The organism is Variovorax sp. PCZ-1 (assembly GCF_018413605.1).
GTDB lineage: Bacteria > Pseudomonadota > Gammaproteobacteria > Burkholderiales > Burkholderiaceae_C > JANMDU01.
On record NZ_JAHCDN010000003.1, the window covers coordinates 1 to 56,584 of the forward strand.

Genomic DNA, 56,584 nt, shown 5'->3' on the forward strand with positions numbered 1-56,584 from the left:
TTGAGTTGCCAAAAGACAAAGAGATGGTCATGCCTGGCGACAACGTGTCCATCAGCGTCAAGCTGATTGCGCCTATCGCTATGGAAGAAGGTCTGCGTTTCGCTATCCGTGAGGGTGGCCGTACCGTGGGCTCTGGCGTTGTGGCTAAGATTGTTAAGTAATTGCTAGGACACACATATCATGGCAGCTAAACAAAAAATCCGCATTCGCCTCAAGGCGTTTGACTACAAACTGATCGACCAATCCGCTGCGGAAATCGTCGATACCGCCAAGCGCACCGGCGCGATTGTCAAAGGCCCCGTGCCTTTGCCAACCCGCATGAAGCGTTTTGACATTCTGCGTTCACCTCACGTCAACAAGACGAGCCGTGACCAGTTTGAAATCCGCACGCACCAGCGTTTGATGGACATCGTTGACCCTACAGACAAGACTGTGGACGCATTGATGAAACTCGACCTGCCAGCTGGCGTGGACGTGGAAATCAAGTTGCAGTAATGCATACTCTTCCCGCTTCGGCGGGAATAAAAAAACCGAGCCTCTGTGCTCGGTTTTTTTATGTGTGAATGCTGCAAGGCAGTTATATCTGCCAATGAATTTATAAGCCTTTTAGGTCTTTTTCCGGCATAGATACTGCGCGAACAGCTATTATATTAATAGCAATTTACTCAACAGCCTTGACCATGTGCTCAACGACTTTCTTCGCATCGCCAAACACCATCATGGTTTTGTCCATATAGAAGAGTTCGTTATCTAGGCCAGCGTAGCCTGCAGCCATCGAGCGTTTGTTGACGATCACGGTACGCGCTTTGTAGGCTTCCAAAATCGGCATGCCGTAAATCGCGCTGCCTTTTTGCAAGGCTGCAGGGTTTACTACGTCATTCGCACCCAAGATGATGGCCACGTCCGCTTGCTGGAATTCACCGTTGATGTCTTCCATCTCATGCACTTGGTCATACGGCACTTCAGCCTCAGCCAGCAACACGTTCATGTGGCCAGGCATGCGCCCTGCCACGGGGTGAATCGCGTATTTCACGTTCACGCCTTTGGCGGTGAGCTTGGCAGCGAGTTCTTTCACGGCATGCTGCGCGCGAGCAACCGCCAAGCCGTAGCCTGGCACGATGATCACGGTCTCTGCATTGCCGAGCACGAAGGCCGCATCGTCTGCGCTGCCAGACTTCACGGGGCGTTGCTCAGCGGCTGCGCCGCCAGCAGTGGCCGCATCGCCGCCGAAGCCACCCAAAATCACGTTGAAGAACGAGCGATTCATCGCCTTGCACATGATGTACGACAGAATCGCGCCGGAGCTGCCCACGAGCGAGCCGGCGATGATGAGCATGGAGTTGTTCAGCGAAAAACCAATGCCTGCTGCTGCCCAGCCCGAGTAGCTGTTGAGCATCGAGACCACCACCGGCATATCCGCGCCGCCAATCGGGATGATGATGAGCACGCCGAGCACGAAGGCAATCGCAATCGCTGCCCACAGTGCCCAATCAGCTTGCGTGGCGGTATACAGCCCAATCAGCGCCAGCATGGCCAGACCCAAGATCAGATTGATCATGTGCTGCCCGCCGAAAGTGACGGGTGCGCCTTGGAAAAGGCGGAATTTGTATTTGCCGGAGAGTTTGCCAAACGCAATCACCGAGCCACTGAAGGTGATCGCACCGATTACTGCGCCCAATGCCAATTCGAAGCGGTTGCCGTGCGGAATCGCGCCACCTTTTTCGGTGATCGAAAACGCCCAAGGCTCGATAGCTGTGGCCACGGCAATAAACACCGCTGCCAAGCCAATCATGCTGTGCATGAAAGCCACCAACTCAGGCATCTTGGTCATCTCAACCGTCTTGGCCATGTAAGTGCCCAAGCCACCGCCGACCACGAGGCCGAGCAACACCCAAGTCATGCCAATGGCTTTGCCACCCGAGAGCTGCACAATCAAAGCGGCCGTGGTCAGCACGGCAATCGCCATGCCGATCATGCCAAACAGATTCCCGCGAATCGAAGTCGTGGGATGGCTCAAACCCTTCAAGGCTTGAATAAAACAAATAGAAGCCACCAAATACAGCAGCGTGACGACGTTCATGCTCATCTCAAACGCTCCTTATTTCGTAGCATTCAGCGCAGATTCTGTGCTGGCAGGAGCCTGTTTTGGCTCTTTTTTCTTAAACATTTCAAGCATCCGGCGAGTTACTAAGAATCCACCGAACACATTCACTGCTGCTAACGCAACAGCGAGCACGCCCATGGCCTTGGCCACGCCGCCTTCGGTCAACGCAGCAGCGAGCATCGCGCCAACGATCACGATGGCTGAGATCGCATTCGTCACCGCCATCAGCGGCGTGTGCAACGCAGGCGTAACAGTCCAAACCACGTGGTAGCCCACATAGATGGCGAGCACAAAGATGATGAGGTTGAGGATGGTAGGAGATACGATGTCCATGTTTATTTCCTTTTCACTTCGCCAGCTTGGGTCATCAAGCAAGCAGCCACGATGTCGTCTTCCATGTCGATTTTCAAGCTCGATGCTGGCTCACCTTTTGCGGCAGGCGGCGCGATGAGCTTGAGGAAGTCCAGCACGTTGCGGGCATAGAGGGCAGATGAGTCTGCGGCGACGAGTGCGGGAAGATTCGTGTCGCCAATGATGGTCACGCCATGTTTGACGACGGTCTTATCAGCTTCAGACAGCGGGCAATTGCCGCCCACACCGTTTGCGCCTTTGCCCGCAGCAATATCCACAATCACCGAGCCAGGCTTCATGGCTTTAACCATGTCTTCGGTAATCAAGGTAGGTGCAGCGCGGCCTGGAATCAGCGCAGTGGAAATCACCACATCAGCTGCGGCCACACGCTTAGCGACTTCGAGCTTTTGGCGATCCAGCCAGCTTTGCGGCATGGGTTTGGCATATCCGCCCACGCCAACAGCTGCTTCTTTTTCTTCGTCCGTCTCATACGGCACATCGATGAACTTACCGCCTAGCGATTCGATTTGCTCTTTCACGGAAGGCCGCACATCGGACGCTTCAATCACTGCACCGAGGCGCTTAGCAGTCGCAATCGCTTGCAAGCCCGCCACGCCTACGCCAAGAATCACCACGCGTGCGGCCTTGATCGTGCCGGCTGCAGTCATCAGCATGGGGAACAAGCGGCCATAGGCATTCGCGCCCAGCATCACGGCTTTGTAGCCGGCGATATTGGCTTGCGAGGAGAGTACATCCATGCTTTGCGCACGAGTGGTGCGGGGCGCGGCTTCTAAGGCGAAGCCAGTCACGCCAGCCGATGCCAAACGCTGCAAACCTTCCGTATTGAAAGGCTCGAGCATGCCGACCAAGGTAGAGCCACTTTTGAGCAGTGACACTTCGGCTGCGGAGGGTGCGCGCACCTTGAGCACCAAGTCGCAAGCATATGCGCCAGCTGCATCGGTCATTTGGCAGCCCACGGCTTCAAAAGCACTGTCGATCACACTAGCCGCCTGGCCTGCGCCAGCTTGCACATGTAAAGAATGCCCTTGGGCGATCAGTTTCTTGGCCGTCTCGGGGGTGACGGCAACCCTGGTTTCTCCCGCCAAAATCTCTGCGGGCACGCCGATGCGCATGGCTCTCTCCTCAACTGTTTGTTGGAAAATTTTCGTTGACTCGCAGCTTACACGAGTTTGCGTGGCAAGGGCTCACTAGGCTGGCATCTCTAAGACATTATCGGAATAAACAACTTTGACTTACGCATAATCCAAGCACATGAATTCACCTCAACACCATCAACGCTGGCATCCCAGCGTGACAGTTGCCGCTGTGATCGAGCAGGGCGGTAAGTTTTTGCTGGTGGAAGAGCACACGCCAGAAGGCCTGCGGCTGAATAATCCTGCCGGTCATCTAGAGCAAGGTGAGAGTTTGCTCCAGGCCTGTGTGCGAGAAGCTTTGGAAGAAACAGCGCATCCATTCCAGCCCACTGCTTTGCTCGGTATTTATATGAGCCGTTTTCAGCGCCCAACGGCTGGGCAAGATATCACCTATTTGCGCTTTGCATTCTGCGGCAGCGTGAGCCCACCCCTCGCCGGACAAGCGCTAGACACAGGTATTGTGCGCACCCTCTGGCTCACGCCCGATGAGATACGCAACAGTCAAAACAGGCATCGCAGCCCGCTGGTTTTGCGTTGCATGGAAGACTTTCTGAGTGGTCAGCGCATGCCTTTGACAAGCATCCACACCGACGCCAGCATCAGCATTTAATCGGTGAACCAAAAAAAACGGCCACACAAGGTGGCCGGGGAAGCCTCTGCTGTCAAACAACGAGGCACCCGCTCAGGGAGGAAAAGCGGGGAGCGCAATGCGCCCACCGGTAATTTAACAAAGCATGGACAAGCCAACAAGCTCGGATTCGATGGCGTATCGTTAAAAAACAACGAAAAAGCGATGTTTTGACGGTTACATTCAGCAAACAAGTCGCATAGATGACACCAATGATACTTACTTTGTCAATTCTGACACTCAAATGGCTGAAATTCACTTGACTTGATAAATGCAGTCGAACTGCCCGACTTGGCATGCTGTCCCGCCACATTGCTTCACAATAAGGCCATGTCAACACGCATTTCCACCTCATTTCCCGCCTCCCGGCCGCGCCGCTTGCGCCGAGATGCTTTCACGCGCAACCTCGTTCGTGAGCACACACTCACTACACATGACCTGATCTACCCCGTGTTCATCTTGGATGGTCAGGGCCAGAGGCAAGCCGTGGCCTCCATGCCGGGCGTGGAGCGCTTGAGTGTGGATTTGCTGCTACCCGTGGCGCAAGAGTGCGTGGATCTGGGCATTCCTGTGATGGCCTTGTTTCCAGTGATCGACGCCAAGCTCAAGACACCCGACGGCCAAGAAGCTTGGAATACCGAAGGCCTTGTGCCGCGCGCCGTTCGAGAGCTCAAAAAACATTTCCCGCAATTGGGTGTGATGACCGATGTGGCGCTCGATCCCTTCACCTCGCATGGGCAAGACGGTCTGATTGATGACACGGGCTACATCTTGAACGATGAGACCGTGAAGCTCCTCGTGAAACAAGCGCTCACTCAAGCTGAGGCTGGCGTGGATATTGTTGCGCCGAGCGACATGATGGATGGCAGGATCGGTGCGATTCGCCAGGCGTTGGAGGCTGCAGGCCATATTCACACCCGCATCATGGCCTATAGCGCGAAGTATGCGAGTGCTTTTTACGGCCCCTTCCGAGATGCGGTGGGTAGCGCAGCGAATTTAGGAAAAGCCGATAAAAAAGTCTATCAAATGGATCCCGGCAACAGCGATGAGGCGCTGCGCGAAGTGGGGCTGGATATTGCCGAGGGCGCAGATATGGTGATGGTCAAGCCCGGCATGCCCTACCTGGATATCGTGCGCCGTGTGAAAGATGAATTCGCTGTGCCGACCTTCGCCTACCAAGTGAGCGGCGAATACGCCATGCTCAAGGCCGCTGCGCAAAACGGCTGGCTCGATCATGATTTGGTGATGATGGAATCGCTGCTGGCTTTCAAGCGCGCCGGCGCGGATGGCATCTTGACTTACTTTGCTCGCGAGGCCGCACGCAAACTGCGCGGCTGATTTTTGTGAGCGCTTCTTTCCTCTCGATACTGCTGGCCTGCGTTTTGGTGTTTTGGGCATTGGGTGCTTACAACCGCTTGGTGCGTTTGCGCGGCCACGTTGCCCGTAGCTTGCAGGCGCTTGTGCAGCAGTGGCAAGCACAAGCGCAGGCTGTGGGTGTGAGACTCGAACAGTATGCACAAGGCCGCGAAACCGAATCACAATGGGCGTCGCTGGATGATGATGCCTTGCGCTGGCGGCCTCTGACGTTATCTGCACGCCAATTTTTGGCATGCCTTGCTGTGCTGCAAGCCAAGCCTCAGCAGATCGCGGCCTTGGATGATTTATCGTCCGTCCGTGCAGCGCGTGACATTTTCGAAGCCAACTGGCAGCTGTTGCTCAACACACAAGAGGATTTGGCGGGCGAGAGTGTGCCACCCGACTTGCAAGTGCTCTGGGCACAACATGAGCCGCTGGCAGCAGAGCGGCTGCGCGATTACAACCAATCAGTGCGGGCCTACATGCAAGCTATTCATCAATTCCCAGCGCTGCTCTTGGCATGGGTGTTTGGTTTTGGTGCGACGGGCGAGCTGGGCTAAACACAGCGATCGATCGTAGAAACCAGTATGACAAAGCGGCTGGGCGGGTGATAATCTTGTTTCTTATTTGTGCCTAGGAGACCTTCTTGAAATCCCCCGTTCTGATTCTCACGGCCCTGCTGGCTGCCAACCTCCACTTGAGCGCCCAAGCGCAGACCGTGCAAGACCTCAATATTCGCAGCTTGGCTGCGACCTGTGCCAATTGCCATGGCACGAATGGCAAAGCGCAAGATGGCTCCGCCGTTGTGAGCCTGGCTGGCATGCCCAAGGATTACATCGTGGCGCAAATGGCGGCCTTCAAAAACGGCACGCGCTCGGCCACGGTCATGCATCAGCTGGCCAAAGGCTACAGCGATGCGCAGATCGAACAAATCGCAGGCTACTTCGCCGCACAGAAAAAATAAGGAGCGCCCCATGATTGCCCGCAGAAGTTTTATCCAATCCTCCGCTGCTCTTTCCATGCTGGGCTTGGCTGGTTGCGCCAGCACGCCGAGTGAGCAAGCCATTCCCAGCAAAGCACGCGTCGTGGTGATTGGCGGCGGCTATGGCGGCGCAACTGCCGCCAAGTATGTTCGTCTGCTGTCTGACTACAAAATCGATGTGGTGCTGATCGAGCCTAACGATGCCTTCGTCTCCTGCCCGATTTCCAACCTCGTGATCGGAGGCAGCAAGCAGATCAAGGACGTCACCAGCGCCTATGGCGGCCTGTCCAAGAATCATGGCGTGACCATGGTCAAAGATTTGGTGACAGAAATTGATGCCACGCGCCGCGTTGTGACGCTGGCGCGCGGTGCACAAATTGGCTACGACAAATTGGTGGTCTCTCCGGGTATTGATTTGCTGTGGGGCACGATTGAAGGCCTGCGCCAAGCCAGTGATGCGGGGCAGGTTCTGCAAGCCTGGAAAGCTGGCCCTGAAACTGTGGCCTTGCGCAAACAGCTCATGGACATGCCTGATGGCGGCACCTATGCCATCACGATTCCTGTGGCGCCCTATCGCTGCCCACCTGGCCCTTATGAGCGCGCTTGCCAAGTGGCTTGGTATTTCAAGCAAGCCAAGCCACGCTCTAAAGTGCTGATTTTGGATGGCAACCCAGATGTGACTTCTAAAGCCGCATTGTTCAAGAAAGTCTGGGCTGATCAATACAAGGGCATCATCGAATACCGTGGCAATCACAATGTCACTGCGGTCGATGCGAAAACCAACACTGTCAAGTTTGATGTGCAAGACGATGTGAAGGCTCAAGTGCTCAATGTCATCCCCGCCATGCGCGCTGGCCGCATTGCCGTACAAACCGGGCTCAACAACCAAGCCAATGGCCGCTGGTGTGGCGTGAATTATCAAAACTTTGAATCCACTGCGGCAAAAAATATTCATGTGCTCGGCGATGCGATTCAAATCGCTCCCGCCATGCCCAAGAGCGGCCATATGGCCAACAGCCATGCCAAAGTAGCCGCTGCGGCCATCGTGGCCGAGCTCTCAGGTTGGGAAATCAATGCCAATCCGATGCTCACCAACACCTGCTACAGCTTTGTGAACGACAAAGAAGTGGTGCATGTGGCGAGCGTGCATGAATATGTGTCGGCAGAGAAGACCTTCAAGACTGTGGCTGGCTCCGGCGGCGTTTCGGCCATCGATCTCAAGCCCGAAGTCACGCAGTTGGAAGGTGTGTATGCGATGAATTGGGCTCAAAATATCTGGGCGGATACACTCGCCTGATCTTGAATCAACCCAACTCCAACAAACCAGCAGTGCGGGTGGTGAAAGCCACCCGCACTGCTTTGCCCAACGCGAAAAGCGTCGCTCAAATCAAATCTGCGCCCACCACACTGGCGCATCAGCTTCAGCAAGTTGCTAACTTTTTGATAGCACTTCGCGCAGGTCATTCCTGGGCTACAGCCCAATTTGATATAGAAAATACACAGCGCGCAGGTGTTCAAGCCATCACTTTCGCTGTGCTACGCCATCTTGGCCAAGCGCATGCGCTGCGCGTCGCGCTTGCCCCGAAAAGACCCGTGCCTGCTGCGGATGCTTTGCTCACCGCTGCATTGGCATTGCTCTGCGCGCAAGATCCAGAAAACCCACCGCCCGGCGCTGCATATCGGGATGATGTGATCGTGAGCCAAGCGGTGGAGGCGATCAAGCTGCAGCGGCAGCTCGCACCACAATCGAGCTTCATCAATGCTTGTTTGCGCCGCTTTTTGCGTGAGCGCGGCGCGCTGATGCAAAGCTTGCGTGGCAATCTGGAAGCGCAGTTCAACCATCCGATCTGGTGGGTGCGCCAAGTGCAGCGCGATTGGCCGGATCACTGGCAAGCTCTGCTGCATGCTAATCGCTACAGTGCACCACTGACCTTGAGAGTAAATGAACAAAAAAGCTCATTCGCCGGCATGAAATCTGCGCTGAATGCTACTGAATTCATAGTGAACACAGAAATGCAGGCTGTGGCACATACTGGCTTGGAGCTCTCTCGCAGTCTGCCTGTTTCACAATTACCGGGCTATGCTGAGGGCTGGTTTTCAGTGCAGGATGCAGCGGCGCAATTGGCTGCGCCTTTACTCATGCAAGCTGTATCTAGCCAAAAGAGCGCAAAGCCTCTGCGTATTCTGGACGCCTGCGCTGCGCCTGGCGGCAAAACCTCTCATCTGCTCGAATGGGCGGCTGCTCGAAATATTCCCCTCGAAGTGATTGCGCTCGACGTGGATGGCCAGCGCTGTGAGCGCATTGAAGACAATTTGAAACGTTTGGGGCTTAAAGCTCGCATCATCGTCGCGGATGCCGCCGATCCCTCAGCTTGGCATGATGGCCAGCCTTTTGACGGCATCCTGCTCGACGCACCTTGCACGGCCAGCGGAATCGTGCGCCGACATCCTGACATTCCTTGGCTGCGGCGCGATACCGATATTTCTGGCTTGGCATCACAGCAAAAGCGATTGCTACAGGCCTTGTGGCCACTTGTGAAAGAGGGTGGCGCGCTGCTGTACTGCACCTGCTCGGTGTTCAAGGCTGAAGGCTCCGCGCAGATCGAAGCGTTTGTTGCAAACAACACTGATGCCCAGTCTTTACCTGCTCCTGGGCATTTGTTGCCCTTAAAAAGTGCTGATTTGAGTCCCATGCCTGAAAATTCATTGGGTGGGCATGACGGATTTTTCTACGCGCTACTGCGCAAGCGGTCTTAAATCTCGGCGAGGTTGGCTGCTGCATGTGTGGCTGGCCTGCTGGTTAGCTTTGTTTGCCGCGCTTCCTGCTCAGGCGCAAAACACCACCGACGTGAATAATGTGCGTTTGGAGCAAACGCCTGATGGCATTTATCTGAGCGCAACGCTTCGCTTTGAACTTCCCAGCGCGGTGGAGGATGCCTTGCTCAAAGGCATCGCCATCACCTTCGTGGCTGAAGCGCTGGTGCTTCGTGATCGTTGGTATTGGTATGACAAAAATGTGGCTAGCGCGACGCGCAACGTGCGCCTGTCTTACCAGCCGCTCACACGCCGCTGGCGCATCAGCGTGATTGGCAATGGCGATCAACCCAGCGGTGCCAGTCTCTCCCAGAGCTTTGATCAACTCGCAGATGCCATGGCAGCCGTGCGCCGCATCTCCCGCTGGAAGATTGCTGAGGGTGCAGAGATTGAGCAAGATGCCCGGCACAACGTAGATTTTCGTTTCCGGCTCGATACTTCACAGCTACCGCGTCCTATGCAGATCGGCATCACTGGCAACGCTGATTGGAATATTTCTGTGCAGCGCAGCTTACGCCCTGAGGCACGCTGAGCGCGAGCTAATTGATGCGTTCACAGACCACACAAGATTCCGCGCTGGATTCGTCTTTGGGCGATTCGCAGCTACGGCAAGCGCAGAGGAGCCGCAGCCTTCGCTGGGTCGTCACATTGGGTGCGGTGGCGATGCTGGCTGTGGCTTCGGTGCTGGTATTTCTTTTGGCATTAGCAACCAACAGCCAAACGCGTTTTGAGCAGTATTACGAGCGCTTGTTCTATCTGAACATTGGCGTGGGTGCGGTGTTTCTCGCAGTCATCGTGTGGGCGGTTTGGCGTTTGGTACAACGCTTGCGGCGAGGCAAGTTTGGCAGCCGCCTGCTGCTGAAGTTAGCAGCGATTTTTGCACTTGTCGGCTTTGTGCCTGGTGTGCTGATCTATACCGTGTCCTACCAATTCGTCGCGCGCTCGATCGAGAGTTGGTTTAACGTTAAGGTGGAAGGCGCACTCGATGCCGGTCTCAATCTCGGACGCGGCACGATGGAGTCTCTCTCCACCGCATTAGCCAGTAAAACGCAAGCCGCTGCCCAACAACTGAGCGAAACGGCGCTGATTGGCCCTTTGGCGATGGAGCGTCTGCGCGAGCAATTGGATGCCACCGACGTGATCTTGTGGAGCGCCTCCGGCCAAGTCATCACCAGCGCAGGGCAATCGCGCTTCACGCTCTCGCCAGAGCGCCCCAGCAGTGCGCAATTGCGCCAAGCCCGCAGCGCGCGCGTGATCAGTCAAATAGAAGGTCTGGATGAGGCCGCCGAGAAAACTGCAACACCCGCCAACGTGCGTATCAAAGCATTGGCGATGGTCAGCAGCAGCGGCATCGGCCAGCTTGGGCTAGGCACACTGACCAGCGATGTGCGCTATTTGCAGGTCATGCAAGCTGTGCCTAATGGCTTAGTCACCAATGCCTTGGCTGTACAAGAGGCCTACAAGGAGTACCAACAAAGAGCATTGGCGCGGGATGGTCTGCGCAACATGTACTTGGCCACCCTCACACTGAGCCTGTTTCTCACCATGTTTGGCGCGGTGCTGTTGGCCGCTGTGCTGGGCAATCAACTGGTGCGACCCCTCTTGGTTTTGGCCGATGGTGTGGCCCAGGTCGCAGCGGGTGATTTACGGCCCAAGGCTGCGCTGCAAACGCGCGATGAACTGGGCGGCCTCACACGGTCTTTTGCGCAGATGACGCAGCAACTCTCCGACGCACGCACACAGTTGCAAGCCAGCTTGGGCGAGCTAGATGCCTCTCGCTCGAATTTGCAGACGATTCTGGACAATTTAACCGCTGCGGTGATCGTGTTGGATGAGCAAGGCCAGATCGTGCAGGCCAATCCCGGCGCTACCCGCGTGCTGCATGCCCCACTTGCCGCCCATATTGGCCAGCCATTGTCAAACTTGCCAGGCTTGGAAGATTTTGCACAGAGCGTGAGTGACCAGTTCCGCGTATTTTTCGGTGAACGCAACACGCATGCCGATCACTGGCAGCATTCTTTTGAGCTCGGCGGCCAAACTGGAACGCAGAGTTTTGCTGGCAATGACGACACCACCAGCATCATCGCGCGCGGCGCAGCCCTGCCTGACGGTTTGCGCCTTTTGGTGCTGGATGACATCACCGAGGTTGTCTCCGCTCAACGCTCGCGCGCATGGGGCGAGGTGGCGCGCCGGCTCGCACATGAAATCAAAAATCCACTCACGCCGATTCAGCTCTCGGCTGAGCGATTGGAAATGAAGCTACTGAGCAAACTGAGTTCGCCCGACGATGCGCTGCTCAAGCGCTCCGTCAAAACCATTGTCGATCAGGTCGATGCCATGAAGCGGCTGGTGAACGAATTCCGTGATTACGCGCGCTTGCCTAGCGCTGAACTCAAGCCCCTTGATCTCAATGCTTTGGTGCAGGATGTGCTGGCTTTGTATGCGCCAGAAAACTCCGTCGTCCCCATCACATCAACCCTCGATTCTGCCTGCCCGCAAATTTTGGGAGATGCACAACAGCTTCGCCAAGTGATCCATAACTTACTACAAAATGCGCAGGATGCCAGCCTCACAGCAGCCAGTGGCTTACTTTTCGAGCACAGTGGTCGCTCACCTCAGGTGGAGATCATCACGCGCTTTAACCCCACGAGTTCACGCGTGCGATTGATCGTACGTGATGCTGGCACAGGCTTTGCGCCGCATATTTTGCAGCGCGCTTTTGAGCCCTATGTCACCACCAAATCACGCGGCACAGGGCTTGGCTTGGCTGTTGTGAAGAAAATTGCAGACGAGCACGCTGCGCGCATCGAACTGAGCAATATTCTGAGCACCGCAGAAAACTCACAAGCGGTTACACAAAGCGTGGATAACCCGAACCCTCAAGTGGTGGGCGCTCAGGTCAGCCTCTCCTTCCCTGTGGTGTAATACACACGTCGCAAATCTGCCACAGGCATTTCCCACAGGCAGATTGGACGGCAGAACGAAATAACAAGCAGACAGGCAACATGGCAAACATCTTGGTGGTTGATGATGAGCTGGGTATCAGAGATCTCCTGACTGAAATCCTCAGCGATGAAGGGCACAGCGTAGAGACGGCCGATAACGCTGCTCAGGCTCGCAAGGCTCGCGCTAGCAGTCAGCCCGATTTGATCCTCCTCGATATCTGGATGCCTGATACAGATGGCGTCACTCTGCTCAAAGAATGGTCAGCCACTGGCTTGCTCACCATGCCCGTCGTCATGATGAGTGGTCACGCCACCATCGATACAGCGGTGGAGGCCACCAAAATTGGCGCGCACTCCTTCCTAGAAAAGCCGATCACGCTGCAAAAACTGCTCAAGGCTGTGAACGATGCACTGGCCAAAGGCGAGCGCCTCAAAGCCACCGCGCCTGCTGCACAAGCCAAAGCAGCAGAGTTGACAGTTGAGGCCGCCATGACGGGCGGCTTGAATTTACCCTCGCCTGTAGATATTGGCCCGCAGTCCATACAAAGCTTCAGCATGGATCAGCCCCTGCGCGAGGCTCGCGATGAATTCGAAAAAGCCTATTTCGAATTTCACCTCGCCAAAGAAGGCGGCTCCATGACCCGAGTTGCTGAAAAAACAGGTCTAGAGCGCACCCACCTCTATCGCAAACTCAAACAACTCGGTGTGGATATCAATCGCAGCAAACGCGGCAATTGATCTTTGCGCAGCAAAGCTTAAAGCGAGCGCGGCGCATCAGCTATAATCATGGGCTCAGCTACACGCTGAGTATGGCCCGGTAGCTCAGTCGGTAGAGCAGAGGATTGAAAATCCTTGTGTCGGTGGTTCGATTCCGCCCCAGGCCACCAAACAAACAAGCCCCAGTATCAAAAATACTGGGGCTTTCTTCGTTGGCATCTTCAATTTCAGACGGCTAGGCGTTTTTGATGCTTGGCGATTTGTAGTTTGACTTGCGCGGGCGCAGTGCCGCCTAGAGTGTTGCGGGCATTCAAGCTGCCGCGCAAAGAAAGCACGTCATAAACATCCTTTTCCACACCTTTGTTGAAGCTCTGCAAGGTATCGAGCGGCAAATCGCTTAAATCCATGCCGCGCTCGCTGGCGAATTTGACGGCGTGGGCGACGACTTCGTGGGCATCTCTGAAAGGAAGGCCTTTTTTCACCAAGTAATCGGCGAGGTCGGTGGCGGTGGCGTAGCCTTTCAAGGCAGCGCGCTCCATGGCTTCAGGGTTGACGGAGATGCCGCCTTGGCGTGAGCCGTCTGCTTGAAGCTGGCCGCCCATCATCTCAGCGAAGATGCGCAGGGTGTCTTTGAGCGTATCCACCGTATCAAACAAAGGCTCTTTGTCTTCTTGGTTGTCTTTGTTGTAGGCCAAGGGCTGGCCTTTCATCAAGGTGATCAAGCCCATGAGGTGGCCGACGACGCGGCCTGTTTTGCCGCGCGCGAGCTCAGGCACATCGGGATTCTTCTTCTGCGGCATGATGGAGCTGCCAGTGGTGAAGCGATCTGCGATTTTGATGAAGGCGAAGTTTTGGCTCATCCAGATGATGAGTTCTTCAGACAGGCGGCTGATATGCACCATCACAATCGATGCAGCTGCGGTGAACTCGATGGCGAAATCACGGTCACTCACGGCATCAAGGCTGTTTTGGCAGACCCCCTCCATGCCAAGCGTCTTGGCGACGCGCTCACGGTCTAGGGGATAGGTCGTACCGGCCAGAGCTGCACTGCCCAGCGGCAGCTGGTTCACACGCTTGCGCACATCCGCCAAGCGTTGCGCATCGCGAGCGAACATTTCCACATAGGCGAGCATGTGATGCCCAAAGCTCACAGGTTGTGCGACTTGCAGATGCGTGAAGCCGGGCAGAATCACGTCAGCATTTTTCTCAGCCACGGAAAGCAGCGAGCGCTGCAGCTCTGCGAGCAAGCCAGAGATCACATCCATCTCACTGCGCAGCCACAGCCGCACATCGGTGGCGACTTGATCGTTGCGGCTGCGGCCCGTGTGCAGGCGCTTGCCTGCATCGCCCACGAGTTGCGTGAGGCGAGCCTCGATGTTCAGATGCACGTCTTCCAGATCAAGCTTCCATTCAAATGCGCCACTTTCAATTTCATGGCGAATCTGCGCCATCCCTTTCTGGATGGAAGCATGGTCAGCCTCAGAAATGATGCTTTGTGCGGCCAGCATCTCGGCGTGCGCCAGAGAGCCTGTGATATCCGCCTCCCACAAACGCTTGTCAAAAAACACGCTAGCGGTGTAGCGCTTGACGAGATCGCTCATGGGCTCAGAAAAGAGGGCAGACCAGGCTTCGGATTTTTTGTCGAGTTGATTCATGATGTGTAGGAAAGCATGCGATCCGCCAAAGTGGACAGGTGATCTGGCAAAGGATACATGTGTTGGTATTGTTTGACTTGTTTGCCAATCAGGCGAACGCGGTCTGCGTAGCTCAGGATGCTGCGAGGCTGCATCAGAGGCTGATTCCAAGCAGGAATATCAGTGCGCTGAAACTCAAAGGCACAGCTCATGCGAGGCGCATGGCCTGCTCGTGGGCTGGCATGCGAGCCCCAGTGGAGCACGGCTTGATTCCATATGAAGAAATCGCCAGGGTTCGCTGGCAAAGCGCGCACATCCGGGTATTGAAATTTCCACTCAGTGTCTTGCGGCGTGCCGTAAGTAGGGTCACGGTCTGCGGGCACGATGTACATGCAGCCGTTCAAAGTGGTGGCTTGTGTGAGCGGAATCCAAGCGGTGACGCTGGTGGGCGAGCCATCAGCAGCGAGCGCACGAAAGCCTTTGTCGCGATGTGGCCGCCAGCCGGATTCGGCCTGGGTGGGGTCGATATGCCAAGCCCAGAAATCGGGCAGCATGGCGTAGTTGGGTCCTAGCAAGCCTTCGATCACGGGATGAAGCTGGTGCGCGAGCATCCACATCTCGTCATACATGAAGGCAAACACAGGCAGCAAGCCAGCTGCGTTCAGGCGAGAAATCATATCCGTGACCGCAGCATAAGGTGTATTCCACTGAGAGAGATTGCCTTGAAAATAGCCTTCTGTGCGCACCAAGCCTTGAATCGCAGACACCACGTCGCCCGGCAAACTGGGCATGGGCGCCTGCGCATAGCCCGGCGCACCAATGTGCAGCTGAGGTGCAAACTGTTGCCAGAAATTGCCTTGCATGAGCGTGTCAACGCTCAAACGGGGAGTGGCAAATACGGGAAGGGCTGGCATACTGCGGTTTTGTTGCTTCCATAGGATTTTATTCGCCCCAACACCTACTCCCCCATGGAAACCCGTTTTGGCACCTCTCAATTAGATGCATTGACATCGCAAACAGTGGCTCGCGGCCAGGGCAAGCGCGGCGTGGCGCCTTTGCAAGATATTCTGGCCATGCCGCAGCCAGAGCCCGTATTGGTGTTTGATGCTTGCCATGTGGGTGTCATTTTGCGCACGGTGCTCTCGGTGGAGTTGCTGATGGGTGTGGGGGCAATGTTTGTCACGAACGATGTGATAGCTTGGTTCTCTTTGCTGGCCATCATCACAGGAGCAGCGCTGCCAGCGGCTTTGCTTTGGTTGGTGGTGGCATGTGCATTGAAAAAGCCATTGCAAAAACTCACACGCCTTGGGCAGTGGGCCAGCGGCATGGTGCTGGGTAGCCTAGCGGGCTTGTATGGTTGCGCCTTGTTGGTATGGGTGGGTTTCATCAACAATGCGCCTTGGATCGCCAGTGCCGTATCAGGTGCGCTCATCGCGGCGGGCTTGGTGGCAGCGCTGATTTGGCGAGCCCAGCAACGCACCCCTGCTAGCGCAGCAGCGCGATTGACTGAGCTGCAATCACGTATTCGCCCACATTTCCTCTTCAACACCCTCAATAGCGCTATCGCACTCGTACGCGCGGAGCCTGCCAAGGCGGAGATGCTGCTTGAAGATTTGAGTGAATTGTTTCGCAGCGCTTTGGTGGATCAAGGCGATGCGGTTACGCTGAGCCAAGAAATTGAGTTGGCCAAGCGTTATCTCGAAATTGAAGGTGTGCGATTCGGTGAGCGGTTGCGGGTGGAGTGGGCGATTGACTCAAGCACATTACTAGCCAAACTACCGCCTTTGCTGCTTCAGCCTTTGGTGGAAAACGCTGTGAAGCATGGTGTAGAACCGAGCACGAGTGGGGCAGATGTGAAAATCAGTACGCAAAAGCGGGGCAGTGCCATCGTGATCAAAATCACCAACACAGCGCCTGGCGGGCAAGGCCATGCTGGGCATGGGGTGGCGCTGCAAAATGTGCAGGATCGGCTGCGCTTGCTGCATGATGTGCAGGCGAGCTTTCGTTGTACTTGGGTGAACGGAATTTATCAAGTCAGGATGGAGATACCTGCATGATGTCATTGAATGTGATGGTGGTGGACGACGAGCATCTGGCGCGATCGCGCATCAAAACCTTGCTGGCTGATTGCCCAGAGCCCCCCTGCTTGCTCGAAGCCGAGGCTTCAGATGCGATGGAGGCGATGGCCAAGCTACGCAGTGCGAGCGTTGATGTGGTGCTGCTGGATATTCACATGCCAGGCGCAGATGGCTTACAACTGGCGCGCGAGCTGCGCAGAATCCGCCCAGAGCTGGCCATCATCTTCGTCACAGCACATGCCGAACATGCTGTGGATGCCTTCGATTTAGATGTGACGGACTATCTCACCAAGCCCGTGCGCGCGGAGCGGTTGCAAAAGGCATTGCAGAAAGCACTCCTAAAAAAGGAGCAGTTTGCGCAGATATCTAGCCGGCCATCTGCCGATTTGGCTCAAAAATTCATCATCATTCAAGACCGTGGGCGTACCGAGCGCATTCCATTGCCAGATGTGCTTTATTTCAAGGCAGAGCTCAAATACGTGACTGTACGCACTGCGCAGCGCAGCTATATTTTGGATGGCTCTCTGGCCGATTTAGAAACGCAATACGGCGAAGATTTTTTGCGCATCCACCGAAACACCTTGGTGGCTCGGCGCGAGATGCGGGCACTTGAGCGTTTTCATGGTGTGGACGATGATGATCCACAGGGCGGCTCCGTCGAGGGATGGGCAGTTCGCCTTCGCGCTTGCGATGATGCGCTGCAAGTCTCACGCAGGCAATTGGCCAGCGTGCGGGCCGTTATTGCTCAGGCTTGAAGCGGCTGCGCAACAGCTGGTGCTGAAGCTGAAATCACACCGCCGCCTAAGCACACTTCGCCGTCATACATCACAGCCGATTGGCCGGGCGTCACAGCCCATTGCGCTTGTGGGAAATGGAGATGGAAGCCACTGGGCGCTGCTGTGAAATCACAGGCTGCATCGGCTTGGCGATAACGTGATTTATTTGCCAGCAGGCCGTTGGTAGGCGCATGCCCCGCACACCAGCTCACATCATCGGCTTGCAATGCGCTCGAAAGGAGCCAAGGATGCTCATGGCCTTGCACCACCCAGAGCGTGTTTTTTGCCATGTCTTTGCGCGCCACATACCAAGGCGAATGCTCGCCGCTACCGCGCTGCGCACCCTTTTCTTTCACACCGCCAATGCCTAGGCCTTGACGCTGGCCGAGCGTGTAAAAACTCAAGCCCACATGCTGGCCAATAATGCGGCCTTTTTCGTCTTTGATCGGCCCGGGCTCTTTGCTGATGTAACGGTTCAAAAACTCGCGGAATGGCCGCTCGCCGATGAAGCAGATGCCTGTGGAGTCTTTCTTCTTCGCGTTAGGTAGTTTGATCTCATCGGCAATGCGTCGCACTTCGGTTTTGCGCAATTCGCCCACGGGGAAGAGTGTTTTGGCGAGCTGCGCCTGCGTCAAGCGATGCAAAAAATAGCTTTGGTCTTTGCTCGAATCCAGGCCTTTGAGCAGCTCATGCAAACCCGTCTTCTCATTCAAGCGAACCCTTGCGTAATGCCCTGTAGCGATCTTTTCTGCCCCGAGGCGCATTGCATGATCAAGGAAAGATTTGAACTTGATCTCCGCGTTGCACAAAATATCTGGATTCGGCGTGCGCCCCGCCTGGTATTCGCGCAAGAACTCTGCAAACACGCGGTCTTTGTAATCCGCTGCGAAATTCACATGCTCAATTTCAATACCAAGCACATCAGCCACCGCTGCCGCATCGACAAAATCCACATTACTGGAGCAGTATTCAGAATCATCGTCATCTTCCCAATTTTTCATGAAGATGCCGATCACATCGTAGCCTTGTTGCTTGAGCAAATAGGCTGAAACCGCCGAGTCCACGCCCCCGCTCAAACCGACCACAACACGCTGTTTTTTACTCATAGCCCTTGATTTTAGGCGGTTGCTGGATTTTTCAAGCCATGGCCAGCCAAGCAAAGCGTTACCATTAGGCCATGCCTCGCCCGCAATTCACCGTCACCGTCCGCCCGCAATACCTGCCTGAGCAATCTGCACCCAGTATGGGCGTATTTGGCTTTGCCTACACCGTGACGATCACGAATACAGGCGACATCACTGCCCAGCTTATCTCGCGCACTTGGAACATCAACGATGCCAATGGCGTGACGGAGAAAGTCAAAGGCGAAGGTGTGGTGGGCGAGCAGCCTACGCTTGCACCCGGCGAAAGCTTCGAATACACCAGCGGCTGTCGCCTGCGCACTCCCACAGGCACGATGCATGGGCAATACCACTGCATGGCCGATGATGGCACGCCATTTCATGCCGATATTCCAATGTTTGTTTTGGATGCGCTCAGTCATCTGGGCGGCAAACCGACGCTGCACTGAGACGAAGGCGACGGTGTTTCTCCATGGGTGAGTTTGATCTGATCGAGCGTTACTTCAAAAGCGCTGCTAAATCATCGGCTGGCGTGGATTTGGGTATTGGCGACGATTGCGCCCTGCTCGCTCCCGCTCCCGGCATGCAGCTGGCGATCAGCTCCGACATGCTGGTGGAGGGGCGGCATTTTTTGAGTACGGTGAGCCCTGAAGCGCTTGGCCACAAGGCTCTCGCCGTGAATTTGAGTGATCTGGCTGCTTGCGCTGCAAAACCTGTGGCTTTCACACTGGCGCTTGCGCTGCCGCGTCTCGATGAGGTTTGGCTTGCAGGTTTTTCAAAAGGCCTGCTTGATTTAGCGCAAGAGCACGGCTGCGCTTTGATCGGTGGCGATACCACGGCCGGGCCGCTCAATATCTGCATCACCGTCTTCGGCCATGTGCCCACAGGCCAAGCGCTTGTTCGTAGCGGCGCACAAGCTGGCGACGATATCTATGTGAGTGGACTGCCAGGTCAAGCGCGGCTTGCATTGGAAGCTTTTCGTGGCGAAATTTCTTTGAATGAAAAAGACTTCGCGCTCACCCGCCAACGCATGGAGCGCCCCACGCCACGCGTCTTGCTTGGCCTCGCGCTACGAGGGCTCGCCACGAGCGCAATTGATGTGAGTGATGGCCTGCTGGGTGATTTCAGCCATGTCTTGAAAGCCAGTGGTGTGGGTGCAGAAATTAATCTAAACGCTATTGATTCAATAGCACTTTGCGCAGATTACATGCCGGCTAGAAGCCAATTCGATACAAAATATTTGAGAAAAATGGTGCTTTCAGGCGGCGATGATTACGAGCTCGTCTTCACCGCAGCAGCTTCGCAACGCGAAGCTATCCGATCAGCGGCTCTCGCATCACAAACTCTGATCACCCATATTGGCACCGTGCAAACCGAGCATGGGCTGCGCTTACGGGAGACCGATGGCACTCTTTCACAGAGCGAATACGTCTCCTTCGATCACTTTAAAAGCTGATCAAGGTGTTTTCGGCAACTGCCGAGGCTTGCCTTCCATATCAATGGCCACATAGGTCAAATTCGCATCCGTGACTTTCACAATTTCATCGGCATAGCGCAACCGCTGCGCATACACCTCCACATGCACGGTGACCGATGTGTTGCCTACGCGCACTGCTTCCGCATAAAAGCTGAGCAAATCACCCACTTTCACCGGCTGCTTGAACAAAAATTCGTTCACTGCGACCGTTGCAATCCGGCCTCTGGCAAGGCGTGCCGGGATCACAGAGCCAGCCAAATCGACCTGCGCCATCACCCAGCCGCCAAAAATATCACCATTGGCATTGCTGTCGCCGGGCATCGGAATCACTTTGAGCACCAGTTCTTTGTCGGTGGGCAAGGTCACGGAGGCACGAGTTTCGCTTGAGTTTGAAGACATGGGCACAATCTGATGCAAAAGCCCCATGATAAATCCAATGCGCTCTCTTGCCACCAACCCGCCAGCAGCCTCACCAACTCCACCCGCCGAACGCTCCGACTGGCTCACGCTCAAGCGCCTGCTGCCCTATTTGCTCGAATACAAATGGCGCGTGATCGCAGCGCTGGCTTTCATGGTGGGCGCGAAGGTGGCCAATGTGGGCGTGCCGGTGTTGCTCAAGGAATTGGTGGATGCGATGACCTTGAAGCCCGGCTCGGTGCAAAGTATGCTGGTGATTCCCATGGGCTTGCTGCTGGCTTATGGCTTGCTGCGTTTGTCCACTTCTCTTTTCACAGAGTTGAGAGAACTGGTGTTTGCCAAAGCCACGCAAGGCGCAGCGCGCTCGATCGCCCTCAAAACCTTTCAGCATCTTCACGCCCTCTCTCTGCGCTTTCACTTGGAAAGACAAACAGGCGGCATGACGCGCGATATCGAGCGCGGCGTGCGCGGCATCGAATCGCTGATTTCCTATTCGCTGTATTCCATCATCCCCACGCTGATCGAAGTGGCGCTGGTGCTCACCATCCTCGCGGTGAAATTCGATGTGTGGTTCGCCATCATCACGCTTTCCGCTCTGGCTCTGTACATCACCTTCACCGTGATGATCACCGAATGGCGCACGAAATTCCGCAAAGAAGCCAATGAGTTTGATTCCGCTGCGCACACCAAGGCAGTGGATTCGTTGCTGAACTATGAGACGGTGAAGTATTTCAATAACGAAGGCTTCGAAGCCAAGCGTTATGACGAGAGCTTAGAGAAGCTGCGCAAAGCTCGCCTGAAAAGCCAAACCACGCTCTCCATGCTCAACACAGGGCAGCAACTCATCATCGCGGTGGCTTTGGTAGCCATGCTCTGGCGCGCCACGCAAGGTGTGGTGGAAGGCCGCATGACGCTGGGCGATCTCGTGATGGTTAACGCCTTCATGATTCAGCTCTACATCCCCTTAAATTTTCTCGGCGTGATTTACCGCGAGATCAAGCAAAGCCTCACAGATTTGGACAAGATGTTTGTGCTCATGGAACGTGAGCGCGAGGTGGCGGATTCGCCCGATGCAAGCGCCTTGCAATTGAATGCGTCGCCAGCCGTGAGCTTCGTCAACGTGAACTTTTCTTACGAAGCCACGCGCCCAATTCTTCACGGCGTGAGCTTTGAAATACCGGCGGGCAAAACAGTTGCCGTCGTCGGCGCGAGCGGTTCAGGTAAATCCACGCTCGCCCGCTTGCTCTACCGCTTCTACGACATCCAGAACGGCAGCATCCAAATCAACGGCCAAGACATTCGCAGCCTCACGCAAGCCAGCGTGCGCGCCAGCATCGGCATCGTGCCGCAAGACACCGTGCTCTTCAACGACACGGTGGAATACAACATCGCTTATGGCAAACCTGGCTCCACGCCAGAGCAGGTGCGCGAAGCCGCAAGAGCCGCCCGCATTCACGACTTCATTGCCTCTACGCCCAAAGGCTACGAAACCATGGTCGGCGAGCGCGGCCTCAAACTCTCTGGCGGCGAAAAGCAGCGCGTCGCCATTGCCCGCACACTCTTGAAAAACCCGCCGATCTTGATTTTCGATGAGGCCACTTCGGCGTTAGACACCACCAATGAGCGCGCTATTCAAGCCGAGCTGCAAGGCGTCTCTGCGAACAAGACCACGCTAGTCATCGCACACCGTCTCTCCACAGTCGTCGATGCGCATGAAATCTTGGTGCTCGATGCTGGCCGCATCATTGAGCGCGGCACGCATTCCGATCTACTGGCTCAAGAAGGCAGATATGCAGCGATGTGGGCTTTACAGCAATCCGCTTCAGATTAAAGCGCGTTGGTAAGTTAGCGCTTGGCCAGCCCATCAAAGCAGCTCATCTCCACCATATCTAAGATCTGCTCATCGGTGTAGAGTTCAGCAGCCTTGAGGAATTCGAGCACGGGATCGCAGGCTCTTGCATAAATCGTATAGAGCACGGCAATAGCTGGTAATTTGCTGCTGATTTGGCCGGTTTTCTGCGCCGCTTCAATCCAGCCGCCAAGCGTGTCCGATGCAAACATCAGCGCATCCACATAGGCTTTATTGGCGGTGAGTGTCGCGCGCAGGGTGGAATTCTGACTGGGCAGATTGGGCATCTCGCGGGCGAGCTTGAGTTGCATCATCCAGCGCGTGATGGCTTTGAGCTTGTCTATCGGCTTATAGCTTTCGGGCATTTTGCCTAGCTCGTCTACAGCGCGATGCATCATGCGCACCATAGCGGCAGTGGCCAAATCTTCTTTGCTGGGGAAATGCTTGTAAAGCGAGGCCTTGGCTACGCCTACTTCAAAAGCCACTTCGTCTACCGTCATGGCTTCGAAGCCTTTTTCAGCAAGCAGACGGTTCACCACATCAATGATGGCCTCTTCTCGCGCTGCAAGCATTTGCTGCTTAAAGCTGGGCTTCTTCAATGCGCTTTTCGGCGCCGCTTTCACGGCCTCCTTGGGAGCAGACTTTGCGGCGGGCTTGGTAGTAGTGAGTTTGGTGGCCATGTGTGAGATTCTACGCCTCAGACAAAAAATAGCTTGTCTATCTGAAATTCAGACAAACAATTGACAAAATGAACTTGTCAGTCATTTATCTGCGCTCCATCGAACTCAAACTGATCTTGGCGCAGGGTTTGCTAGTATCGAAGCATGAATGCCCTTGAGCTCACTCTGCTGTATTTGCTTGCCGCCGTGCTGGGTGTGGTGGTTTGCCGCATGTTGAAGCTACCAGCCATGCTGGGCTATTTGGCGGTGGGTGTGATCATTGGGCCCAATGCACTTGCACTGGCGCAAAACTCCACATCCATCCGCTATCTGGCTGAATTTGGCGTGGTATTCCTGATGTTTGTTATTGGGCTGGAGTTCAATCTGAGCAAACTTCGCACGATGCGTCAGCATGTGTTTGGCCTGGGTGCGCTGCAAGTTGCACTGACGATGATGATCGCCGCTGCCGGTTCGCTCGCGCTGGCCTACTTGCTGCCGCAATACTGGCAGATGAGCTGGCAAAGCGCGCTTGCGCTGGGTGGCGCTTTGGCCATGAGCAGTACAGCGATTGTGGTGAAGCTCATGCAAGAGCGCTTGGAGCTGGAGAGCGAGCATGGCAAGCGGGTGATGGGTGTCCTGCTGTTTCAAGATTTGGCTGTTGTGCTGCTGTTGGTGCTCGTGCCGGCGCTTGCGGCTTCGCCAGACCAACTGGCTTCTTCCTTAGGCTTGGCCGCGCTCAAAGCCACCTTCTTGATCGCTATTTTGCTCACGGGTGGGCAAAAGCTGATGCGCTGGTGGCTCACGCTGGTGGCACGGCGCAAAAGCGAAGAGCTCTTCATGCTCAATCTGCTACTCATCACGCTGGGGCTCTCTTATCTCACTGAACATGCAGGTCTGTCTCTCGCATTGGGCGCGTTCATCGCCGGCATGCTCGTATCTGAGACGGAATACAAACACCAAGTGGAAACGGATATTCGCCCTTTCCATGATGTGCTGCTTGGCCTTTTCTTCATCACGATTGGCATGCTGCTGGATTGGCGCATCGTGCTCGAGCGCTGGCCTTTGGTTTTGTTGCTCACGATCTTGCCCGTATTGTTCAAATTGCTGATGATCACGGTGCTCGCGCGCCTTTTGGGTGCGAGCGAGGGCACAGCTTTACGCACGGGTTTGTATCTCGCGCAAGCCGGTGAGTTCGGTTTTGTGCTTCTCACGCTTTCTCAGCAAAACAAACTGATCAGCACAACCATGCAGAGCCCCATCTTGGCCAGCATGGTGCTCTCCATGCTGGCCACACCTTTCATCATCATGTACAGCAATCGCATCGTGATGAAGTTGGTCAGCAGCGAATGGCTAGCACAATCCCTGCAGATGACGCAAATCGCCAAGAAGTCGATCAGCCGTGATAAACACGTGATCATCTGCGGCTATGGACGCTGTGGACAGAACTTGGCGCGCATGCTTGAACGCGAAGGCATTCAGTACATGGCGCTCGATCTCGATCCAGACCGCGTGCGCCAAGCAGCTGCAGCTGGCGATAGTGTGGTGTTCGGCGATGCAGCGCGTTTGCAAGCACTCATGGCGGCAGGTTTGGCGCGTGCTAGCGCGGTTGTCATCACTTATTTGGATGTGCCCAGCACGCTGAAGGTGCTTGCCAACACGCGCGGCCACGCTCCACAAGTGCCTGTGATCGTGCGCACACAAGACGACCATGATTTAGATAAACTCACCGCCGCCGGTGCCACCGAAGTCGTGCCCGAATCCATCGAAGGCAGCCTCATGCTCGCCAGTCACGCTCTGGCCTTGGTCGGCGTACCGATGCGACGAGTGATCCGCACCGTGCAAGAACAACGCGATGCACGCTACAACCTCCTTCGAGGTTATTTCCATGGCCAAGACGACGACACGGTGGATGAGCTGGATCACGAGCGCTTACAAAGCTTCACGCTGCCAGTCGCAGCAAAAACGCTGGGTATGCCACTAGAAAGCTTGGCTCTGCATGCAGTCGGCGTGCGTGTGATGCACCTCAGAAGAAAAGCTGGCCAGCTCGCCGTGCTGGACGAAGCGACAACACTAGAAGAAGGCGATACGCTGGTGCTCAATGGCAAGCCGGAGGCTTTGGCTTTGGCGCAAGAAAAGTTACTGCGCAATTGAAGCGCTAGAGCTCTTGGTTTTTCTTGAAAAGCCGCTCCAAAGCAGCTTCAATGACCATACCTGCCACCGAATAGAGCAGTGAACCAATCAGAGCTGCAGTGAAGCTTTTCACTTTGAAACCTTCAAGCAAACCCGAGGCCATATAGAACATGAGCGCATTGATCACAAAAAGGAACAGCCCCAAAGTGATCACTGTGAGCGGTAACGTAAGGATGACGAAGATCGGGCGCACGATCGTATTGAGCAAACCAATCACGAAGGCTGCTATGAGGGCAGCAACGAAACTCGTGACAATCACGCCAGAATAAAAATGCGCTACAGCCAGTAGAGCTGCAGCGCTGAGTAGCCATTTAGCAAGTATTTTCATACGAGCAGCATACCATCTGCTCGTATGAAATCAAGCTCACTAGCCCATGGCGGGGCGTGCATTGCCAGAGAGCGGCATGCTCGGCAGGGGAGCCGCAGGCTTTTGTGCAGTCTGCGCGGGCTGCATCACGGGTTGCATCTCTATACCGAACTTGGGGCGACGCGCATCAATCACTTCGGCATTGCTCAAATCTTTGAGCAACATTTCTGTGAATTCTGGCAAGGGGCCTGTGGCCACCTCACAAAACACATGATCCGTGCGGCTGATGCGCGGTGTGAATTGCGAGAAGAGCTTATCGCACCACTTATCACGCCAGTTTTCTCGAGCACTGTGGCTGAGCCATTTGCCAATGCGGCGCGTCATGCGAGGAGCGCAAGCCACAAGAACCCAGCGTTTGGTGTGCGGCTGGGCAAGCAGTTGGCTCAGCTGTCGCTGTGCGTGATCTGCATCATCTAGATAGACGATATAAGTAGGCAGTAGATTCATACGAAGCTCCTTCCAAGACATAAGCAATAGTGCTCAGAGTTACAAATCACGTTTTGGTTTCACAGCTTGTGTGTGGCATTGTTACTGAGTCAATTGCCCAGGCACACTTTTGGCTGCACGACGGGCTGCCCAGGCTCCTGCGAGCAATACACCCGCAATACACGCGGCATAGACTGACCAGCGCGCCAAATCTGCATAGCTTGCTGGTGGGTTGAATACCTCTTTGAGCAATTGCTCGCCAATGATCATCTTGGCTGCAGTGAAGGCCAGCACCGCTGCGCCGAGCTGAATGATGATGGGAAAACGCTCAACAAGCTTGAGCACGATTTGGCTGCCATACACAACGATGGGCACACTGATCAGCAAACCAAGCACAACAAGCGTCATGGATCCACCCGCTGCACCCGCAACACCCAGTACGTTATCGATGCCCATTAAGGCATCGGCGATCACGATGGTTTTCATTGCGCCCCAAAATGTGGTGGCCACTGGGCCATCATGCTCGTCGCCGCCGGTGTCTACCAAGAGTTTGTAGGCAATCCAGAGCAGTCCCAGACCACCAATCAGCATCAAGCCTGGTATCTTCAGCAGCCAAACCACGATCAAAGTCATTGCAGCGCGCACAGCAATTGCGCCCACAGTGCCCCACATGATGGCTTTCTTTTGCAGATCGGGTGGCAGATTGCGAGCTGCCAAGGCGATCACAATCGCGTTGTCGCCAGCGAGCACCAAATCAATCAAAATGATGGCCAATAGCGCAGACCACCAAGGGGTAGAAAATAATTCCATATCCGATATTCCGTGTTATGTGTCTAATTGTTCTGACGCCACGGGACTGGATGAAATGGGTTTTCGCGCACTTCGATCCAGAACACCTGTAACGACAGGGTGAATCGAAGGTCTTGCTCAATCTGAATAGCAAACATGCTGCCATTCAGACCTGATACACCGGAAGTTATCTTCGTATTGACGATGTATCTGCAGGGAGCTACTCCCCTTCGTAGATACATTATGGATCAATTTGAGATGCTTTGTCTAGGACAAATCGAATAATTTGATCGATTTGTAGGGTTTTTGTGCGATGCAACAACGCTTCAGCCAGACTTTGAGCAAAATTCGGCTTCTCCCGGAAGGGGAGTAGCGCATAAGCTTATCAAAAGCTCATGCTCGTGTGTCGTCAATACGCTGCCTCCGCGGGGATGCAGCCGGTGCACGAGAATCCCCTCGCAAGACCTTTCGGATAACAACAGCATGGGCTTTGTTCGGCCATGCAAAAATCGAAAGGTCAGTCATGTTTGAATCCGTGGCACCCGCCTGGCTCTGGGCAGTGTTTATTGTGATCGTGATCGCAGCTCTCATCATCGATTTCGTCGTGCTCAATAAACAAGGCGCACATGAAGTTGGTGTGAAGGAAGCAATCAATTGGTCCATCATCTGGGTTGCTTTAAGTTTCCTCTTCAATGGTTTGTTCTGGTGGGCGGTGAAAGACACCACCGGAGACACCGCGCTTGCTAACGAAAAAGCGCTCGAGTTTCTCACCGGCTATTTGATTGAAAAATCACTCGCGGTAGACAACATCTTCGTCTTCCTGATGATCTTCACTTACTTTGCTGTGCCGCCCGCTTATCAAAAGCGTGTGCTCATGATAGGTATCATCGGCGCGATTGTGTTGCGCACGATCATGATCTTGATCGGCGGCTGGTTGCTCCAGCAATTCCACTGGATTCTCTACATCTTCGGCGCGTTCCTGATTCTCACCGGCATCAAGATGTGGTGGGCGGCTGGTAAAGAGCAATCTCTTGACGACAACCCAGCGCTCAAACTGCTTCGCAAGATCTTGCCTGTAAGCAAAAACTACGATGGCGAGAAGTTCTGGACGGTAGAAAACGGCAAGAAAATCGCTACGCCTTTGTTCATGGTGATCTGCTTGGTCGGCTTGACAGACGTGATCTTCGCTGTGGATTCCATCCCCGCGATTTTTGCGATCACGAGTGATCCCTTCATCGTGCTGACCAGTAACGTGTTTGCCATTCTGGGCTTGCGTGCCATGTATTTCTTGCTCGCAGCTGTGGCCAACAAATTCCACTTGCTCACCTATGGCCTGGCTGTGATCCTGGTCTTCATCGGAACGAAGATGATGCTGATCGACATCTTCAAGATTCCTGTGGTGATATCTCTGCTGGTCGTCGTCGGCATCTTGGCCGTTACGATGATCTGGAGTGTGAAGACGACGCCGAAGGATGAGAAGGCTTCTTGATCTTTGCTCATTCAATGCAAAAGGCCGAGCTTGCTCGGCCTTTTTTACGTGCGCCAGAAGTTGATTACGCTTCGGACAGACTGGCTACGGCTGGGCGGTCTGAAACAGCTTAGCTTTCAGGATAAGAATTACAAAAAAATCTTTTTTCTCATGCAGCTCTCGAATTTTGGGCTAAAAGTGCGTGTGCGTATCTAAGTCTTTTTGCTCTCCTGTTCCAAAAAAACGCAAAAGTAGTTTTGTACAAAAAAAAGAATACGACCAAACCAGCTAGCAGATGAAGCATAAAGATCACAAGATTAAAATTATCACTAATGTAGATCTGGTTCATCAGGTACAACATCACGCCTGTTATGGTTCCAAAAAATGGCGTGATTTTCACAAGAACTATGTTATCGATATCAGTGTCTTTAGGTGGTCTCAACGACACTAGTGGCCACCACCCCCAATCCATGTCAGTTAGCCAGTTCATGAAATTTTCGATTGTGGTGATCATGTGTTGAGTACCCTGTTATGGACGCGCGTATCTGTTGAATTGATTTTATAAAGCAGCAAACCAGATGCAAAGCAGAAACTCTTACTCCTACATAGCTTTTGTAGAAACATTGAGTATTTCAATCGGAAATTTTTTGGAGGGCGTGCGGAGATCGTCTTCGAATCACCGAGGTCTCAATCGCGTGTGTTTTCAAAAAGATTTCTGAGGCAAATGCCAGATGGTAGGCCGCAGGTGCAAAAGATTGAGTGAAACGGTTAGTGCACCAACCCTTCGACAAGCTCAGGGTGAACGGAACAGGCCACTATGAATTCAATAGCATCTTGCGCAGTATCTATGCCGGCGGATAGCTAATTTCGCTTATAAACAAGCGATCAAACACCCAAATGCTGCTCAAGAATCTCTGGCTTGGCGATGAGCTCGGCGGATGAGCCGCTGAAGACGACTTCGCCTTTTACCAAGATCACGTTGTTGTCTGTGATTTGGGTGACGTGTTTCCAGTTTTTATCGACGATGATGGAGCTGATGCCGCTTTGTTTGATCTCGCCGCAGATGCGCCAGATTTCTTTGGCGATCAAGGGGGCGAGGCCTTCGGTGGCTTCATCGAGAATGAGCACGTCGGGGTTGGTCATGAGGGCGCGGCCGATGGTGAGCATTTGCTGTTCGCCGCCGGAGAGTTGCTGGCCGCCGTGGTTGAGGCGCTCTTTGAGTCTTGGGAAGGTTTCTAGGACGCGCTCGTACGTCCAGTCTCTCTGCCCTTGCGTGCCTGCGCGAGCTGCCATCTTTAGATTTTCAGTGACGCTTAAATTGGCGAAGATGCCTCGGCCTTCGGGCACATAGGCGATGCCCATTTGTGCGACTTCGAAGGTGGGCTTGCCGAGCATGCTTTTGCCTTTGATTTCGATCGCGCCTCGGGCGGGTGGCACGATGCCCATGATGGATTTGAGCAGGGTGCTTTTGCCCATGCCGTTGCGCCCCATGAGGCCGATGGTTTGGCCGCGCTGCACGGTGAAATCTATGCCGCGCAGGATATGGCTTTGGCCGTAATAGGTGTGCAGGCCGCGAGCGGAGATGAGGGCTTCGCTCATTTAATGTTCTTCCCCGAGATATGCAGCTTGCACGCCTGCGTCTGCGCGAACGACTTCTGGTTTATCGCTCGCAATCACTTGCCCATTGACCATCACGGTGAGGTGATCGGCCACGGCGAACACGGCATCCATATCGTGCTCGACCAAGAGCATGGCGTGATCTACCTTTAATTTCAGCAAGAGCTGCACCATGCGCTCGGCCTCGGCTGTGCCCATGCCGGCGAGTGGCTCATCGAGCAGGAGCACTTGCGGCTCGGTGGCGAGCGTCATGGCGATTTCTAGCTGGCGCTGCTCGCCGTGGCTGGCTGCGCCTGCGATTGTGCTGCGGCGCTCGGTGAGCAAGGCCAACTCCATCGCACGCTCTGCTCTTGCGTTCACTGCGGCTTGCTTGGAAGCATTAGAGAGCCAGCCGAGTGGGTTGAATGCGAAGGGTTGATTGCGCGATTGCGCGGCGAGGCGGATGTTGTCCCAGACGGTGAAGCTGCGGAAGATGTTGGTCTTTTGGTAGCTGCGGCCTAGGCGCTGGCGGGAGATTTTTTCTGGGCTCCAGCCTGTGATGTCTTGCCCTGATAGATGCACTGTCCCAGAGGTGGGCGGCAAATCGCCGGAGAGCAGATTGGCGAGCGTGGATTTGCCTGCGCCGTTCGGCCCGATCACGGCATGCAAGCGGCCTTGCCAAAGATCGAGGCTGACTTCATTGACGGCTGCCAAGCCGCCGAAGCGCTTGGTGAGGTTTTTGGCAGAAAGGATGGCTGTCATTTCTTTTCATCCTTTTTCGCCAGCCATTTAGACACCAGCCCCAAGATGCCGCGTGGCGCGAGAATCACCAAGGCAACAATGAACAGCCCCATCCACATTTGCCAATGTTTGCCGGTTTGAAAATTTCCGAAGGCAGGCAAATCTTTGAAGAGATGCAGCAAATATTCAAACGAGAACGCGCCGATGGCCGCGCCCGCAAAATTGCCCATGCCGCCCAAGATGACCATCATGATGGCATGCGCGCTCATATGAAAGCCCATGAGCTCGGGATTGATGAAGCCGGTTTGCGCGGCCCACAAGTAGCCTGCCAAGCCAGCGAGTGCGCCCGCAAGCGTGAACGCGGCGAGCTTGTGGGCGAAGGTGGCGAAGCCCAGAGCGCGCATGCGATGCTCATTGGCGCGGATGCCTGCGAGAGCGCGGCCAAAGGGCGAGAAGAGCAGGCGGCGCAAGAAGGCATACACGCCGACCATGCAGACCAAAGTGAAATAGAAGAAGACGCGTTTGTTTTCTAAATCAAAAATTCCAGCGTTGGGTTTGAAATTCAAATACGCGCCATCTGAGCCGCCGAGCGTGACGCCGAACAAGACTTTGTTGTCAAAGAAGATGAAATACATCATCTGCGCGAAAGCCATGGTGACCATGATGAAGTAAATGCCATGCGTGCGCACCACGAAGAAGCCGATGATGCAGGCGACCAAGGCTGTGGCGGCGAGCGCGAGCGGTAAGCTCCACCAGAGGCTGATGGCTTCCGACGATGGCGTGATAAAGGCCAGCGCATAGCCCGCAAAACCGAAGAAGGCCGCATGCCCGAGCGAGACGAGGCCAGTGACGCCTTGCAGGAGATCCAAGCTCATCGCAAAGATGGCCATGATCATCATGCTGGTGATGAGGCCGATGGTGTAATCCGCGCCGAAGATGGGCACGCCTGCGAGCGCGATGACGGCTAGCGCGAGCAGCACATTGACGCTGCGCGGCAAGATTTCTAGATTGGCTTGTGGTGCAGACATGACGTGTTGTTAGGCTTTAAACAAGCCTTCTGGTTTGTAGAGCAACACAAGCGCCATCAGCATATAAACCAACATGCCTGAGAACTGGGGCAGCAGCACTTTGCCGAAGGTATCGACAAAGCCAACAAGCAATGCTGCAATCAGCGCACCGCGCACAGAGCCAATGCCGCCGATGACGACGACGACGAAACACATGATGAGTACCGAGCCTCCCATGTTCGGGTACACGCTCGAGATCGGCGATGCGATCATGCCTGCGATGGTGGCGAGGCCCACACCGAGCGCGAACACCAAAGAGTGAATCAGCTTGATGTTCACACCGAGCGCTTCAGTCATCTCGCGGTTAAATGCACCCGCGCGGATTTTCATGCCGAGACGAGTTTTAGAAATCAGGAAATACAAGCCCAGCGCGAGAACGATGCAAACGCCGCTGATGAAGAGGCGATAGATGGGATACGAGAGATTTTCAGTCAGCTGAATGCCACCCGCGAGCAGCGCGGGAATCGTCACGCCATGCACATCATCGCCCCAGATCATGGAGCGGGCTTCTTCAAAGATGTAGATCAGGCCAAAGGTGAGCAGCACTTGATCCAAGTGATCGCGGTGATAGAAATGTTGGATTAACAGCTTCTCAAGCAAGAGTCCGAAGACTACGGATAACGCTGTGCCGAGCAAGATAGCCAAGGTGAGGCTGCCTAGCTGCAACGAGAGCGACCAAGCGAGATAAGCACCCAACATATAAAAACTGCCATGCGCGAGATTCACTACGCCCATGATGCCAAAGATCAGCGTGAGCCCGGCGGCCAGCATGAAGAGTAGCAGGCCGTATTGCACGCTGTTGAGCAGCTGGATGAGGAAGTTGGCGAAATCCATTGGGTAACTTGTGATTCAGTACCCATCCCGTTCGGGCTGAGCTTGTCGAAGCCCTTCGACAAGCTCAGGGCGAACGGATCATTATTAAAACCTTAAAAAGATCAGCCCATCTTGCAGCCAGCGCCCGAATCTTGCACGGCTTTGGCGGCGATACCGATCACTTTATTTTCCTTGCCTTCGACTTTGCGCAAGTAGATATCTTGAATCGGATTGTTGGACTTGCTCATGGTCCACTTGCCGCGCGGGCTGTCTATTTTTGCGTTTTGCATGGCGGCATACAGGGCTTGCTTGTTGTTCAGATCACCTTTGACGGCGTTTGCACCTTGCACCAGCAGCAGGCCGGAGTCGTAACCTTGCACCGCATACACATCGGGCTGGCTCTTGAAGGTCTTGGCATATTCCAAGCGGAAGCGACGATTGGTAGCCGTATCTAACGAATCGCTGTAGTGCATGGCGGTGATGATGCCTTCTGCGGCTGGGCCAGCGGCATCGAGCACGCCTTCGGTGAGGAAGCCAGAGCCATACAGGGGAATGGTTTTGTTCAGACCAGCAGCAGCGTAATCGCGGATGAACTTGGCTGCACCGCCGCCTGCGAAGAAGCAAGCCACTGCGTCTGGCTTGATCGAAGCGATCTCTGTGAGCAGAGCTTGGAATTCGACGTTCGGGAAGGGAAGCGCCAGCTTCTTCACGATCTGGCCGCCTGCTGCGGTGTAGCTTTGCTCAAAGCCTTCCATGGCCTCTTCGCCAGCCGCGTAGCCCCAAGTGATCCACACCGCTTTCTTATGGCCGCGCTCGACCATGGCCTTGCCTAAGCCCAAAGTAGGCTGCGAATTGGTGAAACTGGTGCGGAACACATTGGGTGCACATTGCGCACGTGTGGCCACATGCACACCAGCATTGGGAATGATATTGAGCACACCGGATTCACGCGCCACGCGGTGAATACCCATTTGCACACCCGAGTGAACCGTGCCAACCAGCACATCCACTTTGTCGCGCTGCACCAGGCGCTGCGCATTCTCTACGCCTTTGGCGGGATTGGATTCGTCATCGACCTTGAAATACTCGATCTCACGGCCACCAAGCTTGCCGCCTTGCTCGTTGATCGCCATGCGGAAACCGTTTTCAATCGCTACGCCGAGCTGGGCAAAGGTGCCGGTGTAGGGCAGCATCAGGCCGACGCGGATTTTGTTAGATTGCGCTCTTGCGATCTCAGGCAAGAACAAACCAGTAGAAGCCGCGCCGATGGCAGCGGCAGAACGGGTCAAAACCAAACGACGTGTACTCATCACCAACTCCTAGTGTTAACTGTTCATAGATCACATGATCTTAACGGGCAAGACTTGTTTGCGAGGGCAGTGTTTTCCATTTGATACGGTGCGTGAGCGTGAATATTGCTCTTGCACCAAATTAATAGAAGCAACGATTATTTAAATCTAAAGTATTTTTTAAATGCCGTCAAGCGAGTTGACCCGCGCATTCGAAAAAGAGCGCCATCATGCCCGACAATCACGGCTCTTCATGACCCTTGCTTCTGCTTCCTCTTCCACCAGCCTGCTCCCCCTAGAGCTCCGCGCCAGCTTTTCTTTGGCCAGCATTTTTGCCATGCGCATGCTGGGGCTGTTTTTGGTGCTGCCGGTGTTTGCGCTGGAGGCGGTGAAGTATCCGGGTGGAGATGATCCCGCACGCGTGGGCTTGGCCATGGGGATTTACGGGCTCACGCAAGGCATTTTGCAAATTCCGTTTGGCATGGCTTCGGATCGCTTTGGGCGCAAGAAGGTGATATTGATTGGCTTGCTGATTTTTGCATTGGGCAGTTTTTTAGCCGCCTGGGCCCCAACCTTGAATTGGTTGATTGCGGGTCGCTCGCTGCAAGGCGCTGGGGCAATTTCTGCGGCCGTGACAGCACTGCTAGCAGACCTGACGCGCGATGAAGTGCGCACCAAAGCGATGGCTTTGGTGGGCGCGAGCATCGGGCTGATGTTTGCTCTGTCTTTGGTGCTCGCGCCTTGGCTGGCAACGCAAATCGGACTCTCGGGCTTGTTTGCGCTGACGGGTGTTTTGGTGATCCTTTGCATGGCTGTCGTGATCTGGGCCGTGCCACCGGAGCCTGCACTCACATCTGCGCCAAGCAGCCGCCTGCATGGTTTGAAGGAAGTGCTCACGCATGCCAATTTGCTGAGATTGGATCTCGGCGCTTTCATTTTGCACGCGGTGCAGCTGGCAATGTGGGTGGCGATTCCGGCAATGCTGGTGCAAGCGGGGCTAGCCAAAGCGGCACATTGGCAAGTGTATTTGCCGGCGGTCTTGCTCTCGTTTGTCTTGATGGGGGGCTTGTTTGCTTTGGAAGCGCGCGGGCATTTGAAAGCCGCGTTTTTGGGCGGCGTAGGCTTGATCGGTTTGGTGCAGCTTGGGCTATGGTGGGCTTTGAATCAAGCGCCCAACATCTGGCTACTCGGCTTCTTGCTCTTTGCTTTCTTCGTTGGCTTTAACGTACTCGAGGCTTCCCAACCCAGCCTAGCCTCACGCGTTGCCCCCGCGCATGCACGCGGAGCTGCTCTTGGCGTTTACAACACCGTGCAGTCTCTCGGCTTCTTCGTGGGCGGCTTTGGCGGTGGCTGGCTAGCGAAGCACTATGGCTTTGAAGCTTTGTTTGCAGGCTGCTTTGCCCTCATGTTGATCTGGCTTGTGGCAGCTTGGGGCATGAAACCGCCTGCTCGCTCTGCGTCATAATGCTTGGGCTTTAACCAAAAAGAATGGCATGCAGCCGTTCTTTTTGAACGGAAAAGACGCGAGAAATTCGCAAAAGACGCAAAAGAAACAGCCAAATTTTGGTTTTTATTTTGCGTCTTCTGCGTAACTTTTGCGCCTTTTGCGTTCAAAAGAACCTTGCCTTGCTATTCAAAACAGTTACAGCCCGACCACTTAAATTAGCACTGAAACACAAGGAACACACACATGGCCTCCGTCAACAAAGTCATTCTTCTGGGCAACTGCGGGCGCGATCCCGAGATTCGCTACATGCCCTCTGGCGGCGCGGTGGCCAATATCTCGATTGCCACCACCAGCAAACGCAAAGACAAAAACTCTGGCGAGACGGTGGAAGACACCCAATGGCATCGTGTGCAATTCTTTGATCGCCTCGCCGAGATCGTGGGCGAGTATGTGAAAAAAGGCGCGCCGCTCTACGTGGAAGGCCGCTTGAAATACGGCAAATACACCGACAAAGACGGCATCGAGCGCAACACAGTAGACATCATCGCCACCGAGATGCAGCTCCTCGGCAGCCGCCAAGGCGCGGGCTCTCCTGATGAAGGTGGCGGTGGCTACTCACGCGCACCTGCACCTGCCTCGCGCCCGCCTGCAGCTCGCCCCGCAGCGCCAGCCGCTGCTCCCAAGGCGAAGCAAGGCAGTGGCTTTGACGATATGGACGACGATATTCCGTTCTGATCTCGTATTTCTCACTGTTTTTAAAGCATTTATGGCACTTCGCCGGCATAGAATCTGCGCAGAGTGCTATTAAATTCATAGTATTCTGATTTAACCAAGCCATATGCTGCAGGCGCGTCTTGGTCTCTATCTCGATCTGATCCGCTGGAATCGCCCGGCGGGATGGCTGCTTCTGCTTTGGCCAACGCTCTCAGCACTGTGGATCGCCGCAGGCGGCTTCCCCGGCTGGCATTTGATCATCGTCTTCACGCTTGGCACCATCCTCATGCGCAGCGCAGGCTGCTGTGTGAACGATGTGGCCGATGCGGATTTTGACAAGCATGTGAAGCGCACGGCGCAGCGGCCGGTGACGAGTGGCAGAGTGGGCAAGAAGGAGGCGCTGCTCTTGGGCGCTTTCCTCGCATTGCTTGCTTTCGGCCTCGTGCTCACGACGAATGCGGCGACGATACTTTGGTCATTCGCTGCGCTTGCGATTGCCATCGCCTACCCGTTTGCCAAACGCTTCGTCTCCATGCCCCAAGCCGTGCTCGGCGTAGCTTTTAGCTTCGGCATTCCCATGGCCTTCGCCGCAGTACAAGGACGCGTGCCGCTGCTTGCGTGGATTCTCCTGCTGGGCAATCTCTTCTGGGTACTGGCCTACGACACCGAATACGCCATGGTTGATCGTGATGATGATTTGCGCATCGGCATGAAAACATCTGCCATCACGCTTGGGCGATTCGATGTCGCAGCGATCACGCTTTTTTATGTGATTTATATGCTTTTTTGGCTGATTGCCGGCATAGGATCTGCGCCAGCAGCTATTAAATTGATAGTAATTATTGCTGCAGCTGCGCAAATCTTCTGGCACTGGCAGCTCATCCGCACCCGCTCACGCGAAGGCTGCTTCACCGCATTTCGCCAAAATCATTGGCTGGGATTCACGCTGTTTGCTGGTATTGCCGCCGCGAGTTGGTTCCAATAAAAAAGGCGGCATGTCCACCGCCCTTTTTCACAGCTGAGCTGAGTCGGTAGTTAACTTCCGAAATGAATTTGATAGCGAGCGCCATCGCTTGCTAGACAAGCCCCCGTGCCTTGCGTAGCCGCTGTGAAGAGATATTCGCAGCGCAAGCTGTAGCTTGAGCTTGCAGCATTGGCGATGCCTCGCTGCCCTGCAGCTTGCGCCCAGTTCACTCCACCCTGCACTTGGCTCATGATTTGCCCAAAGCCTGGATACTGCCGATCCACCCGTGTCGCCTCGCCTTGCAGTGCTTGGCCTTGGTAAGTCACACTGAAACTTCCTCGCCCTGCACCGTTGTCAATCACCGTGGCTTGCAAAATACCCGCGTTGCGCGCCGCTTCATTCACTGGATACAAGCGCGCTTGCACGGTTTGCCACTGCGGCGCGGCGATGCCGGGGCTTGCAGCGGGCGTTGGCTGCTGCACCACCACGACAGGTGGCTGCGTAGCTGATTCATAAGGCCGCCCAGTTTTCGGATCCATGGGCACGATAACGCAAGCCGACAGCGCCGCCACAGCCAACAATGGCACAGCGATCAACGCCGAGCGACGCAGGGATTTCAAATCACTCATACAAACTTTCAAAGCACGGCACATGCCGTGAACGCACTATCGCAGGCTGGCAAGTGATGGTGCGAAGACTATGAAAGGTCGAGTTTTTTGATACTTTGAGGCGCAAAGCGCGGCACCGGGGCGCGAAGTTCAGCGCCGATTGACCAAGATGATGCCCGCGCCCACCAAGGCGATGGCGATGACCAAATTCGGTGTCACTGGCTCGCCCAGCCACAGCGCGGCAAAAAGTAGCGCAAAAACAGGCGTCAGAAACACAAAAGCACTCATCTTCCCAGCGGGGTAGCGCGTGAGCATCCACATCCAGAGTAAGTAGCTGGCAAATGCCCCAACTGCGGTCTGCAAAAACAGCGATAAGAGAGCGAAGCTGCTGAGCTGCCCCATCGCCGGCCAGCTCTCGCCAAAGGCCAGCGAGACAAAGGGCAAGGAGACAGCGCTACAAGCCAACTGATAAAACAACAAGCGCTCAGCGCTGATCTTGGCCAGGGCAGTCGCGCGAATTGTCACCGTCGTCAGACCCCATGAAGCGCCGGCCAACAGCGCCAACACATCCCCCATGCGCCCCGCTCCAGCTTTTTGCAAGCTCTCCCAGAGTGCAAACACCACGGCGGCAAATGCACAAAACAATCCGAGCCACTGCATGCGATTCATGCGCTCAGCCCGCACAAACAGCGGCAGCAACGCCGCCACCCAAAACGGCGAGGTATAGAGGAACACCGTCACGCGGGATGCGCCTGTGAGGTTCAGGGCGAGATAGATGCAAACAAATTCAAAACTGAACAAGCCGCCCGCGAACAAACCGACCCAGAGCGTGCCATCACGTACAAACAGTGAAATACCACGCGCTTTACACCATATCATGAGCAGCAGCGTCGCGCCCATGGCACGCACTGCAGATTGAAAGACCGGTGGCACTTCACTGATCGTTGCCTTGGCGAGCACTTGCTGAAAGCCCCAAAACAGGCAGCAGCCCAGCAACAAAACAATGGCCAAGCCATCCAGATGATCCTTACGCTCAGTCTGCACTGCCGAACTCACAGGGGATGCTCTGTATAAAACTTGCCGCCATGAAACAGCAGCGGCGCTCGCGTTGAGTCATGCTGGCAAGCAAGCACCTCCCCAACTAGGATCACATGGTCGCCCTCTGGGTATTGGCTGCGGCTCGTGCATTCAAATACCGCTGCGCAGCCTGGCAGCAGAGGCACGCCGCCCAGGCCTTCTTGCAGAGCCAAACCCTCAAAGCGATTGGTCGTCTTGCTTGCAAAACGCTCAGCCAAACTCTGCTGCTCCACAGCCAACACATGAATCGCGTAATGTTTGGCATGCAAAAACGCTTGCAATGAGCCTGCTTTGAGACCAAGACTCCAGAGCACCAGTGGCGGCGTCAGAGAGACAGAGTTGAACGAATTGGCTGTCAGCCCAATCATGCTGCCATCACTCGCACGCGTGGTCACGATCGTCACACCAGTTGCAAACAAGCCGAGAGCGGCGCGCAAAGCGGCAGGCGGAGGGGAAGAAGCTAGAGTCATGAGTCAGTGTATTTTCATGTAGTATGCCCGCAGATGAGATGCCACACACGCAGCCATGACAAATCACAACCACATTGAGCCCCATTGGATCGACTGCTTCGAAGCGCTTTTGCGCCGCTGCGCTCTGCACAGCGGCGAGACAGCGGCGATTCTCTGCGAGAGTCAATCGCGGATTGAGCTCATAGAAGCCATGCGCCACGCCTGTGCACGCATCGGCGCGCAGGCCTTCACGCTGAGCTTGCCCACACGGCCTGCCTCCACCCAGCCACCCACACCCATCATCCGCTCCACGGGTGCGAGCACGGCCATTGCGGGTATCGCTCCCGTGATTCAAGCCTTGGCGGGCAGCCATATGGTGATTGATTGCACGGTGGAAGGCCTGATGCACGCCCCAGAGCTGCCCGCGATCTTAAAGGGCAACGGCACAAATCAGCCACGTGTGATTTATGTGAGCAACGAACATCCCGAAGCTCTGTGTCGCCTCCTGCCCGATGATGCGCTGGAGCAAGCAGTGAAAGCGCATAGCAAGCGCTTGCGCAGTGTGAAAAAAATGCATGTGAGCAGCAGCGCGGGTACCGATTTGCACATCGGCCTAGAAGGCGCACCCAGCGGCGGCAATTGGGGCTACACCGCCAAGCCCGGCACGATGACGCATTTTCCTGGTGGCCTCGTGCTCGCCTTCCCCCAAGCGGGTAGCGTGAATGGCCGCTTGGTGCTCGGTGTAGGTGACGTGAATTTGGCTTTCAAACGGTACATCGAGCAAGCCATATCGCTCACCATCGAGAACGATCACATCACAAGGATCGAAGGCTCAGGTGTGGATGCGCAACTCATGCGCGAATACCTCGCTGCTTGGGAGGCGCGCGATGGCCACAAGGCGGCTTATGCTGTCTCGCATATTGGCTACGGCCTCCATCCCGCCGCACGGTTTGACAGCATGGCCATGTTCGACAAGCGCGATTTCAACGGCACAGAATTGCGCTGCGCTGCAGGCAGTTTTCTCTACAGCACGGGCGCAAACGAAACGGCTGGGCGCTACACGCTGGGGCATTTCGATCTGCCCATGAAGCATTGTACGATCACGCTGGATGAAGCGGTGGTGGTGAACGAAGGCCGCTTGGCTTAGCTGTTGGCGCGCTTCTTGAGCCAGCGCATCAGTGCGCCTACGTAAGGAAGCTTCTCGTAAAGCTCTTCTGCCGCATCCCAATAATCACGATGAAATGCAATCTTGCCATCAGAGGTGAGCTGCAAATGTGAGCAACCACGCACGGTTTGAACTGTCACCGTATCAAAGCGCTTGAAGCGGAATTTGAAATCCCAGACGATGAAGCATTGATCGCCTTGGGTCACGGTCGTCGTCACCACGAAATGCGGCTCGTGCAAGGCGACGTACATATGGCTGAAGATGCGCTTGACATCCTCCAAGCCGCGTACTTCGTTAAACGGGTCTTTGAAATAGGCATCGTTCTCATAGAACTCGCCCATACGCTGTACTGAAGCGGGTTGCAGTGTTTCAAAGAAATCGACGATGCTTTGTACGCGTGGATCTGGGCTGGTGTGAGGCATAGTCGAATCTTAAAGCCCGGTAAACTGGCGTGTCATTTTGAAATACAAGCCGTGCGGTGCGCTGCGCATGAGCTTGAGCCAAGCGGTAAAGCGCTTGGGGAAATGCATTTCGAATTTCCCAGCCTCCCAGCCCGAAATGATCTCTCGCGCAGCTTGCTCTGGCTTGATCAATGCTGGCATACGGAAGGTGTTTTGCGAGGTGAGCGGTGTTTCAACAAAACCTGGATTGATAACACTCACACCCAAGCCTTCGTCATGTAAATCGATATACAGCGCCTCAGCCATATTGATCATGGCGGCTTTGGTGGGGCCGTAGGCCAAGGATTTTGGCAAACCGCGAAAGCCTGCCACGCTCGATACATAACTCAAATGCCCTCGCTTAGCCCTGAGCATGGCAGGCAACACGGCTTCTGTGACGTAGGCTGCGCCGATGTAGTTGACCTGCATGTGCTGCGCCATGATGGAGCTTTTGAGCTCCTGCGCACGTAATGGCTGATAAATACCTGCGCAATACATCATGAGATCTAAGCCGCCCTCAGCAACCAGTTTGTTCGCTGCTGCTTTCACACCGGCTTCATCTGTAGCGTCCAGCTGAAGGGTTTGCAGACCCGGGTATTGCGCAGTTAACTCCTGCAAAGGCGATGCGCTGCGCGCCGACACAATCACCTTCGCACCCGCCATATGCAGCGCCACAGCCGTTGCTCGGCCAATGCCTGTGGATGCGCCCACGAGCCAGGCACGTTTTCCATGCCAATCAGTGATCTTGGGGTTCAGGCTCATGGGTACTTCTTTGTTTTTAAGTTCTAAAATTAATTGGGTTCTGACCCCAATTAATTTCTTTTAGTGAAGGTAACGACGAGTTCACCGAGGGTGATGCCGAATTTACTCATCGTGGCTTTGTTAATGACGACCTTGTTATCCATCTGGTACATCCAGTCGTCAAACTGCACTTCATACACTTTGCCATCCACCGGCAGCGCCAGCGTGTAGCCCCAGCGGAAGGCGTTGCCGCGCTGCTCGCCGTTGCCGATACCCACCACATCGTCTGCTCGCCCCTCGTAGCGCACGATGCCATCTGCTCCAGTGAGGCGTTTCATGCGCCAGATGCGTTTTTCTTTCTTGCCATCGCTGTAGACGAAATCTTCATCCAAGATGCCTTCTTCACCGTTCCAAGTGCAATTCATGGTGACGATAAATCGGCGCACCACTTTGCCCGAGCGATCAGTGAAGATGCCCCAGCCATCGACCATGCCGTTGAAATAATTTTTCAGATCAAAGACGGGTTTTTCATTGGCGTAGTCAGCCACTTGCGGGCGCGTACCGCAGCCGGTGAGAGCCAAGGTGGCAGCTGCGCTGCCCGCAGCAAGCAATAAACGACGCGTGGGTAAGGTTGACATCTGATGCTCCATTCAAGAGAATTTTTGACCTTTGGCCGCGATAAACAACGCACCAGACGCTATCAATTTAAGAGCGCATGGCAGCACACAATAAGCAATGATGAGTGCTTGTAGCGCCTGCGGATCACGCGCACCTGGTGTGTAGCCGAACACATCGAGCAAAGGCAGCGCCAGCCCTGCGGCCAACGCCATATTGAGTTTGGTGGCGAAGTTCCACCAACCATAATAAGCACCCTCATGCTGGCCATGGTCACCTTGCGCAGCGATGGCACCTGTGAGCAGGGCACTGGGGAAAGCCAAGTCCGCGCCCAGCGCGATGCCCGAGAGCGCACATACGGCCGCGTAAGCCCAGACATCACCCGCGCCAAGTGTTGCTGCCCATATGAACACCAGGATAGACAACAACATGCTGACCAGCCAACCCCAAGCTAAGCCGATGCGCTTCACAACTTGCATCCAACCGGGGATTGCTAATGCGCCAGCAATGAAATATGTGCCAAGAAACACGCCCTCTAAATTTTTGGGTGCTTGCAATAAATCCTGTACAAAGAAAAGTACAAGGGTCGCCGGTACAGCGCTAGCAATACCGTTCAAAATAAAAATCAGCATCAGCGCGCGAAAACGACTGTTTCCCCATGGCTGCCAAATGTTTTGCGTGGTTTGTGTTGCCACATCGCGTTGAGCCGGGCGCGGCGCGTGAAACAAAGCCCAAAGCCCAAGAGCCAACAAAGCCACAAACACACTCACCATCACAGGTAAGCCAGCCACTATCGGCAAGGTGGACGCGAGTAGTACGCCGATCAAGCCCGGCGCTTCGCGCCAGGCCGCCACGCGCGCGCGGAAAGGCGCATCGCCGCCCAGACGAGCGCCCCAGCTTTGATGTGTGACGCTCACAAAACTATATGCCGCATAAGTGACGATCAACGCAAGCGTCGCCCATACCAGGAGATTGTTTCCTCTGACGGGCGGAAAAAACAAAGCGGCAAAGCCAAACGCCAAAATCACGGCAACGATACAAGCCATTCGCCAAGCCGCATGCACCGAGCGGCCGAACAGCCGATCCGCCCAGCTCCCGAGCGCCGGATCAATCACTGCATCGAACAGCCGAGCGCCAAGCAAAATGGCGCCCAATACCGTGAGGCTCATGCCGAATTCTTTGGCATAGTAATTGGGCAACAAAACATACAGTGGCAAGGCGACAAAGGCCAATGCAATACCTAAAGCGCCATAGCTCAGGCCTTGGCGTGCAGTCCAAAATGGCGAGCTGGCATGAGCTGTGCTCGCCTTCAAATCCGTGCTTGCATTCACTGCTTGGCGCCGCCGCTAGCGGCTCCAGTTGCCATACCTATCAGCGCGCTGCGCATCTTGGGTTCACTCGTCTTCGGGCTGAGCCAAATACCAAAAAACAATCGCGTGAATTCTTCATCACGCACCTCGCCTATGGATTTGCCATTAAGCGTGAAGCTGGCTGAGCCATCCGGCCGATGAATGCCAATCAATTGATCGCCTTTCTTCACATCGGGAAAGGTCTTCTTCATGGTGTCTAACCACTGCGCGGCTTTTTCATCGCTCACTTGCCCCAAGCGCCGCATTTCTTTCAGGGAACGCTCTGCGATCATCGTGCCACTGAAATTGCGCAAATAGCGCAGCTCCAACGCGAAAGGCTCCGTGCTGTAATTCGCGGCAGAAAAGCTCTCTGCAGCCCATAGTTTGGCATCGTAAATATTGAAGCCATAAACCACCAAGCGCGCTTGCCCAAACGCTTTAGCATTGCCTACGCCCTGGGACACAGAGGGTGGTACCGCAGGGCTTGCAGCATGAGAATATTGACCAATACCCGCCATCAAACCAGCGCAGAGTGCTATTGAAAAAGTAGCGCTTGAGATCTGAGAAAAAAACATGGGCATGGTACTTATCCTCAAGGTTTAAGCAGTGTGAACTGCATCACATCAATGTTCTGCTCTTCAAAAGCAGCTTCACAATAAGCCAGATAAAACTCCCAGGTGCGCATGAATTTTTCGTCAAAGCCTAAAGGCTCGATGACTGCGCGCTTTTGCAGAAAATCGGCTCGCCAGCGACGGCAGGTTTCGGCATAGTCCTTACCGAATGCAAATTGATCTACCACTTGCAAACCTGCCGCTTGTGCAGCCTTTCGAAATTCGCTGGGGCTAGGCAGGCAACCGCCTGGGAAGATATATTGCTGAATGAAATCAGTGGATTTCACATAGCGCTCAAAGAGTGCATCATCAATCGTGATCGCTTGTATGCAGGCGCGGCCGCCGCTTTTGAGCAAGCGCGATACGGTGGAGAAATACTCAGCCCAATACTCGCGCCCCACCGCCTCTACCATTTCAATAGAGCAAATCGCATCAAAAGGCGCATCGCTGATATCGCGGTAATCCTGCAGGCGAAGATCGGTGTGTCCTGCTTTACCAATGGAGTCCATGCGCGCTTTTGCAAACCCCAATTGCTCAGTGGAAAGAGTTACGCCGGTGATATTGGCATCAAATTCTTTCGCGGCGATTTCAGCCAAACCACCCCAACCGCAACCAATTTCAAGCACGCGATCGTAAGGCTTCACATCTGCCATACGCAGCGCGCGGCGCACCTTGGCGTATTGCGCATCGATCATGGGCTTGGTGAAATCGCCCTCAAACCAAGCGCTGGAATAGCTCATGCTCTTATCCAGCCAGAGCTCATAAAACGCATTACCCAGGTCGTAGTGGGCATGGATGTTTTTCTGCGAATTGGCCTTGGTATTGCGATTGAGCAAATGCTTGATACGGTAGGCTAAGCGACCCAGCCATGTGCCATAAATGATGTCTTCCACTTCGCGGCGGTTGGCTACAAACACACGCAGCACATTAGCCAGGTTGGGAGTGCTCCATTCGCCTGCAATATAGCTTTCAGCGAAGCCGATGTCGCCCGATTTGAGCGCAGCGGCGCAAACATTCCAGTTATGCAGATTTAAATTGCCGTGGATCGCTGCCTGACCACTGGGTTGCCCAAAATGTTGCATGCTGCCATCGGGCATTTGAACCGTGAGTGAGCCATGTTTGAGCTGCTGCAACAGCTTCAAGCAGGTGCGTGCTGCTGCTGGTGCACTGCTAGGGATCTCGAATGAATGAGTAGAGGTAGTGGCTTGCATGTGAAGGATATTTGTTAGTTTTAACGGGTCACCAAAACTGCAGGTGGCTTGGGCTTGGAAAAGAAGGGGACGCGCTTGAGAAACAGCTTCAAGGCTTGCCAATGTATTCTTGCGATCACACCCAGCGTCATTGCCCCGTAGGAAAGCAATGCTTTGCGAATCGCTTGGCTATTCAGTGCCTGCAAATCGCCGCTGACAGATGTGTTGATCAATGCGCCGTTCGCATCGTCATAATCAATACGAGCGACAGTTCGCGCATTTTTTGCTGTGGTCATGAAGCGAAAGCGGTATTGCCCCTCGACATTGCAAAACGGCGAAACATGAAAAACCTTGGTGGCTTTCATTTCGTGACCGTATTTTGCGTGATCAAGCAAATACACATGGCGCTCACCAAAGGTGTTGTTCACCTCCACCACCACGGCTCGCAAACTGCCATCCTCACGATGACAGTACCAGAAGCTTACGGGCTTGAAGCTATAGCCGAATACGCGCGGATAGCAATGAAGCCAAGCCTCACCTTTAGCATCGTCAATGCCTTCACTTTTTAGCAAGTCGTCGATCCATTGCATGGCATCGGCTCGGCCATCACCATGGTCTTTATCATGGAAACTGATTGCTGCGGCGCGGTTACGCGCAAGCTCACCTGCGCCATGCAGCCCCAAGCTTCGCATCGGCAGCATCAAAAAATAGGTTGGATAAGCAAAGGCATTTCGCGCGGGGCGCAGGCGCGTATGACGAACTGCGCCAAAGCCCATCATGGCTACCGGCGCGGCGCTCATGCGGCTGCTCCATGAATTTGCTTGAGGATGGCGCGAGCTGCTGCCAAGCCAGACATCAAGCCATCTTCATGAAAGCCATAGCGCGTCCATGCGCCACAAAACCAAGCGTGATTGGCGCCGTTGATTTCATGCAAACGCGCTTGCGCGCGGGTAGCTGCCAGATCCATCACCGGATGCGCGTATTCAAATACACCATGGATGTGACTACGCGCTATCTCTTGTGTCGGATTCAGACTCACCACCACAGCTTGCTGAAATGGAATCGGTTGGAGTTTGTTGATGAGGTAGTGCAGACACACACGGCTGCCTTCTTGCGATGAGTTGCCACGCACATAGTTCCACGCACTCCATGCGAGCTTCGATTTTGGCAACACACTCGCATCGGTATGCAACACGACTTGGTTGGGCTGTGTTCTGAACTCACCCAATATCTCACGCTCTTGCGCTCCTGCGTCGCGCAACATGGCCAATGCCTGCGGTGCGTGCGTGGCGAAAATCACGCGGTCAAAGCGTTCTGCTTGGCCTTGAGTCACAACGCGCACGCCATCGCCATCTCGTTCGACCAACTGCACCGGCGTGTTCAATCGTTTATCGGCAATCTTGTCTGTGATGGCTTTGACATAGTTGCGCGATCCACCTGTGACCGTCCACCATTTAGGGCGATTGTTGACCTGCATCAAACCATGGTTGTGGCAGAAGCGGATCATGGTGGAGACAGGAAATTGCAGCATCTGTTCTGTGGGGCAACTCCAGATACAGCCGAGCATAGGCAGCAGATACCAATCGCGCACGTCTTGACCGAAGCGGTGCTCTGCTAGAAAGACAGACAATGGCTGAGCCAATTGCGCTTCTGTTCCGGCAACAGCGATTTGCGTGCACAGCTTGTTCAGGCGCAGCAATTCCAGCAGCATTTTCAGAAAGCGCGGACGAAACAAGTTGCCACGTTGTGCAAATACCGTGTTGAGATTGGCACCGCCCCACTCTAGGGCTCGCTCGCCATCGCGGCCTTGCACAGAAAAACTCATATCTGTCACTGTGGTGTGTGTACCCAATTGCTCAAACAATGCAATCAAGTTCGGATAGGTGCGCTCGTTGTAAACCAGAAAGCCGGTGTCAATGCCATGTGTTCGCTCACCATGCGGCGTGGGCAAACTGATGTCAACAGTGTTGGAGTGGCCACCGAAATAACTGCCCGCTTCAAAGAGCGTGATTTGGGCACTGCCCTGCAAAGCATGAGCCGCTCCGAGACCCGTGATGCCCGAGCCAATGATGGCGATTTTTCGTGGAGCCGTCATCACGCGTTCCCGTGATGACTGGCGGAAGAGAAAATTGCTGCGAGGCGCCCTGAGACGAAGTAGGGAGGGAGGGAGGAGGAGGAGAAGCGTCTCAGGATTTCAACCGAGCTAAAAGCTCTCGGAAGACCTCGCAGCAAGAAAAAGGGGGGATACAGAGAAATCAACTTCCCATAGCCGAGCTTCAGTTGCCAAGGCAGACAACTTGCGGCAGTGGGGTTGATATGAAGCACTCAGCATCTCCGAAACTCTAATAGCTAAATTGTGACTGATCAGTATTAATTTTCAACTACCCAGACTAATATCCTTCTATTTCTGAAGGCTATTGACTGCTCAAAATGAAAAAAGGCTACTACGACTCGAACGGCTGATGGTGACTGCACAGCCGAGGGCATCTTCTCTGGGGTTTCTGTTGTACTTCTATGCTGACAACCCAAGACGAATACCTTGTAATTCGTTATGACAATGATGCACTTGGAATTGTCTTTTGTCTAGGACACAAATACTCTAAAAACATAGTGTTTACCCTAGTTTTTACTTTGATTTATCTCGCAAGCATGCCCAAATTCAGCCTATTTGATACATCGCCCTGCAAGCAGCAAGGATGAAGGCGCATCACAGTTAGGCAAAAACCACGAAATGCCCGATACTCTTGTTCAGGACAAAGATGCAATCTGCTCACCAGATTGCAACCATAAACAGGCAGTACCCCAGCGTTGTCCCGCTTGGCGTTGTTTTTTGGAGTTAGCTCAACGTGAATGATCGGGCAGCAGTTCGCCCCATTACCGTGTCTATCGCCGCTGTAGAGCGAGACACTGGTTTGTCGAAAGACACTTTACGCGTCTGGGAGCGGCGCTATGGTTTTCCGATGCCGCTGCGCGACACCTATGGCGAGCGCGCTTATTCATTGGATCAGGTTGAAAAACTGCGTGTGATCAAGCGTTTGCTCGATAACGGGCACCGGCCTGGTCGCGTGGTGGCTATGAGCATTGAAGAGCTTCAGAGTATTGGGGAGAGCTTATCGGCAGCGCCCCAACGCATTACTCAAGCTGACAAAACGGATCTGCGCGAATATTTGGCTTTGATCAAATCGCATGATGTCGATGGCCTGCGCCGCTTGCTAGGCCAATCTCTGATGCGCATGGGCATAGGCAGCTTTGTCTGCAATGTCGTTGCGCCACTGAACACCACGGTAGGTGACGCTTGGATGCGCGGTCAGATTGAGGTGTTTGAAGAGCATATGTACACCGAAAGTGTCAACATGGTTCTGCGAAGCGCGATTGGCGCTGCACCCGATTCTGCGCAGCTGGCCAGCCCACGCGTGCTGCTCACGACTTTCCCTCAAGAGCCTCATGGCATGGGTCTGCTCATGGCTGAAGCCATGCTGTCTCTGGAAGCTTGCCGCTGTGTCTCCCTGGGTACCCAAACACCGATTTGGGATATCGTGCTGGCAGCCACGGCTCACAAAGCTGATATCGTGGCCCTGAGCTTCACAGCAAGCCAGAACCCCAATTACGTGGTCAACGGTTTGGAAGAGCTGCGCAGCAAACTGGGCACAGGCATCGAGATTTGGGCGGGCGGCAGTTGCCCCATCATCCATCGCCGCAGTATTGAAGGCGTTAAGCCCATCGCGGCTTTGCAAGACATCGCTGCTCAAGTGGCGAATTGGCGAAGCCAACACTGATTCGCTGTCGTTTCTGGGGTCATGCCTGGCTGGCTTCAAATTGTCATGGAGGCCAGCTAAAATTCTTAGCTTGTTGACAAGGTGCTGCAATGCTCTACCCTGAATTATTCAAACAGCTCGAATCCGTCCGTTGGGATATGGACAAAGATATCCCTTGGCACGCCTTTGAAGGCACCAAGCTTTCCGATGAGCAAGCTCAGACGATCAAGATGAATGCGATTACCGAGTGGGCTGCGCTGCCTGCCACGGAAATGTTTTTGCGCGACAACCGCGATGATTCTGATTTCTCGGCCTTCATGTCGATTTGGTTTTTTGAAGAGCAAAAGCATTCGCTGGTGCTGATGGAATACTTGAAGCGCTTCCGCCCCGATCTCGCACCCACCGAGCAAGAGTTGCACGATATACGCTTTGAATTTGAGCCAGCTCCTGCGCTAGAAACTCTCATGCTGCATTTCTGCGGCGAGATTCGCCTGAACCATTGGTATCGCCGCGCCAGCGAATGGCATACAGAGCCGGTCATCAAGCACATCTACACCACACTCAGCCAAGACGAAGCGCGACATGGCGGCGCTTACCTGCGCTACATGAAGCGCGCGATTGGCAAGTTTGGCGATGAGGCCAAATCCGCATTCACCAAAGTCGGCGTGCTGATGGCTAGCGCGCGCCGCACGGCGCAAGCTCTGCACCCTACAAACTTGCATGTGAACAAAGCGCTCTTCCCGCGCGACACAATTCAAAGCCGCCTGCCCAATCCCGAGTGGCTGGAGCACTGGCTGGATAAGCAAATCAATTTTGATGCGGTGTGGGAGACCAAAGTGGTCGAGCGCATTTTGCACAACATGAGCTTGCTGATGGAGCGCAGCTTCGTCACAGCATCTGAGCTCAATCGTTACCGCAAAGAGTTGGCGCAAAGCTTGGCTGCCAAAGCAGAAGGTTTGGCTCTGCCGCAAATCATTCCAGCAGCACCTAAGCTCGCATAATGACAGCGCCTGCGGCGAAGTCGATTGCTTCAAAAATAATAGCACCTCGCGCAGATTCTGCGCCGGCGATTGAGGGATTTGGTTTAAAAAAACCAGTGGTTTTCACGAATGGGGTGTTTGATGTCTTGCATCGTGGCCATGTGAGCTACTTAGAGGCTGCGCGCGCTTTGGGCGGCAGCTTGATCGTGGGCTTGAACACCGATGCATCGGCCAAGCGACTTGGAAAAGGCCCTGATCGGCCGCTCAACAAACAGGACGATCGTGCTCATGTGATCGCAGCGCTCGCCAGCGTGGATGCGGTGGTGTTTTTTGATGAAGACACACCCTATGAACTGATCGAAGCCATACGCCCCGATATCATCGTCAAAGGTGGCGATTACGACATGAGCCAATTGCCTGAAGCACAACTGGTGCAAAGCTGGGGCGGTCAAGCCATGGCATTGCAGTTTGTGGATGGCTACTCCACCACAGCCTTGGTGAAAAAGATCCGCGCGAGCTGAATTGCTGCTACGGCAAACATGCCCGCCACCACGCCCGTCAGGTGTGCTGCCTGGACCACGGAGAAGCCCCAACTCGCATCCATGCGCAACGGCTGCTCCCACGGCATCTCCCAAATCATCTTGGCAAACAGCACCGCTGTGAGCGGGAATGCGAGCATGTGGCACCTACGATTCACTATTAAATTTATAGCACTTCGCGCAACAATGACGCCGGCGAGAGCATGATTTAAGCCTGAAAATCCAGCATAAAACTGGATCTGAGGCCACAGCAGCAAACTCATATGCAGCAGTGGCCACGCCAGTAGGAGTGCGAGCGCGTCCACGCGCTGCATGCCAATGAGTTGTCCCAGTACGCCCAGGCCAAGTAAAGCCAGCAGGTTCACCAGCAAATGCACATCGCTCAAGTGCGTGAGACTGGCCGTCCACAGCGTCCAGGGTTGGGAAACCCAAGTATCAGCCTGCCAACGCATCGCGATTTGCACATCTGTGGGCAGCAACCAAACGGCGATGCACAGCGCAGCAAGTGTGGCGCACAAGCCGCTCCAGGCAAAGGCTTGGAGCGGGCGCATACCGAAATCAGCGACCCGAAGGCAATTCAACGGGCTGCTGTGCTGCGCCCTGCGCAGAACCACGGCGCTTGAACTTGCGCCACCAGCCACCAGCCATACCTTCTTTGAAATCATCGACAAAGGTGAACACTGCGGGAATCACCAAGAGCGAGAGAAAGGTGCTGGTGATCAGACCACCGATCACGGCCACGCCCATGGGGGAGCGGAAGCTGCCATCTGCTGCGCCCCAGCTCATGGCAATCGGCGTCATGCCTGCGCCCATGGCAATGGTGGTCATCACAATCGGGCGTACTCGTTTGTGGCAGGCATCGAGCAAAGCTTCGGTGCGGCTCATGGGGGCTTGCGCAGGCTGCGTGTCAGTTGCTGGTTTGCCGCGTCGCGCTTCAATCGCATACTCCACCAAGAGAATCGAGTTCTTCGTCGCCACACCCATCAGCATGATCAAGCCAATCAGCGACGGCATGGAGAAGCTCTTATCGGCCACCAGTAGAGCCACGAAGGCGCCACCGAGAGAGAGTGGGAGCGCCACCAAAATCGTCATCGGGTGCAAGAAATCTTTGAAGAGCAGCACGAGCACGATGTAAATGCAAAGCACGGCAGTGAGCATGGCTAAGCCGAAGCTGGCGAAGAGTTCGCCCATCACCTCGGCATCACCAATCACCACTTGCTTCACACCCGCAGGCAAGTTTTGAATCGCAGGCAGCTTGTCGACAGCAGCCGTGACTTCACCCAAAGGCAAGCCAGACAATTCCACCTCAAACTGCACGTTGCGAGCGCGGTTGAAGCGATCAATCACGGCTGGGCCGCCTGAGAGTTCAATCGTGGCCACTTGACTGAGCATCACCGGGCCGCGTGCGCCTGGCACCATCAGACGCTCAATGGCGCTTAAGTTGTCGCGCGCATCGTCGGACAAGCGTACGACGATAGGAATTTGGCGCTGCGCCAGATTGAGCTTAGGCAATGAAGAATCGTAATCGCCCACGGTGGCAATTCGCAAGGTTTCGCCAATGGCCGCACTCGTGACACCCAAGTCGGCCATGCGTGCGAAATCTGGGCGCACGGTTAGCTCCGGCCGCACCAAGGAGGCGCTCGATGCGACAGAGCCCAGGCCGGGAATCGTGCGCAAATCGCGCTCCACGGCCGCAGCGGCAGCGGCCAAAGCCAGTGGATCATCGCCCTGCAAGGCCAGGATGTATTTCTCACCTGAGCCGCCCAAGCCGACTTTGCTGCGCACGCCAGGCAATTCTTCCAGGGCTTTGCGGATGTTGTTTTCAATGCCTTGCTTGCGCGGGCGTGTGCCGCGCTCGGCCAGCAAAATTGTGAGTGTGGCTTTGCGTGCTTCTGCCGCGCCGCCGGGTGCAAACGGATCACTGCCCGCCGCGCCGCCACCAATCGTGGTGTACACCGATTTCACATGCTCAACTTTGCTCACGAGCAAGCGCGCCGCTTCTGCAGCCACTTTCGTCTCGGCGAGTTTGGTGCCCGGTGGAAGCTCTAAGTTCACTTGTGTCTGTGAGTTGTCATCGGGTGGGATGAAGCCTGTGGGTAACAATGGAATCAAAAACAGCGAGCCGACAAAGAAAGCTATCGCGGCTACCACGGTGATCAGGCGATGCTTCAAACACCAGCGGCTCACATTCATGTACCAAGTCATGAGCGCGCCATCTTTTTCTACATGACCGTCTTTGATCGGCTTGAGCAGATAGGCCGCCATCATGGGTGTGAGCATGCGCGCGACCACGAGCGAGGCGAACACCGCGAGCGCCGCCGTCCAGCCAAATTGCTTGAAGAATTTGCCCACGATGCCGCTCATGAAGGCGGTGGGCAAAAACACCGCGATCAAAGTGAAAGTGATCGCAATCACGGCCACGCCAATCTCATCTGCAGCTTCCATCGCTGCCTGGTAGGGTGTTTTGCCCATGCGCAAATGGCGCACGATATTCTCCACTTCCACAATCGCATCGTCCACCAAAATGCCGATGACGAGTGAGAGTGCGAGCAGGGTGACGACGTTGATGGAGAAGCCCAAGTAATTCATGCCGATAAAGGCAGGAATTACCGATAAAGGCAAAGCCACCGCAGAGACGAAGGTGGCTCGCCAATCGCGCAAGAACAGCAGCACCACCAGCACGGCCAGCGCAGCACCTTCAGCCAGCAAGGTGAGCGATGCCGAATATTCTTCTTCCACTGGCGTCACAAAGTCAAACGCCTCCGTGAGCTGCATATCGGGGCGGGCGAGCTTGATCTCCTCCAAAGCCTTGCGCACGCCACGGCCTGCATCGACCTCGCTCGCGCCTTTGCTGCGTGCAATTTCAAAGCCCACCACGGGCACGCCATTGAGCAAAGCGCTAGAGCGTTGCTCGGCAATCGTGTCTTTGACTTCGGCGATTTGATCGAGGCGGATTTTTTGCCCGTTGGCGCCAAGAGAAAGTTCAATCGCTGCGATTTCTGCAGCAGATTTCACCGTGGCCAGGGTGCGCACGGGCTGCTCGCTCGTGCCCAAGTTCGTACGACCACCGGCGGTTTCCATTTGCACATCACGCAGCTGGCGCGAGACCGCTGCCGCACTTACGCCCAGCGATTGCATCTTGGCTGTATCGAGTGTGATGCGCACCTCGCGGTTCACGCCGCCCACACGGTTGACTGAGCCCACGCCGGGAACTGCCAACAAGCGGCGCGTGAGCGTGTCGTCCACAAACCAGCTCAATGCCTCATCGTCCATCGAGGGAATGCGAATCGTGTAAGCCAGCACGGGGCCGCCCGAAATATTGACCTTGCTCACAATTGGATCGCGCAAGTCAGCAGGTAAATCGGCTCGCACCTGTTGCACAGCAGAGCGGGTTTCGTCCAGCGCTTCTTGCGTAGATTTTTCGATGCGGAATTCAGCGGTGATCGTGACCACACCATCTTGCACTTTGGTGTAGATATTCTTCAAGCCTGCCAAAGCTGCAATCGAATTTTCAATCTTGCGCGCCACCTCGGTTTCAAGCTGAGCGGGCGAGCCGCCGGGCAAGCTGGCGGTGATGATGATGTTGGGCACATCCAAATCAGGAAAGTTTTGCACTTTCATGTTTTGATAGCCCAGCGTGCCGGCAAAGCACAGCATCACGAAAAACATGATGGCGGCAATCGGGTTGCGTATGCACCAAGCGGAAACGTTCATGGTTGATCCTTCGATTGCTTTTACTTCGCCACGACTTTGACGGTATCGCCATCAGCCAAGAAGGCTGCGCCCGATGCCACGAACCTCTCGCCGGCTTTCGCGCCCGAGAGGATTTCCACGGCATCGCCGCTGCGCTTGCCGGTTTGCAACTTGACCTGCGTGATCTTGTTGCTTGGCTCAATGCGCATGGCGTAAGTGAAGCCATCACGCAACACCAAAGCTTGCTGAGGTAAGGTCAATGCATTTTGTGTACCGAGGTTAAAGTCGCCCTTGGCATACATGCCGGCTTTGATATCTGCGTGCTGTGGAATATCCACATACACGAACGCATTGCGTGTGACGGGATCGACTGTGGGAGCAACCATGCGCACCTTGCCATTCACAGTCGCGCCGCTGGCTGCAGTGACGCTCACGGCAGCCCCTGGCTTGATCTTGGCAATCTCGCTGCTGGTGACTTCCGCGCGCCACTCCAAACGGCCTTGTCGCACCATACGAAAGAGCTCGGCACCTGCGCCCACCACGGAGCCGACGGTGGCATTGCGGGCGGAGATGATGCCGTTATCAGGCGCGGTGAGTTGCGCATTGTTGCGGCGCACTTGTGCGGCGGCAAGCATGGCTTTGGCAGCTTGCACACGGGCTTTGGCTGTGGCCTCGGCAGTGTTGAACTGCGCGATTTGCTGGGCAGATAAAGCGCCCGTGTCTTTGAGCGTGGCGGCGCGCTGCGCATCCGCACTCGCAGCGGCTGCGCTGGCTTCAGCTTCCGCCAATGTGGCCTGCGCTTGCAGAAGATCGGCTTGCACCGTCTCGGCTGAGAAGGTGGCCAGCACTTGGCCTTTGCGCACCACATCGCCCACGTTCACGCGCACATCATTGAGCTTGAGGCCATTGACTTCTGCGCCAATACTCGCTTCTTGCCATGCGGCCACCGAACCATTGGCACTGAGCTTGATAGCCAAAGCGCCGCTGCTGGGGCTGATGCTGCTCACACTGAGCGCAGCCTTGGCAGCAGGCGCAGCTGCTGGCGCATTCTGCGCTTGAGTTTTTGAAGAAAACAGGCCGATTGCCGGTAAGGAGATTGCGCCGATAGCTATCAAAATAATAGTAAGTGGCTTTTTGGAGAAAGTCATGATGTGGGTCCGTCGGTATGTGGGTGAACTTATTTGGCGGGTGTGTTCAGGGCTGCGTTGATGGGTGCATCGGCCGTCCATCCACCGCCTGTGGCGCGGTAGAGGCTGATCCAAGCGGCGATGCGATCGCGCTCGACGGCCAGTTGGTTTTGTTGGGCGAAGAGGGCCGTGCGGCGCGCATCCTCTAGCTCGACCAAGCTGGCCAATCCAGCGCGGTAGCGTGATTGCGTCGCGGCCAGGGATGCTGTGTAGCCTTCGGCAGCGGCTTTGGTTTGCGTGCCGCGTTGAGCTGCGGCATTGAGTTGCACGAGCGCTGTTTCCACTTCGCTCACCGCTTGGCGCGAGCGCGCCTGCAGGTTGATCACGGCTTCGTTGTAAGCGGCCACGGCCGCTTCGGTGTTGCTGCGTGTGGAGGCCTGATTCGTCAGTGGCAGATTCAATGCAATCGGGCCAATGCCCCAGGTGAGGCCCTCACTCGTCATGCCCATTTGGCGCACGCTGCCTGCACCGATGTTGCCATTCAAACTCAGCGATGGATAGCGGCGTGCATCCGCAGTGCGGATATCAAGCGCGGCGGCAGTCACGGCTTGCTGAGCGGCTGCAATATCAGGGCGCTGAGCCAGCAGCTGAGCAGGCACTTGTGTAACAGCATTTGCTATAGAAAACATAGCTGCCTGCGCAGATATCTTGCCGGCCGCAGCCGAATTAGCCTTTAATTTCTCACGCAACGTGGGCTCAGCCATGCCGCTGAGTGCTACCAGCGACTTGATCTGCGCATCGCATTGCGCCTGCGTGGCTGTGACGGAGCTGCCGGCATCCAAGCTGCTGGCTCGCGCCAGTTGAGCAACCGCAGGCGCCGAGAACCCGGCCTTGGCCGTGAGCTCAGCCAAGCGTGCCGTCTCGTTGCGCGATTCGGCATCGCGTAGCGTCAGGGCAAGCAGATTTTCACAGTAACGGTAGCCTGTGTAGGCACTGGCCATCTCAGCCGCAACGGCCACTCGCGCCTCATGCCACGATAGCTCTGCACCGCGCGCGCGCAGCTGAGCAGCGCTCAAGGTGGCCTGATTCGCACCCCATAAATCCAGCTCCCATGAGGCCTGCACACCAACAGATAGGCTGGTGGCTGGCGGCGCTTTGGGCTGCTGCACGCCCCGGCTGCCCTGCGCATTCAAGTTCAAGCTTGGCGTGATGGCATCGTCAGCACGCGCGATACCTGTGCGGGCTTGCGCGATGCGCGTGAGCGCTGCAGCGAGATTGGCATTGCCAGTTTGCGCAGCTTGCATGAGCTCAT

At 55.1% G+C, this 56,584-nt stretch carries 56 protein-coding genes and 1 tRNA gene (1 of these 57 cut by a window edge); 26 read left to right on the forward strand and 31 right to left on the reverse strand.

What is annotated here, in order from left to right; all coding sequences use genetic code 11:
* The coding region (locus KIH26_RS13385; RefSeq protein ID WP_503005233.1) for an EF-Tu C-terminal domain-related protein at positions 1–161 on the forward strand (161 nt) is incomplete at its 5' end.
* 19 nt (positions 162–180) lie between these two features.
* Complete coding sequence (gene rpsJ, locus KIH26_RS13390) at positions 181–495, forward strand: 30S ribosomal protein S10 (protein WP_106560600.1); 315 nt, start codon at positions 181–183, stop codon at positions 493–495.
* Between the two features lie 166 nt (positions 496–661).
* Here the strand turns inward: rpsJ and KIH26_RS13395 are convergent, their stop codons facing one another.
* Genes KIH26_RS13395 through KIH26_RS13405 form a run of 3 tightly spaced genes read right to left on the reverse strand, consistent with a single transcriptional unit; the run spans position 662 to position 3,588 of the window.
* Positions 662–2,086 carry an NAD(P)(+) transhydrogenase (Re/Si-specific) subunit beta gene (locus KIH26_RS13395; RefSeq protein ID WP_213446087.1) on the reverse strand — a complete coding sequence of 475 codons (1,425 nt, stop codon included), beginning with the start codon at positions 2,084–2,086 and terminating at the stop codon, positions 662–664.
* 12 nt (positions 2,087–2,098) lie between these two features.
* Complete coding sequence (locus KIH26_RS13400) at positions 2,099–2,437, reverse strand: NAD(P) transhydrogenase subunit alpha part 2 (RefSeq protein WP_213446089.1); 339 nt, start codon at positions 2,435–2,437, stop codon at positions 2,099–2,101.
* A gap of 2 nt (positions 2,438–2,439) precedes the next feature.
* Positions 2,440–3,588 carry a Re/Si-specific NAD(P)(+) transhydrogenase subunit alpha gene (locus KIH26_RS13405; RefSeq protein ID WP_213446091.1) on the reverse strand — a complete coding sequence of 383 codons (1,149 nt, stop codon included), beginning with the start codon at positions 3,586–3,588 and terminating at the stop codon, positions 2,440–2,442.
* A 139-nt stretch (positions 3,589–3,727) separates the two neighbouring features.
* Between KIH26_RS13405 and KIH26_RS13410 the strand changes: the two genes are divergently transcribed.
* From KIH26_RS13410 to KIH26_RS13455, 10 genes are all read left to right on the forward strand, one after another.
* Complete coding sequence (locus KIH26_RS13410) at positions 3,728–4,219, forward strand: NUDIX hydrolase (RefSeq protein ID WP_213446093.1); 492 nt, start codon at positions 3,728–3,730, stop codon at positions 4,217–4,219.
* A gap of 348 nt (positions 4,220–4,567) precedes the next feature.
* On the forward strand, positions 4,568–5,575 hold the full coding sequence (gene hemB, locus KIH26_RS13415) for a porphobilinogen synthase (protein WP_213446095.1): 1,008 nt from the start codon (positions 4,568–4,570) through the stop codon (positions 5,573–5,575).
* 5 nt (positions 5,576–5,580) lie between these two features.
* Positions 5,581–6,153: a LemA family protein gene (locus KIH26_RS13420; RefSeq protein WP_213446097.1), complete on the forward strand. Its 573-nt coding sequence runs from the start codon at positions 5,581–5,583 to the stop codon at positions 6,151–6,153.
* 86 nt (positions 6,154–6,239) lie between these two features.
* Entirely contained in the window at positions 6,240–6,557 is a 318-nt protein-coding gene (locus tag KIH26_RS13425) for a c-type cytochrome (RefSeq protein ID WP_213446099.1), read from the forward strand.
* A gap of 10 nt (positions 6,558–6,567) precedes the next feature.
* Positions 6,568–7,872, forward strand: coding sequence for an NAD(P)/FAD-dependent oxidoreductase (locus KIH26_RS13430; RefSeq protein ID WP_213446101.1), 1,305 nt, complete (start codon positions 6,568–6,570; stop codon positions 7,870–7,872).
* A 2-nt stretch (positions 7,873–7,874) separates the two neighbouring features.
* A complete protein-coding gene (gene rsmB, locus KIH26_RS13435; protein ID WP_249661288.1) occupies positions 7,875–9,332 on the forward strand; it encodes a 16S rRNA (cytosine(967)-C(5))-methyltransferase RsmB in 1,458 nt (485 codons plus the stop codon).
* Positions 9,292–9,921, forward strand: a complete 630-nt coding sequence (locus tag KIH26_RS13440; protein ID WP_213446102.1) for a DUF4390 domain-containing protein — start codon at positions 9,292–9,294, stop codon at positions 9,919–9,921. Before rsmB ends, KIH26_RS13440 begins: the two co-directional genes overlap by 41 nt.
* Positions 9,922–9,935: 14 nt before the next feature.
* Positions 9,936–12,314, forward strand: a complete 2,379-nt coding sequence (locus KIH26_RS13445) for a sensor histidine kinase (protein ID WP_213446104.1) — start codon at positions 9,936–9,938, stop codon at positions 12,312–12,314.
* Between the two features lie 80 nt (positions 12,315–12,394).
* Positions 12,395–13,072, forward strand: a complete 678-nt coding sequence (locus KIH26_RS13450; RefSeq protein WP_213446106.1) for a response regulator — start codon at positions 12,395–12,397, stop codon at positions 13,070–13,072.
* 73 nt (positions 13,073–13,145) lie between these two features.
* Positions 13,146–13,221: transfer RNA gene (locus KIH26_RS13455), tRNA-Phe, on the forward strand.
* A gap of 57 nt (positions 13,222–13,278) precedes the next feature.
* Here the strand turns inward: KIH26_RS13455 and argH are convergent.
* Both argH and KIH26_RS13465 read right to left on the reverse strand, forming a co-directional pair.
* Complete coding sequence (gene argH / locus KIH26_RS13460) at positions 13,279–14,706, reverse strand: argininosuccinate lyase (RefSeq protein WP_213446108.1); 1,428 nt, start codon at positions 14,704–14,706, stop codon at positions 13,279–13,281.
* Positions 14,703–15,599, reverse strand: coding sequence for a phytanoyl-CoA dioxygenase family protein (locus tag KIH26_RS13465; protein WP_213446110.1), 897 nt, complete (start codon positions 15,597–15,599; stop codon positions 14,703–14,705). Before KIH26_RS13465 ends, argH begins: the two co-directional genes overlap by 4 nt.
* Positions 15,600–15,758: 159 nt before the next feature.
* Between KIH26_RS13465 and KIH26_RS13470 the strand changes: the two genes are divergently transcribed.
* Together KIH26_RS13470 and KIH26_RS13475 are read left to right on the forward strand one after the other, a co-directional pair.
* On the forward strand, positions 15,759–16,742 hold the full coding sequence (locus KIH26_RS13470) for a sensor histidine kinase (RefSeq protein WP_213446481.1): 984 nt from the start codon (positions 15,759–15,761) through the stop codon (positions 16,740–16,742).
* Complete coding sequence (locus KIH26_RS13475) at positions 16,742–17,518, forward strand: LytR/AlgR family response regulator transcription factor (protein WP_213446482.1); 777 nt, start codon at positions 16,742–16,744, stop codon at positions 17,516–17,518. The genes KIH26_RS13470 and KIH26_RS13475 overlap by 1 nt, the downstream gene beginning before the upstream one ends.
* On the opposite strand, the gene mnmA is transcribed toward KIH26_RS13475, so the two are convergent.
* Complete coding sequence (mnmA, locus tag KIH26_RS13480; protein WP_213446112.1) at positions 17,509–18,645, reverse strand: tRNA 2-thiouridine(34) synthase MnmA; 1,137 nt, start codon at positions 18,643–18,645, stop codon at positions 17,509–17,511. The two genes, KIH26_RS13475 and mnmA, sit on opposite strands and share 10 nt — an antisense overlap.
* 71 nt (positions 18,646–18,716) lie before the next feature.
* Here mnmA and apaG point away from each other — a divergent pair, with 71 nt between their 5' ends.
* Both apaG and thiL read left to right on the forward strand, forming a co-directional pair.
* Entirely contained in the window at positions 18,717–19,109 is a 393-nt protein-coding gene (apaG, locus tag KIH26_RS13485; protein WP_213446115.1) for a Co2+/Mg2+ efflux facilitator ApaG/CorD, read from the forward strand.
* Between the two features lie 23 nt (positions 19,110–19,132).
* On the forward strand, positions 19,133–20,116 hold the full coding sequence (gene thiL, locus KIH26_RS13490; RefSeq protein ID WP_213446117.1) for a thiamine-phosphate kinase: 984 nt from the start codon (positions 19,133–19,135) through the stop codon (positions 20,114–20,116).
* Here thiL and KIH26_RS13495 read toward each other — a convergent pair whose 3' ends face one another.
* Positions 20,117–20,536, reverse strand: a complete 420-nt coding sequence (locus tag KIH26_RS13495; protein ID WP_213446118.1) for an acyl-CoA thioesterase — start codon at positions 20,534–20,536, stop codon at positions 20,117–20,119.
* 37 nt (positions 20,537–20,573) lie between these two features.
* Between KIH26_RS13495 and KIH26_RS13500 the strand changes: the two genes are divergently transcribed.
* Positions 20,574–22,385, forward strand: a complete 1,812-nt coding sequence (locus KIH26_RS13500) for an ABCB family ABC transporter ATP-binding protein/permease (protein WP_213446120.1) — start codon at positions 20,574–20,576, stop codon at positions 22,383–22,385.
* Between the two features lie 14 nt (positions 22,386–22,399).
* Here the strand turns inward: KIH26_RS13500 and KIH26_RS13505 are convergent, their stop codons facing one another.
* The gene (locus tag KIH26_RS13505) at positions 22,400–22,975 is read right to left on the reverse strand and encodes a TetR/AcrR family transcriptional regulator (RefSeq protein WP_213446483.1); all 576 of its coding nucleotides are present in this window, start codon (positions 22,973–22,975) and stop codon (positions 22,400–22,402) included.
* 252 nt (positions 22,976–23,227) lie between these two features.
* Here KIH26_RS13505 and KIH26_RS13510 point away from each other — a divergent pair, with 252 nt between their 5' ends.
* Positions 23,228–25,213, forward strand: a complete 1,986-nt coding sequence (locus KIH26_RS13510) for a monovalent cation:proton antiporter family protein (RefSeq protein ID WP_213446122.1) — start codon at positions 23,228–23,230, stop codon at positions 25,211–25,213.
* Positions 25,214–25,217: 4 nt separating this feature from the next.
* Here KIH26_RS13510 and KIH26_RS13515 read toward each other — a convergent pair whose 3' ends face one another.
* The 3 genes from KIH26_RS13515 to KIH26_RS13525 all read right to left on the reverse strand — a co-directional run bounded on the left by KIH26_RS13515 (position 25,218) and on the right by KIH26_RS13525 (position 26,855).
* The gene (locus KIH26_RS13515; protein ID WP_213446124.1) at positions 25,218–25,580 is read right to left on the reverse strand and encodes a phage holin family protein; all 363 of its coding nucleotides are present in this window, start codon (positions 25,578–25,580) and stop codon (positions 25,218–25,220) included.
* 39 nt (positions 25,581–25,619) lie between these two features.
* Entirely contained in the window at positions 25,620–26,066 is a 447-nt protein-coding gene (locus KIH26_RS13520; protein WP_213446126.1) for a hypothetical protein, read from the reverse strand.
* 81 nt (positions 26,067–26,147) lie between these two features.
* A complete protein-coding gene (locus KIH26_RS13525) occupies positions 26,148–26,855 on the reverse strand; it encodes a TerC family protein (protein ID WP_213446128.1) in 708 nt (235 codons plus the stop codon).
* Positions 26,856–27,357: 502 nt separating this feature from the next.
* Between KIH26_RS13525 and KIH26_RS13530 the strand changes: the two genes are divergently transcribed.
* Entirely contained in the window at positions 27,358–28,323 is a 966-nt protein-coding gene (locus KIH26_RS13530) for a TerC family protein (RefSeq protein ID WP_213446129.1), read from the forward strand.
* An 864-nt stretch (positions 28,324–29,187) separates the two neighbouring features.
* On the opposite strand, the gene KIH26_RS13535 is transcribed toward KIH26_RS13530, so the two are convergent.
* From KIH26_RS13535 to KIH26_RS13555, 5 genes are all read right to left on the reverse strand, one after another.
* A complete protein-coding gene (locus KIH26_RS13535) occupies positions 29,188–29,901 on the reverse strand; it encodes an ABC transporter ATP-binding protein (protein ID WP_213446131.1) in 714 nt (237 codons plus the stop codon).
* Positions 29,902–30,660: an ABC transporter ATP-binding protein gene (locus KIH26_RS13540; RefSeq protein ID WP_213446133.1), complete on the reverse strand. Its 759-nt coding sequence runs from the start codon at positions 30,658–30,660 to the stop codon at positions 29,902–29,904.
* Entirely contained in the window at positions 30,657–31,667 is a 1,011-nt protein-coding gene (locus tag KIH26_RS13545) for a branched-chain amino acid ABC transporter permease (RefSeq protein ID WP_213446134.1), read from the reverse strand. The genes KIH26_RS13540 and KIH26_RS13545 overlap by 4 nt, the downstream gene beginning before the upstream one ends.
* A 9-nt stretch (positions 31,668–31,676) precedes the next feature.
* On the reverse strand, positions 31,677–32,540 hold the full coding sequence (locus tag KIH26_RS13550) for a branched-chain amino acid ABC transporter permease (protein ID WP_213446137.1): 864 nt from the start codon (positions 32,538–32,540) through the stop codon (positions 31,677–31,679).
* 101 nt (positions 32,541–32,641) lie between these two features.
* Positions 32,642–33,829 carry an ABC transporter substrate-binding protein gene (locus KIH26_RS13555; protein WP_213446139.1) on the reverse strand — a complete coding sequence of 396 codons (1,188 nt, stop codon included), beginning with the start codon at positions 33,827–33,829 and terminating at the stop codon, positions 32,642–32,644.
* A 232-nt stretch (positions 33,830–34,061) separates the two neighbouring features.
* Between KIH26_RS13555 and KIH26_RS13560 the strand changes: the two genes are divergently transcribed.
* The 3 genes from KIH26_RS13560 (at position 34,062) to ubiA (ending at position 36,954) form a co-directional block, all read left to right on the forward strand.
* On the forward strand, positions 34,062–35,273 hold the full coding sequence (locus KIH26_RS13560; protein ID WP_213446142.1) for an MFS transporter: 1,212 nt from the start codon (positions 34,062–34,064) through the stop codon (positions 35,271–35,273).
* 225 nt (positions 35,274–35,498) lie between these two features.
* Positions 35,499–35,990, forward strand: a complete 492-nt coding sequence (ssb, locus tag KIH26_RS13565) for a single-stranded DNA-binding protein (protein ID WP_213446144.1) — start codon at positions 35,499–35,501, stop codon at positions 35,988–35,990.
* A gap of 103 nt (positions 35,991–36,093) precedes the next feature.
* The gene (gene ubiA / locus KIH26_RS13570; protein WP_213446146.1) at positions 36,094–36,954 is read left to right on the forward strand and encodes a 4-hydroxybenzoate octaprenyltransferase; all 861 of its coding nucleotides are present in this window, start codon (positions 36,094–36,096) and stop codon (positions 36,952–36,954) included.
* Between the two features lie 50 nt (positions 36,955–37,004).
* Here ubiA and KIH26_RS13575 read toward each other — a convergent pair whose 3' ends face one another.
* From KIH26_RS13575 to KIH26_RS13585, 3 genes are all read right to left on the reverse strand, one after another.
* Entirely contained in the window at positions 37,005–37,562 is a 558-nt protein-coding gene (locus KIH26_RS13575) for a hypothetical protein (protein ID WP_213446148.1), read from the reverse strand.
* Between the two features lie 129 nt (positions 37,563–37,691).
* A complete protein-coding gene (locus KIH26_RS13580; RefSeq protein WP_349627885.1) occupies positions 37,692–38,597 on the reverse strand; it encodes a DMT family transporter in 906 nt (301 codons plus the stop codon).
* Positions 38,594–39,088, reverse strand: coding sequence for a flavin reductase family protein (locus KIH26_RS13585; RefSeq protein WP_213446150.1), 495 nt, complete (start codon positions 39,086–39,088; stop codon positions 38,594–38,596). Before KIH26_RS13585 ends, KIH26_RS13580 begins: the two co-directional genes overlap by 4 nt.
* A 55-nt stretch (positions 39,089–39,143) precedes the next feature.
* Between KIH26_RS13585 and KIH26_RS13590 the strand changes: the two genes are divergently transcribed.
* Positions 39,144–40,214, forward strand: a complete 1,071-nt coding sequence (locus KIH26_RS13590; protein WP_213446152.1) for a 2,5-dihydroxypyridine 5,6-dioxygenase NicX family protein — start codon at positions 39,144–39,146, stop codon at positions 40,212–40,214.
* On the opposite strand, the gene KIH26_RS13595 is transcribed toward KIH26_RS13590, so the two are convergent.
* The 8 genes from KIH26_RS13595 to KIH26_RS13630 are packed head-to-tail and all read right to left on the reverse strand — an operon-like array spanning position 40,211 to position 47,273.
* On the reverse strand, positions 40,211–40,654 hold the full coding sequence (locus tag KIH26_RS13595) for a nuclear transport factor 2 family protein (RefSeq protein ID WP_213446154.1): 444 nt from the start codon (positions 40,652–40,654) through the stop codon (positions 40,211–40,213). The genes KIH26_RS13590 and KIH26_RS13595 overlap by 4 nt on opposite strands.
* Before the next feature lie 9 nt (positions 40,655–40,663).
* A complete protein-coding gene (locus KIH26_RS13600; protein WP_213446156.1) occupies positions 40,664–41,434 on the reverse strand; it encodes an SDR family NAD(P)-dependent oxidoreductase in 771 nt (256 codons plus the stop codon).
* A gap of 50 nt (positions 41,435–41,484) precedes the next feature.
* Entirely contained in the window at positions 41,485–42,051 is a 567-nt protein-coding gene (locus KIH26_RS13605) for a DUF3833 domain-containing protein (protein WP_213446157.1), read from the reverse strand.
* Between the two features lie 12 nt (positions 42,052–42,063).
* Positions 42,064–43,359, reverse strand: coding sequence for an MFS transporter (locus KIH26_RS13610; RefSeq protein WP_349627886.1), 1,296 nt, complete (start codon positions 43,357–43,359; stop codon positions 42,064–42,066).
* Positions 43,356–43,958 carry a chalcone isomerase family protein gene (locus KIH26_RS13615; protein WP_213446159.1) on the reverse strand — a complete coding sequence of 201 codons (603 nt, stop codon included), beginning with the start codon at positions 43,956–43,958 and terminating at the stop codon, positions 43,356–43,358. The genes KIH26_RS13610 and KIH26_RS13615 overlap by 4 nt, the downstream gene beginning before the upstream one ends.
* An 11-nt stretch (positions 43,959–43,969) precedes the next feature.
* Complete coding sequence (locus tag KIH26_RS13620) at positions 43,970–45,199, reverse strand: SAM-dependent methyltransferase (protein WP_213446161.1); 1,230 nt, start codon at positions 45,197–45,199, stop codon at positions 43,970–43,972.
* Positions 45,200–45,219: 20 nt separating this feature from the next.
* Positions 45,220–45,978, reverse strand: a complete 759-nt coding sequence (locus KIH26_RS13625) for a DUF1365 domain-containing protein (RefSeq protein ID WP_213446163.1) — start codon at positions 45,976–45,978, stop codon at positions 45,220–45,222.
* Positions 45,975–47,273: an NAD(P)/FAD-dependent oxidoreductase gene (locus tag KIH26_RS13630; RefSeq protein ID WP_213446165.1), complete on the reverse strand. Its 1,299-nt coding sequence runs from the start codon at positions 47,271–47,273 to the stop codon at positions 45,975–45,977. Before KIH26_RS13630 ends, KIH26_RS13625 begins: the two co-directional genes overlap by 4 nt.
* A 751-nt stretch (positions 47,274–48,024) precedes the next feature.
* Between KIH26_RS13630 and KIH26_RS13635 the strand changes: the two genes are divergently transcribed.
* The 3 genes from KIH26_RS13635 to rfaE2 all read left to right on the forward strand — a co-directional run bounded on the left by KIH26_RS13635 (position 48,025) and on the right by rfaE2 (position 50,434).
* On the forward strand, positions 48,025–48,954 hold the full coding sequence (locus KIH26_RS13635) for a MerR family transcriptional regulator (protein ID WP_213446167.1): 930 nt from the start codon (positions 48,025–48,027) through the stop codon (positions 48,952–48,954).
* Positions 48,955–49,043: 89 nt separating this feature from the next.
* Entirely contained in the window at positions 49,044–49,934 is an 891-nt protein-coding gene (locus KIH26_RS13640) for a ferritin family protein (RefSeq protein ID WP_213446169.1), read from the forward strand.
* On the forward strand, positions 49,934–50,434 hold the full coding sequence (rfaE2, locus tag KIH26_RS13645; protein WP_213446171.1) for a D-glycero-beta-D-manno-heptose 1-phosphate adenylyltransferase: 501 nt from the start codon (positions 49,934–49,936) through the stop codon (positions 50,432–50,434). Before KIH26_RS13640 ends, rfaE2 begins: the two co-directional genes overlap by 1 nt.
* On the opposite strand, the gene rrtA is transcribed toward rfaE2, so the two are convergent.
* The 4 genes in view from rrtA to KIH26_RS13665 are tightly spaced (at most 29 nt apart) and all read right to left on the reverse strand, a layout consistent with a single transcriptional unit that may run on beyond the window.
* The gene (rrtA, locus tag KIH26_RS13650; RefSeq protein WP_213446173.1) at positions 50,392–51,003 is read right to left on the reverse strand and encodes a rhombosortase; all 612 of its coding nucleotides are present in this window, start codon (positions 51,001–51,003) and stop codon (positions 50,392–50,394) included. The genes rfaE2 and rrtA overlap by 43 nt on opposite strands.
* A 7-nt stretch (positions 51,004–51,010) precedes the next feature.
* Positions 51,011–54,166 carry an efflux RND transporter permease subunit gene (locus KIH26_RS13655; RefSeq protein ID WP_213446175.1) on the reverse strand — a complete coding sequence of 1,052 codons (3,156 nt, stop codon included), beginning with the start codon at positions 54,164–54,166 and terminating at the stop codon, positions 51,011–51,013.
* Positions 54,167–54,186: 20 nt separating this feature from the next.
* Entirely contained in the window at positions 54,187–55,293 is a 1,107-nt protein-coding gene (locus tag KIH26_RS13660) for an efflux RND transporter periplasmic adaptor subunit (protein WP_213446177.1), read from the reverse strand.
* Between the two features lie 29 nt (positions 55,294–55,322).
* Positions 55,323–56,584, reverse strand: partial view of an efflux transporter outer membrane subunit gene (locus KIH26_RS13665; protein WP_213446179.1) — the 3' portion only. It continues 202 nt past the right edge of the window; 1,262 of the gene's 1,464 nt are visible here — the last part of the coding sequence; its start codon lies beyond the right edge, outside the window; the stop codon is at positions 55,323–55,325.

Coding starts and splice junctions, on each gene's coding strand:
- rpsJ (WP_106560600.1), top strand. CDS start 181: ATGGCAGCTAAACAAAAAATCCGCATTCGCCTCAAGGCGTTTGACTAC.
- KIH26_RS13395 (WP_213446087.1), bottom strand. CDS start 2,086: ATGAGCATGAACGTCGTCACGCTGCTGTATTTGGTGGCTTCTATTTGT.
- KIH26_RS13400 (WP_213446089.1), bottom strand. CDS start 2,437: ATGGACATCGTATCTCCTACCATCCTCAACCTCATCATCTTTGTGCTC.
- KIH26_RS13405 (WP_213446091.1), bottom strand. CDS start 3,588: ATGCGCATCGGCGTGCCCGCAGAGATTTTGGCGGGAGAAACCAGGGTT.
- KIH26_RS13410 (WP_213446093.1), top strand. CDS start 3,728: ATGAATTCACCTCAACACCATCAACGCTGGCATCCCAGCGTGACAGTT.
- hemB (WP_213446095.1), top strand. CDS start 4,568: ATGTCAACACGCATTTCCACCTCATTTCCCGCCTCCCGGCCGCGCCGC.
- KIH26_RS13430 (WP_213446101.1), top strand. CDS start 6,568: ATGATTGCCCGCAGAAGTTTTATCCAATCCTCCGCTGCTCTTTCCATG.
- KIH26_RS13440 (WP_213446102.1), top strand. CDS start 9,292: ATGACGGATTTTTCTACGCGCTACTGCGCAAGCGGTCTTAAATCTCGG.
- KIH26_RS13445 (WP_213446104.1), top strand. CDS start 9,936: ATGCGTTCACAGACCACACAAGATTCCGCGCTGGATTCGTCTTTGGGC.
- KIH26_RS13450 (WP_213446106.1), top strand. CDS start 12,395: ATGGCAAACATCTTGGTGGTTGATGATGAGCTGGGTATCAGAGATCTC.
- argH (WP_213446108.1), bottom strand. CDS start 14,706: ATGAATCAACTCGACAAAAAATCCGAAGCCTGGTCTGCCCTCTTTTCT.
- KIH26_RS13465 (WP_213446110.1), bottom strand. CDS start 15,599: ATGCCAGCCCTTCCCGTATTTGCCACTCCCCGTTTGAGCGTTGACACG.
- KIH26_RS13470 (WP_213446481.1), top strand. CDS start 15,759: ATGCCGCAGCCAGAGCCCGTATTGGTGTTTGATGCTTGCCATGTGGGT.
- KIH26_RS13475 (WP_213446482.1), top strand. CDS start 16,742: ATGTCATTGAATGTGATGGTGGTGGACGACGAGCATCTGGCGCGATCG.
- mnmA (WP_213446112.1), bottom strand. CDS start 18,645: ATGAGTAAAAAACAGCGTGTTGTGGTCGGTTTGAGCGGGGGCGTGGAC.
- apaG (WP_213446115.1), top strand. CDS start 18,717: ATGCCTCGCCCGCAATTCACCGTCACCGTCCGCCCGCAATACCTGCCT.
- thiL (WP_213446117.1), top strand. CDS start 19,133: ATGGGTGAGTTTGATCTGATCGAGCGTTACTTCAAAAGCGCTGCTAAA.
- KIH26_RS13495 (WP_213446118.1), bottom strand. CDS start 20,536: ATGTCTTCAAACTCAAGCGAAACTCGTGCCTCCGTGACCTTGCCCACC.
- KIH26_RS13500 (WP_213446120.1), top strand. CDS start 20,574: ATGCGCTCTCTTGCCACCAACCCGCCAGCAGCCTCACCAACTCCACCC.
- KIH26_RS13505 (WP_213446483.1), bottom strand. CDS start 22,975: ATGCTTGCAGCGCGAGAAGAGGCCATCATTGATGTGGTGAACCGTCTG.
- KIH26_RS13510 (WP_213446122.1), top strand. CDS start 23,228: ATGAATGCCCTTGAGCTCACTCTGCTGTATTTGCTTGCCGCCGTGCTG.
- KIH26_RS13515 (WP_213446124.1), bottom strand. CDS start 25,580: ATGAAAATACTTGCTAAATGGCTACTCAGCGCTGCAGCTCTACTGGCT.
- KIH26_RS13520 (WP_213446126.1), bottom strand. CDS start 26,066: ATGAATCTACTGCCTACTTATATCGTCTATCTAGATGATGCAGATCAC.
- KIH26_RS13525 (WP_213446128.1), bottom strand. CDS start 26,855: ATGGAATTATTTTCTACCCCTTGGTGGTCTGCGCTATTGGCCATCATT.
- KIH26_RS13530 (WP_213446129.1), top strand. CDS start 27,358: ATGTTTGAATCCGTGGCACCCGCCTGGCTCTGGGCAGTGTTTATTGTG.
- KIH26_RS13535 (WP_213446131.1), bottom strand. CDS start 29,901: ATGAGCGAAGCCCTCATCTCCGCTCGCGGCCTGCACACCTATTACGGC.
- KIH26_RS13540 (WP_213446133.1), bottom strand. CDS start 30,660: ATGACAGCCATCCTTTCTGCCAAAAACCTCACCAAGCGCTTCGGCGGC.
- KIH26_RS13545 (WP_213446134.1), bottom strand. CDS start 31,667: ATGTCTGCACCACAAGCCAATCTAGAAATCTTGCCGCGCAGCGTCAAT.
- KIH26_RS13550 (WP_213446137.1), bottom strand. CDS start 32,540: ATGGATTTCGCCAACTTCCTCATCCAGCTGCTCAACAGCGTGCAATAC.
- KIH26_RS13555 (WP_213446139.1), bottom strand. CDS start 33,829: ATGAGTACACGTCGTTTGGTTTTGACCCGTTCTGCCGCTGCCATCGGC.
- KIH26_RS13560 (WP_213446142.1), top strand. CDS start 34,062: ATGACCCTTGCTTCTGCTTCCTCTTCCACCAGCCTGCTCCCCCTAGAG.
- ssb (WP_213446144.1), top strand. CDS start 35,499: ATGGCCTCCGTCAACAAAGTCATTCTTCTGGGCAACTGCGGGCGCGAT.
- ubiA (WP_213446146.1), top strand. CDS start 36,094: ATGCTGCAGGCGCGTCTTGGTCTCTATCTCGATCTGATCCGCTGGAAT.
- KIH26_RS13575 (WP_213446148.1), bottom strand. CDS start 37,562: ATGAGTGATTTGAAATCCCTGCGTCGCTCGGCGTTGATCGCTGTGCCA.
- KIH26_RS13585 (WP_213446150.1), bottom strand. CDS start 39,088: ATGACTCTAGCTTCTTCCCCTCCGCCTGCCGCTTTGCGCGCCGCTCTC.
- KIH26_RS13590 (WP_213446152.1), top strand. CDS start 39,144: ATGACAAATCACAACCACATTGAGCCCCATTGGATCGACTGCTTCGAA.
- KIH26_RS13595 (WP_213446154.1), bottom strand. CDS start 40,654: ATGCCTCACACCAGCCCAGATCCACGCGTACAAAGCATCGTCGATTTC.
- KIH26_RS13600 (WP_213446156.1), bottom strand. CDS start 41,434: ATGAGCCTGAACCCCAAGATCACTGATTGGCATGGAAAACGTGCCTGG.
- KIH26_RS13605 (WP_213446157.1), bottom strand. CDS start 42,051: ATGTCAACCTTACCCACGCGTCGTTTATTGCTTGCTGCGGGCAGCGCA.
- KIH26_RS13615 (WP_213446159.1), bottom strand. CDS start 43,958: ATGCCCATGTTTTTTTCTCAGATCTCAAGCGCTACTTTTTCAATAGCA.
- KIH26_RS13620 (WP_213446161.1), bottom strand. CDS start 45,199: ATGCAAGCCACTACCTCTACTCATTCATTCGAGATCCCTAGCAGTGCA.
- KIH26_RS13625 (WP_213446163.1), bottom strand. CDS start 45,978: ATGAGCGCCGCGCCGGTAGCCATGATGGGCTTTGGCGCAGTTCGTCAT.
- KIH26_RS13630 (WP_213446165.1), bottom strand. CDS start 47,273: ATGACGGCTCCACGAAAAATCGCCATCATTGGCTCGGGCATCACGGGT.
- KIH26_RS13640 (WP_213446169.1), top strand. CDS start 49,044: ATGCTCTACCCTGAATTATTCAAACAGCTCGAATCCGTCCGTTGGGAT.
- rfaE2 (WP_213446171.1), top strand. CDS start 49,934: ATGACAGCGCCTGCGGCGAAGTCGATTGCTTCAAAAATAATAGCACCT.
- rrtA (WP_213446173.1), bottom strand. CDS start 51,003: ATGCGCCCGCTCCAAGCCTTTGCCTGGAGCGGCTTGTGCGCCACACTT.
- KIH26_RS13655 (WP_213446175.1), bottom strand. CDS start 54,166: ATGAACGTTTCCGCTTGGTGCATACGCAACCCGATTGCCGCCATCATG.
- KIH26_RS13660 (WP_213446177.1), bottom strand. CDS start 55,293: ATGACTTTCTCCAAAAAGCCACTTACTATTATTTTGATAGCTATCGGC.